46 protein-coding genes and 1 tRNA gene (1 of these 47 running past the window's edge) are annotated in these 57,671 nt (G+C 72.4%); 28 read left to right on the forward strand and 19 right to left on the reverse strand.

Translation table 11 applies throughout. The annotated features are described in order from the left end of the window. The 4 genes from ABT122_RS12785 to ABT122_RS12800 all read right to left on the reverse strand — a co-directional run. Positions 1–440: putative T7SS-secreted protein (locus tag ABT122_RS12785; protein WP_351549646.1), on the reverse strand; the 440-nt coding region annotated here is incomplete at its 3' end. A 3-nt stretch (positions 441–443) separates the two neighbouring features. Further along, the gene (locus tag ABT122_RS12790; protein ID WP_351549649.1) at positions 444–1,088 is read right to left on the reverse strand and encodes a hypothetical protein; all 645 of its coding nucleotides are present in this window, start codon (positions 1,086–1,088) and stop codon (positions 444–446) included. Continuing rightward, entirely contained in the window at positions 1,088–1,501 is a 414-nt protein-coding gene (locus ABT122_RS12795) for a hypothetical protein (RefSeq protein ID WP_351549652.1), read from the reverse strand. Before ABT122_RS12795 ends, ABT122_RS12790 begins: the two co-directional genes overlap by 1 nt. Before the next feature lie 138 nt (positions 1,502–1,639). Next, on the reverse strand, positions 1,640–2,824 hold the full coding sequence (locus ABT122_RS12800) for a spore photoproduct lyase family protein (protein ID WP_502976134.1): 1,185 nt from the start codon (positions 2,822–2,824) through the stop codon (positions 1,640–1,642). A 482-nt stretch (positions 2,825–3,306) separates the two neighbouring features. On the opposite strand from ABT122_RS12800, the gene ABT122_RS12805 reads away from it, so the two are divergent. After that, on the forward strand, positions 3,307–4,890 hold the full coding sequence (locus ABT122_RS12805) for a cryptochrome/photolyase family protein (RefSeq protein WP_351549655.1): 1,584 nt from the start codon (positions 3,307–3,309) through the stop codon (positions 4,888–4,890). A 74-nt stretch (positions 4,891–4,964) separates the two neighbouring features. Here the strand turns inward: ABT122_RS12805 and ABT122_RS12810 are convergent, their stop codons facing one another. After that, entirely contained in the window at positions 4,965–5,807 is an 843-nt protein-coding gene (locus ABT122_RS12810) for an endonuclease/exonuclease/phosphatase family protein (RefSeq protein ID WP_351549658.1), read from the reverse strand. A gap of 403 nt (positions 5,808–6,210) precedes the next feature. Here ABT122_RS12810 and ABT122_RS12815 point away from each other — a divergent pair, with 403 nt between their 5' ends. Both ABT122_RS12815 and ABT122_RS12820 read left to right on the forward strand, forming a co-directional pair. After that, entirely contained in the window at positions 6,211–7,803 is a 1,593-nt protein-coding gene (locus tag ABT122_RS12815) for an MFS transporter (protein WP_351549660.1), read from the forward strand. Positions 7,804–8,033: 230 nt separating this feature from the next. Beyond that, the gene (locus ABT122_RS12820; RefSeq protein ID WP_351549663.1) at positions 8,034–11,285 is read left to right on the forward strand and encodes an AfsR/SARP family transcriptional regulator; all 3,252 of its coding nucleotides are present in this window, start codon (positions 8,034–8,036) and stop codon (positions 11,283–11,285) included. A gap of 712 nt (positions 11,286–11,997) precedes the next feature. Here ABT122_RS12820 and ABT122_RS12825 read toward each other — a convergent pair. The 5 genes from ABT122_RS12825 to ABT122_RS12845 form a co-directional block, all read right to left on the reverse strand. After that, on the reverse strand, positions 11,998–12,753 hold the full coding sequence (locus ABT122_RS12825) for a hypothetical protein (RefSeq protein ID WP_351549666.1): 756 nt from the start codon (positions 12,751–12,753) through the stop codon (positions 11,998–12,000). 12 nt (positions 12,754–12,765) lie between these two features. Next, complete coding sequence (locus ABT122_RS12830; protein WP_351549669.1) at positions 12,766–17,514, reverse strand: putative T7SS-secreted protein; 4,749 nt, start codon at positions 17,512–17,514, stop codon at positions 12,766–12,768. A 3-nt stretch (positions 17,515–17,517) separates the two neighbouring features. Next, on the reverse strand, positions 17,518–18,168 hold the full coding sequence (locus ABT122_RS12835; protein ID WP_351549672.1) for a hypothetical protein: 651 nt from the start codon (positions 18,166–18,168) through the stop codon (positions 17,518–17,520). Then, entirely contained in the window at positions 18,168–18,521 is a 354-nt protein-coding gene (locus ABT122_RS12840) for a hypothetical protein (RefSeq protein ID WP_502976135.1), read from the reverse strand. Before ABT122_RS12840 ends, ABT122_RS12835 begins: the two co-directional genes overlap by 1 nt. A 275-nt stretch (positions 18,522–18,796) precedes the next feature. Continuing rightward, a tRNA-Gly gene (locus ABT122_RS12845) sits at positions 18,797–18,870 on the reverse strand. 495 nt (positions 18,871–19,365) lie between these two features. On the opposite strand from ABT122_RS12845, the gene dcd reads away from it, so the two are divergent. From dcd to ABT122_RS12860, 3 genes are all read left to right on the forward strand, one after another. Continuing rightward, positions 19,366–19,941 (forward strand): dCTP deaminase, encoded by a 576-nt coding sequence (gene dcd / locus ABT122_RS12850; protein WP_351549678.1) that lies wholly within the window; start codon positions 19,366–19,368, stop codon positions 19,939–19,941. Positions 19,942–19,943: 2 nt separating this feature from the next. Further along, positions 19,944–20,441, forward strand: a complete 498-nt coding sequence (locus tag ABT122_RS12855) for a phosphoribosyltransferase (protein ID WP_351549681.1) — start codon at positions 19,944–19,946, stop codon at positions 20,439–20,441. Between the two features lie 140 nt (positions 20,442–20,581). Beyond that, positions 20,582–22,117, forward strand: a complete 1,536-nt coding sequence (locus ABT122_RS12860; RefSeq protein ID WP_351549683.1) for an FG-GAP repeat protein — start codon at positions 20,582–20,584, stop codon at positions 22,115–22,117. 78 nt (positions 22,118–22,195) lie between these two features. Here ABT122_RS12860 and ABT122_RS12865 read toward each other — a convergent pair whose 3' ends face one another. The 3 genes from ABT122_RS12865 to ABT122_RS12875 form a co-directional block, all read right to left on the reverse strand. Further along, positions 22,196–23,134 (reverse strand): Yip1 family protein, encoded by a 939-nt coding sequence (locus ABT122_RS12865; RefSeq protein ID WP_351549686.1) that lies wholly within the window; start codon positions 23,132–23,134, stop codon positions 22,196–22,198. A gap of 199 nt (positions 23,135–23,333) precedes the next feature. Next, entirely contained in the window at positions 23,334–25,616 is a 2,283-nt protein-coding gene (locus tag ABT122_RS12870) for a heterodisulfide reductase-related iron-sulfur binding cluster (RefSeq protein ID WP_351549689.1), read from the reverse strand. A 128-nt stretch (positions 25,617–25,744) separates the two neighbouring features. Continuing rightward, positions 25,745–26,446 carry a sugar transferase gene (locus ABT122_RS12875; RefSeq protein ID WP_351549692.1) on the reverse strand — a complete coding sequence of 234 codons (702 nt, stop codon included), beginning with the start codon at positions 26,444–26,446 and terminating at the stop codon, positions 25,745–25,747. Between the two features lie 296 nt (positions 26,447–26,742). Between ABT122_RS12875 and dnaK the strand changes: the two genes are divergently transcribed. The 4 genes from dnaK to ABT122_RS12895 are packed head-to-tail and all read left to right on the forward strand — an operon-like array spanning position 26,743 to position 30,942. Further along, positions 26,743–28,602, forward strand: coding sequence for a molecular chaperone DnaK (dnaK, locus tag ABT122_RS12880; protein WP_351549695.1), 1,860 nt, complete (start codon positions 26,743–26,745; stop codon positions 28,600–28,602). Then, positions 28,599–29,252: a nucleotide exchange factor GrpE gene (gene grpE / locus ABT122_RS12885; protein ID WP_351549698.1), complete on the forward strand. Its 654-nt coding sequence runs from the start codon at positions 28,599–28,601 to the stop codon at positions 29,250–29,252. The genes dnaK and grpE overlap by 4 nt, the downstream gene beginning before the upstream one ends. 39 nt (positions 29,253–29,291) lie before the next feature. Further along, positions 29,292–30,488, forward strand: coding sequence for a molecular chaperone DnaJ (gene dnaJ, locus ABT122_RS12890; RefSeq protein WP_351549701.1), 1,197 nt, complete (start codon positions 29,292–29,294; stop codon positions 30,486–30,488). A 1-nt stretch (position 30,489) separates the two neighbouring features. Beyond that, positions 30,490–30,942: a heat shock protein transcriptional repressor HspR gene (locus ABT122_RS12895; RefSeq protein ID WP_351549704.1), complete on the forward strand. Its 453-nt coding sequence runs from the start codon at positions 30,490–30,492 to the stop codon at positions 30,940–30,942. 386 nt (positions 30,943–31,328) lie between these two features. Here the strand turns inward: ABT122_RS12895 and ABT122_RS12900 are convergent, their stop codons facing one another. Next, positions 31,329–32,312: a helix-turn-helix transcriptional regulator gene (locus tag ABT122_RS12900; RefSeq protein WP_351549707.1), complete on the reverse strand. Its 984-nt coding sequence runs from the start codon at positions 32,310–32,312 to the stop codon at positions 31,329–31,331. A gap of 395 nt (positions 32,313–32,707) precedes the next feature. On the opposite strand from ABT122_RS12900, the gene ABT122_RS12905 reads away from it, so the two are divergent. Next, entirely contained in the window at positions 32,708–33,028 is a 321-nt protein-coding gene (locus ABT122_RS12905) for a (2Fe-2S)-binding protein (RefSeq protein WP_351549710.1), read from the forward strand. Between the two features lie 152 nt (positions 33,029–33,180). On the opposite strand, the gene ABT122_RS12910 is transcribed toward ABT122_RS12905, so the two are convergent. Beyond that, positions 33,181–33,606, reverse strand: coding sequence for a pyridoxamine 5'-phosphate oxidase family protein (locus tag ABT122_RS12910; protein ID WP_351549713.1), 426 nt, complete (start codon positions 33,604–33,606; stop codon positions 33,181–33,183). Between the two features lie 323 nt (positions 33,607–33,929). On the opposite strand from ABT122_RS12910, the gene clpB reads away from it, so the two are divergent. Next, positions 33,930–36,527 carry an ATP-dependent chaperone ClpB gene (clpB, locus tag ABT122_RS12915; RefSeq protein WP_351549716.1) on the forward strand — a complete coding sequence of 866 codons (2,598 nt, stop codon included), beginning with the start codon at positions 33,930–33,932 and terminating at the stop codon, positions 36,525–36,527. 118 nt (positions 36,528–36,645) lie between these two features. Next, positions 36,646–37,182, forward strand: coding sequence for a type III secretion system chaperone family protein (locus tag ABT122_RS12920; RefSeq protein WP_351549719.1), 537 nt, complete (start codon positions 36,646–36,648; stop codon positions 37,180–37,182). Between the two features lie 34 nt (positions 37,183–37,216). Here ABT122_RS12920 and ABT122_RS12925 read toward each other — a convergent pair whose 3' ends face one another. Both ABT122_RS12925 and ABT122_RS12930 read right to left on the reverse strand, forming a co-directional pair. After that, a complete protein-coding gene (locus tag ABT122_RS12925; protein WP_351549722.1) occupies positions 37,217–38,434 on the reverse strand; it encodes a putative hexosyltransferase in 1,218 nt (405 codons plus the stop codon). A gap of 152 nt (positions 38,435–38,586) precedes the next feature. After that, positions 38,587–39,828: a pyridoxal phosphate-dependent aminotransferase gene (locus tag ABT122_RS12930; protein ID WP_351549724.1), complete on the reverse strand. Its 1,242-nt coding sequence runs from the start codon at positions 39,826–39,828 to the stop codon at positions 38,587–38,589. 182 nt (positions 39,829–40,010) lie between these two features. Here ABT122_RS12930 and ABT122_RS12935 point away from each other — a divergent pair, with 182 nt between their 5' ends. From ABT122_RS12935 to ABT122_RS12995, 13 genes are all read left to right on the forward strand, one after another. Further along, positions 40,011–40,295 carry a hypothetical protein gene (locus ABT122_RS12935; RefSeq protein WP_351549726.1) on the forward strand — a complete coding sequence of 95 codons (285 nt, stop codon included), beginning with the start codon at positions 40,011–40,013 and terminating at the stop codon, positions 40,293–40,295. Positions 40,296–40,718: 423 nt separating this feature from the next. Further along, a complete protein-coding gene (locus ABT122_RS12940; RefSeq protein ID WP_351549729.1) occupies positions 40,719–41,267 on the forward strand; it encodes a DUF2617 family protein in 549 nt (182 codons plus the stop codon). 451 nt (positions 41,268–41,718) lie between these two features. After that, a complete protein-coding gene (locus tag ABT122_RS12945) occupies positions 41,719–43,305 on the forward strand; it encodes a polyamine aminopropyltransferase (RefSeq protein WP_351549731.1) in 1,587 nt (528 codons plus the stop codon). A 74-nt stretch (positions 43,306–43,379) separates the two neighbouring features. After that, positions 43,380–44,381: an SRPBCC family protein gene (locus ABT122_RS12950; protein WP_351549734.1), complete on the forward strand. Its 1,002-nt coding sequence runs from the start codon at positions 43,380–43,382 to the stop codon at positions 44,379–44,381. A gap of 25 nt (positions 44,382–44,406) precedes the next feature. Further along, positions 44,407–45,201: an aldose epimerase family protein gene (locus tag ABT122_RS12955; RefSeq protein ID WP_351549736.1), complete on the forward strand. Its 795-nt coding sequence runs from the start codon at positions 44,407–44,409 to the stop codon at positions 45,199–45,201. 56 nt (positions 45,202–45,257) lie between these two features. Continuing rightward, positions 45,258–45,806: an orotate phosphoribosyltransferase gene (gene pyrE / locus ABT122_RS12960; protein ID WP_351549739.1), complete on the forward strand. Its 549-nt coding sequence runs from the start codon at positions 45,258–45,260 to the stop codon at positions 45,804–45,806. Positions 45,807–46,048: 242 nt separating this feature from the next. Then, positions 46,049–47,071: a class II fructose-bisphosphate aldolase gene (gene fbaA, locus ABT122_RS12965; protein ID WP_351549742.1), complete on the forward strand. Its 1,023-nt coding sequence runs from the start codon at positions 46,049–46,051 to the stop codon at positions 47,069–47,071. Between the two features lie 120 nt (positions 47,072–47,191). Continuing rightward, the gene (locus ABT122_RS12970) at positions 47,192–48,694 is read left to right on the forward strand and encodes an MFS transporter (protein ID WP_351549745.1); all 1,503 of its coding nucleotides are present in this window, start codon (positions 47,192–47,194) and stop codon (positions 48,692–48,694) included. A gap of 523 nt (positions 48,695–49,217) precedes the next feature. After that, positions 49,218–49,631 (forward strand): DUF3151 domain-containing protein, encoded by a 414-nt coding sequence (locus ABT122_RS12975; RefSeq protein ID WP_351549748.1) that lies wholly within the window; start codon positions 49,218–49,220, stop codon positions 49,629–49,631. A gap of 117 nt (positions 49,632–49,748) precedes the next feature. Then, the gene (locus ABT122_RS12980) at positions 49,749–50,570 is read left to right on the forward strand and encodes a tryptophan 2,3-dioxygenase family protein (RefSeq protein WP_351549751.1); all 822 of its coding nucleotides are present in this window, start codon (positions 49,749–49,751) and stop codon (positions 50,568–50,570) included. Beyond that, entirely contained in the window at positions 50,563–51,804 is a 1,242-nt protein-coding gene (kynU, locus tag ABT122_RS12985; protein WP_351549754.1) for a kynureninase, read from the forward strand. Before ABT122_RS12980 ends, kynU begins: the two co-directional genes overlap by 8 nt. Before the next feature lie 117 nt (positions 51,805–51,921). After that, a complete protein-coding gene (locus tag ABT122_RS12990; protein ID WP_351549757.1) occupies positions 51,922–52,800 on the forward strand; it encodes an alpha/beta hydrolase family protein in 879 nt (292 codons plus the stop codon). A gap of 610 nt (positions 52,801–53,410) precedes the next feature. Next, positions 53,411–54,952 (forward strand): MFS transporter, encoded by a 1,542-nt coding sequence (locus ABT122_RS12995; protein WP_351549760.1) that lies wholly within the window; start codon positions 53,411–53,413, stop codon positions 54,950–54,952. Positions 54,953–55,008: 56 nt separating this feature from the next. Here ABT122_RS12995 and ABT122_RS13000 read toward each other — a convergent pair whose 3' ends face one another. Then, positions 55,009–55,797: a thioesterase II family protein gene (locus ABT122_RS13000; RefSeq protein WP_351549763.1), complete on the reverse strand. Its 789-nt coding sequence runs from the start codon at positions 55,795–55,797 to the stop codon at positions 55,009–55,011. A 354-nt stretch (positions 55,798–56,151) separates the two neighbouring features. Then, complete coding sequence (locus ABT122_RS13005; protein WP_351549766.1) at positions 56,152–56,991, reverse strand: AfsR/SARP family transcriptional regulator; 840 nt, start codon at positions 56,989–56,991, stop codon at positions 56,152–56,154. Between the two features lie 251 nt (positions 56,992–57,242). On the opposite strand from ABT122_RS13005, the gene ABT122_RS13010 reads away from it, so the two are divergent. Together ABT122_RS13010 and ABT122_RS13015 are read left to right on the forward strand one after the other, a co-directional pair. Next, on the forward strand, positions 57,243–57,608 hold the full coding sequence (locus tag ABT122_RS13010) for a TIGR04351 family putative TOMM peptide (RefSeq protein WP_351549769.1): 366 nt from the start codon (positions 57,243–57,245) through the stop codon (positions 57,606–57,608). Continuing rightward, on the forward strand, positions 57,605–57,671 hold the 5' end (the start) of the coding sequence (locus ABT122_RS13015; RefSeq protein ID WP_351549772.1) for a TOMM precursor leader peptide-binding protein. It continues 2,309 nt past the right edge of the window; only the first 67 of its 2,376 coding nucleotides appear in the window; the start codon lies at positions 57,605–57,607; the stop codon falls past the right edge of the window. The genes ABT122_RS13010 and ABT122_RS13015 overlap by 4 nt, the downstream gene beginning before the upstream one ends.

Here is a 57,671-nt window from a genome sequence, read left to right on the forward strand (position 1 = left end):
TTGCCGCAGGCGTCGGCGGCTCTGAACCACTTGGGGGGTTCGATCCTGACCGTGGTCCGGAAGGCGTCGGCGGCCTGGCCCCTGAGCGCGGAGGAGTCCAGCCCCGCGAGCCCGGTGCCGACACTGTCGAACGCCTTCTGGAGATCCTTCAGGTGTGAGGCCGTCGAGCGGAGTTTCGACGGGGACCCGTGGACCAGTTCGGTCCTGTCCTCGCTCTGGCCGAGGTCGAGTTCGTCGACCTGGGCGCCCATGCGGTTGGCGAGGGACCGGGACTTGTCCCGTACCCAGTCCGACCCCGACTCCCAGCCGATGTCGTCGAGCCGGTCGGCGGTCCAGTTCCCGGCGTCCTCGACCCGCTCACCGACCCACTCGGTCCCCTTCTCGACCGCGTCCTCCACCACATCCGGCGTCAGATCACTGACAATGTCCCCGATACCCACGACTCAGCTCTCCCCACCGTCCCGCTGCTGCCGGGCGCGTTCCTCGGGGGACGGCCCGAAGGTCTGGTCCACGGCCCGGTCGAACCGTTCCCGGTCCACCCCGGCGAGATCGTTGAGCGCACTCGCGCGCTGCCCGCCGATGCCCTCGGTCACCAGGGCCCGCCCGGTGTCCTTCCACACCCGCCCCGCCTCGTCCGCAGCCCGCTCGAACGACTCCGGGCTGTAGTCCGGGTCCAGATGGTCCGGCCGCAGGACCTCGCCCCACCCCTGCCCGACGATCTCGTCCTCCGACGCGTGCGGATTGCCGACGGCGGCGTTCACCGCGACTTTCATCGTCCCCTCGACGTACCGGTCCTCCTCCCAGACGAGACCGGCCGCCAGCCCCAGCTTCGCCGCGATCGTGTTCGCGTCCTGGACCAGCGCCCGCACGCCCCACTCCCACCGCTCGCAGAAGTCCTCGAAGTCCGTCGACAGCCCGTGGTGACCGGTCTCCATCCCCGTCATCGACAGATCCGACAGCCCCTTGCCCATCAGCGACCCGGTACCGGTGCCGATCTCCCCCAGCTCCGCCACCGCCGACCGCAGCCCGGCGGTGATCCGCCGGACACTCTCGGGCGAGACCCCGAGATCCTCCGCCCCACCACCCATCAGCTCCCGCCCTCCCCGCCCACAACCGCCCCGTCCGGAACGATCCCCGACACCGGCGGAAAGAACATCGCCCCGTCCCCGTCGGCGACATTCACCGCCACCCCCGCCGGCACCCCCAGCGCCGGAACCACCTCATCCAGCAGCCGCGCCCCCCGCACCTCCGCGAACTCCCACGACCGCCCCGCCTCACCCCGCGCCGCCGCGAACCGCGCCAGCGCCTCCTCGTCCGTGAAGCCGCACACCCACCGCACCCCGCCGAAGGACGCGGACCACAGCCCTCCCCGGTCCACCGGCACCAACACCAGCGAGCGCCGCAACTCACCCACCACCGCCCGGGGGTCCCCCACCCCCGCCCGCCGCTCGGCGATCCGCTCCGCCAACTCCGTACCCGTACCCGTCTCCGTACCCGTCACGGAACCCCCTCCGGCTCTCGAACCCACCAGCACCGTAGGCCCCCGCCCGCGCCCCCCGCCAGGAAATCCGGCGGCGCGCGGGGTCGCACAGGGGTCGGAATCGCTCCGGCCCGGGGAAACGCGAGCCGTGCGCCGCGCTCAGAACGCGTATCGCACGCGCAGCCACGGCGCGTGGGCCGCGATCAGCTCCCGCAGCCGGACGAGGGCCTCGTGCTTGACCTCGCGGGTGTAGCGGACGTTGAGGGCCCCGTTCTCCGAGCGCTTGGGCTCCTGGGCGGCCGGCTGCCACAGCAGCTCCTCGGCCCGTGGGTGCCAGCCGAGGTTGACCTCGTGGAGCGCCTTGTTGTGGGTGAGCATGATGATCTCGGCGGCGGCCTGCGCCTTCACCCGGCCGGGGAGGACGTCGTCGAGCTGGACGAGCAGCCCGGCCCAGTCGCGCTGCCAGCCGGGGCGCAGCACCACCGGCGAGAGGTTGAAGTGGACCTCGTACCCCGCGTCGAGGAAGTCGGCCGCGGCGGCGATGCGCTCCGCCACCGGGCTGGTGCGGATGTCCAGCAGACGGGAGTCGGCCGCGGGCATGACCGAGAAGCGCACCCGGGTGCGGCCCCGGGGGTCCAGCGCGAGCAGGTCGGGGTTGACGAACTTGGTGGCGAAGGAGGCCTTGGCGGTGGGCAGACCGCGGAACGCCGCGACGAGGTCGGCCGTGTTGTCGCAGACGAGGGCGTCGACGGAGCAGTCGCCGTTCTCCCCGATGTCGTACACCCAGGAGTGCGGATCGCACTGGTTCGGCTCCCGTTTCGGTCCCCGCGCCCGGACATGCCGCCGCACCTGGGCGACGATCGCCTCGATGTTGGTGAAGAGCGTGATCGGGTTGGCGTAGCCCTTGCGGCGCGGAACGTAGCAGTAGGCGCAGGCCATGGCGCAGCCGTTGGAGGCGCCGGGGGCGATCCAGTCGGCCGACCTGCCGTTGGGGCGGGTCGTGAGTGTCTGCCGTACGCCCAGGACCAGGGTCTCGGTCTTGACCCGGGTCCAGCGGGCGATGTTGCCGTCATTGCCGTGCAGGGACGGGATGCGCCAGTGCCCGGCCACCTCGGTGACGGGCACCCCCGGCAGCCTCGCCAGGATCTCGGCGCCGCGCGGGGAGGCGAGCGCGGCGGGCTCGGCGTACACCTCCCGGATGTCCAGCATCCGCCGCGCCTGGGGGCTGTCCCGGAATCCGCGTCCGCCGTGGTCCGGCGGGGCGGCGGGCAGGGTCTGGTCCCAGCCGAAGAGCGCCTGCTGCTCGGGCCCCTCCGGGGCGGACCCGGCCGCACGATGGTTCACGGCACCTCTCCTGTTCCGTTCGCGATCGGGGTGTCCGCCGCCGGCCGGGAGGCCCTCGGTGACGGCCCCCGGTCCGATCCGACCCTACGTGGAGGGGGCGGGGGCGGGGCGGCCGTCCCGGGCGGGCGCGTCCGAGGGCGGGGGCAGCGCCATGGGCGGGACGACCGGCCGGCGGGCCGTTCCGGCGGAGTGTCGGCGCGGGGAAGCGGCGGGGGAGTGCCAGCATGGGCGGGTAACCGGGGCCCCGGTGGCCACCGGTCCACTGTCCACCGGTCCGGTCCGGTCCACCGGTCCGGTCCACTGTCCACCAGTCCACCGCCCACCGGTCCACCGCCGGGCGGCCCTCTCCCGGGAGCGGCCCGCGCGCCGCGCCGGGTGCGGGGCGACCGGGTGCGGGGCGGTCACCGGGTACGAGGGGCCCCGAGCGCGGCAATGACCTGGTACGAGGCCGCCGGGTGCGCGGCGCGGAGAGGCGGAACCCCATGGCAGCTCCACGCCCCCACTGGCTCTTCGGGGACCAGCTCGGACCGCATTTCACCGATCCGCGCCACGGCGGCCCCGACTCCCGCGCCCCGCTGATCATGATCGAGGCGCGCTCGGTGCTGCGCCGGCGCCGTTTCCACCGCGCCAAGGCCCATCTGGTGCTCTCCGCGATGCGCCACCGCGCGGACGAACTCGGCGACCGGGTCACCTATGTCCGGGCCGAGACCTACGCCGAGGGCCTGGAGCGGGCGGGGGCGCGCGGCGCGCTGACGGTCTGCCACCCCACCTCGCGCCGGGCGCGGGACTTCGCCGGCGCGCGGCAGGGCGTGGAGATCCTGCCGGCGAAGGGCTTCCTGGTGAGCCACGACGACTTCGCCGAGTGGGCCGCCCACGGCGATGGCCCCGGCTCCGGCTCCGGACCCGGCTCCGGCTCCGGACCCGGGGGCGCCCACGGCAGTCCCCCGGGCGCCGGACACGCCATGCGGCTGGAGCGCTTCTACCGCTGGGTGCGCGAGCGCCACGACCTGCTCATGGATGGCGACGAGCCCCTCGGCGGCCGATGGAACCTCGACCACGACAACCGCGAGCCCCCGCCGCGCGGACAGGACACTCTCGGCGTCCCCGGCCCCTGGGAGCCGCGCGAGGACGCCATCGACGAGGAGGTCCGCCACGACCTCGACCGCTGGGAGCGCGACGGCGATGTCTCCTTCGCCGGCCGCGACGGCCCCAGACGCTTCGCCGCCACCCGGCGCGAGGCACTCGCCGCGCTGCGCCACTTCGTCACCCACCGGCTGCCGGACTTCGGGCGGTACGAGGACGCCGTGCTCGCGGCCGACCCGGTGATGAGCCACAGCCTGCTCTCCGCGCCCCTGAACCTCGGCCTGCTCGACCCCGCCGAGTGCGTGGGGCGCGCCGAGAGCGCCCACCGGGCGGGCGACGCGCCCCTGAACAGCGTGGAGGGCTTCGTCCGGCAGATCGCCGGCTGGCGCGAGTACGTCTGGCATCTGTACTGGTACTTCGGTGAGGAGTACCGCCACCGCAACGCACTGCGCCACACCGCGCCGCTGCCGCGCTGGTTCCTCGACCTGGACGCCGACGCGGTCACCGCCCGGTGCCTGTCGACGGTGCTCGCCCAGGTGCGGGACACCGGCTGGACCCACCACATCCCCCGCCTGATGGTGCTCGGCAGCCGCGCCCTCCAGGACGGCTGGGACCCGGCGGCCGTCACCGACTGGTTCCACCGCTGCTTCGTCGACGGCTACGACTGGGTCATGCTCCCCAATGTGGTGGGCATGTCCCAGTACGCCGACGGCGGTCTCATGACCACCAAGCCCTACACCTCCGGCGGCGCCTACCTCAACCGGATGAGCGACCTGTGCGGGCCGTGCGCCCACCACCCCGCCCATCGCACCGGCGACCGCGCCTGCCCCTACACCACCGGCTACTGGGCCTTCCTCCACCGCCACCGCGCCCGGCTCGCCGCCAACCACCGCACGGCGCGCGCGGTGAGCGGTCTCGACCGGCTCAAGGACCTGCCGGAACTCCTCGACACGGCCGCGCGGCGCGGCGACGCGCCGCCCTGACCTCGTCCGTACCACCCCCGGGGGAGCCGCCCTGACCTCGTCCGTACCGCCCCCGGGGGAAGGGGCGGCGCGTCTCATGTCTGCGGGACCAGGTCGGCGCGGAGCAGATGGTGGTCCGAGTAGTCGGTGGGATGCACACCCTGCTCGCGCGGGGTGATGCCGCGCAGGAAGATGTAGTCGAACTTGCGGACCCAGTCGGTGGTCGGCTCGCAGGTGCCGGTGACCGAGGGCAGGCACTCGGTGTCGGTCTCCTTGGCCAGTTCCCATATCCGGCTGAGTTCGGGGGCCTCCGGGACGGCGTTGAAGTCCCCGAGGACGATCGCGCGTTCGTGCCGGGCGACATCCGCGCCGAGTACGCGGGTCTGGTCCGCCCGGACCTCCTCCTGGCGCCGGTGGGCGAGGTGGGTGTTGAAGACCCGGGCCGGCCGGCCCGCCACCGTGGTGGTGACGGCCATGTACCCGCGGTCCTCGGAACCGCCGTTCGGATACTCCACACTGACGCGGTCGGTCATCGGCGCCGCCGAGAGCACGGCCTGCCCGAAGGCCCCGGGGCTCCACGGCAGCCCGCCGCAGCGGCCCCGGTGCCGGAGCACCGCCCCGTACTCGACGTGGTAGTCCAGCCCGTAACGGCTCTCCAGATAGTCCCGGATCATCTCGACGTCCCGCACACAGGTCTCCTGCAAGCCGATGACCTGCGGCGCGTGCAGGGCGATCTCCGCCGCGCGGTCCGCGTTGCTCTCCTTGCAGGGGTTGCAGATGTTCCACGTCATGACCCGGTTCGGCACGACCTCCCGGACGGACTCGGGGGACGGTGACCCGGCGAGGTGGGCATCGCTCGGCGCGCTGGGGCCGATGAGCACCATGCAGGCCACGGTCAGAGCGCCCGCGAGCAGTCTTGTGGCCCTTCCGAGCACCATCGCCTCCCCAGAGTGAACACAGATCGCAACCGCCGTCTTCACGCATGAGGTTATGGGACAGCGCCCCCGGCACCCCCCGCGGTGCGCCGAATCCCCCTGCGGCCGGACGGAATCGCCGGTACGGAGAACGGACCACGGACGGCTGAGAACCGAGTGAGAGAAGAGTGAGAGCGGAGTGAGAGAGCACCGCGAGGGGCGCCGCGCACCGTGGGAGACGTGTGCACCCCGCACCGGCGGTGCGAGGCCCGCGCCGAGCGGCCGGCCGTACCCGCCGGGGCCCGGTCCCCGGTCCGGCGCCTCGGCGGGTACGCCTTCCGGCGCCTCGACGGGGGACGCCTTCCGGCGCCCCGGCGGGCACACCCGCGCACCCGTGCACCCGCATCACCCACCAGGGAGGAACCCCATGTCATCGCACGCCCCCGAGGCCCCTGTCCCCGAGGCCCCCGTCCCCAAGGCCGGAACCCGGGAGTGGCTGGGCCTCGCGGTGCTGGCCCTGCCCACCCTGCTGATCTCTCTCGATCAGAGCGTGCTCTATCTGGCCCTGCCCCACCTCGCCGAGGCGCTGGAGCCGACCGGCGCGCAGACGCTGTGGATCATGGATATCTACGGCTTCCTGATCGCCGGATTCCTCATCACCATGGGCACGCTGGGCGACCGGATCGGCCGCCGCAAGCTGCTGATGATCGGTGCGGTGGCCGTCGGCGTCACCTCGGTGGCCGCCGCCTGCGCCACCAGCGCCGAGGCCCTGATCGTCACCCGCGCCCTGCTCGGCATCGCGGCGGCCACGCTGATGCCGTCCACCCTCGCCCTCATCGGCGACCTGTTCCGGGACCCGTACCAGCGGGGCCGTGCCATCGCGGTGTGGGCCGGCTGCTTCATGGGAGGCACCGCGCTGGGCCCGGTCGTCGGCGGCGTGATGCTGGAGTACTTCTGGTGGGGCTCGGTCTTCCTGCTCGGCGTGCCCGTCACGGTGCTGCTGCTGATCGCCGCGCCCGTACTGCTGCCGGAGCACAAGAACCCCCGCGCCGGCGGGATCGACCTGCTCAGCGTGGTGCTGTCGCTGGTGTCGATCCTGTCGGTCATCCACGGGCTGAAGGAGCTGGCGCGCCACGGCCTCGCGCCGGTGCCGGTCGCCGCGATCGCCGTCGGCGCGGCCGTCGGCGCGGTGTTGGTGTCGCGGCAGGGCAGGCTGGCCGATCCGCTGCTGGATCTGAGGCTCTTCAGGGTCGGCGCGTTCACCGCCGCGCTGCTGATCCTGATGGTCTCGATGCTCGGCACCGGCGGGGGCTATCTCTTCGTCACCGGCTTCGTCCAGATGGTCGAGGGGTACTCACCGATGGAGGCGGGTCTGTGGATGGTGCCCGCGGCCGTCGCGTCGATCGCCGCCGCGCAGGTGGCGCCGGTCCTCGCGGGACGGTACGCGCTCAGCACCGTCATCGGCGCGAGTCTGCTCACCGGCGCCACCGGCTATCTGCTGCTCGTCCTCGTCGGCCCGGTCGGCGGGATGCCGCTGCTGATGACCGGGTTCGTGATCACATTCATCGCCGTGGGCACCTTCGGGGCGCTCGGCACCAACCTGGTCGTCGGCTCCGTACCGCCGGAGCGGGGCGGCTCGGCGGCGGCGCTCTCCTCCATCAGCGGTGACCTGGGCACCGCGCTCGGCATCGCCACGCTCGGCAGCCTGGGCACGGCCGTCTACCGGGACGCGATCGAGGTGCCCGACGGCATCCCGGCGTCCGCCGCCGACTCCGCCGGGGGAAGCATGGAGGGCGCGATCACGGCGGCCCGTGAGCTGCCCGCCGGGGCGTCCGACGCTCTGCTGACCGCCGCGGGGGAGGCGTACACCAGCGGGCTGAACGCGGTCGGCGCGACCTGCGCCGTGATCACCGTGATCAGCGCGGCCATCGCGTTCACGCTGCTGCGCGGGCGCCGGGGGGCGACCCCGAGCGGGGACGATCCGCGGGAGAGGGCCGGGGAACCGCTCTCGACGCCCTGACACTCCGGGGGCGGGCCCTGCCTCTCCCCCCGCTCCCGGGTCGGGGCCTCCCGGGTCGGGGCCTCCCGGGCCGGGGCTTCCCGGATCGGAACCTCCGGATCGGAACCTCCGGATCGGAACCTCCGGATCGGAACCTCCGATCGGGATCGTTCGATCGGGATCGTTCGATCGGGATCGTTCGGATCGGCACATCCCGGCCAGGACCCGCCGCGCCGGGTTAGCGTGATCGCATGCACTTCGGGGTTCTCGGTTCGCTGGCGGTGTGGACGGCGGACGGCCGGGCGGTCCGGCTCCCGGGGCTCAAAGTCCGTGCTCTGCTGGCCTGTCTCCTGGCGCACCGGGGACGGCCGGTCTCCGCGGACCGGCTGATCGACGACCTGTGGGGGACCGGGCCGCCCGGCAACCCGCTCGGTGTGCTGCACAGCAAGGTGTGGCAGTTGCGGCGGACGCTGGAGCGCGCCGAGCCGGGCGGCCGGGACCTCGTGGTCTCCCTCGCGCCGGGCTACGCGCTGCGGACCGGCCCGGACGCCGTGGACGCCGACCGCTTCCACGCCCTGGTGACGCGCGCGCGGGCGGCCGGCGGCCCCCGGCCGCGCGCCGCTCTCCTCGCGGACGCGCTGGCCCTCTGGCGCGGCCCCGCCTTCGCCGACTTCGCCGATGAGGAGTTCACCCGCGCCGCACGGGACCGGCTGGAGGAGCGGCGGCTGACGGCGCTGGAGGAGCAGGCCGAGGCGCGGCTCGACCTCGGTGAACACGCCCTGGTGGCCGACGAACTGGGCGACCTGGTCGCCCTGCACCCCCTCCGCGAGCGGCTGCGCGCCGCCCAGGTGCGGGCGCTCTATCTCGCCGGCCGGCAGAGCGACGCGCTCAGCAGCTACGCCGATCTGCGCGGACGGCTGGCCGATTCCCTGGGCCTGGACCCCGGCCCCGAACTGGCCGCCCTGCACCAGGCGATCCTCACCCAGGACGCGGCACTGACCGCCGCCCCCTCCCCCGGCACGGCCGCCGCCCGCCCGCCGACGAACGTACCGACCTCCCTCACCGGACTGATCGGCAGGACGGAGGCGATCGGCGAACTGCGCGAGCTGCTGGCGGCGAACCGACTGGTGACGCTCATCGGCTCGGGCGGGGTCGGCAAGACGCAACTGGCGCTGGCGGCCGCCGCGCTGGTCACCGACGAGTTCCCGGGCGGCGTACGGCTCGTGGAGTTCGGCGCGCTCGACCCGTCACCGGACGGGGTGCGCACGACGCGCGAGCTGTACGAGGTGCTCGGCGCGGTTCTCCACGTACGGGACGACACGGCTTCGGGCCCGGGGTCCGGGGGCGCGCCGCCCTCGCCGGCCGACCGGGTCGCCCAGGCGCTGGGCGAGCGGCCGGCCCTGCTGGTGTTCGACAACTGCGAGCATGTGGCCGCTCCGGTGGCCGAGCTGACCGAGCGGTTGCTCAGGGCCGTCCCCGCGCTGAGGATTCTGGCCACCAGCCAGGTCCCGCTGGGCGTCACCGGCGAGTACCTCCAGGAGGTGCCGCCGCTGCGGCGGCCCGGACCCGCGGCGGAGCTGAGCCCCGCGACCGTGCGCCGCTACAGCGCGGTGGAGCTGTTCGTGACGCGGGCGACCGCGGCGGCACCGCGCTTCGTGCTCGACGCGGCCAATGTCGGGGCGGTCGTGTCGATCTGCCGGCGGCTCGACGGGATTCCGCTCGCGCTGGAGATGGCGGCGACCCGGGTGCGGGTGCTGGGGGTGGCGGAGCTGGCGGCGCGGCTGGACGACCGCTTCCCTCTGCTGGCCTCCGGGGTGCGCGGCGCCCCGGCGCGCCAGCGGACCCTGCGGGCGGTCATCGACTGGAGCTGGGAGCTGCTCGGCGACCGGGAGCGCACGGTGCTGCGCCGTCTCGCGGTGCACGCCGACGGCTGCACCCTCGACGCCGCCGAGGAGGTCTGCGCCGGGGACGACCTGGACCGCACGGAGGTGCTCGACCTGGTCGCCCGGCTGGTGGACTGGTCCCTGGTGGTCATGACGGACGGCCCGGACGGGCCCCGGTACCAGCTCCTCGAATCGGTCACCGCCTACTGCGTCGAACGCCTCACCGACAGCGGCGAGTCCGACGGCGTCCGGCGCGCGCACCGCGACTACTACACGGCTCTGGCCGAACGGGCCGAGCCCCATCTGCGGGGTCACGGCCAGCGGCGGTGGCTGCACCGCCTGGACGCGGAGACCGCGAATCTGCGTACCGCGCTCGACTGCGCGGTGCGGTGCGGCGACGCCGATCGCGCGCTGCGTCTGACGAACGCGCTGAGCTGGTACTGGTATCTGCGCGGCCGGAGCAACGAGGCCAGACGGTCCCTGACCGTGGCGCTGTCGCTCGGCGGCGCACCGCCGGCCGCGGTGGCCAGGGCCACGGCCCTGCTGGGCGGTTTCCGGCTGGTGCTCGGCGGGGTCGCCGACCCGGTGGCCGAGTACCGCGCCGCGCTGCTGCCGTACGAGGAGGTGGACGACCCGGGAGGGCGGGCCAGGGCCCAGTGGTTCCTCGGGTCGAGCCTCTACGGGATCGGTGATGTGGCGCCGAGCGAGGAGCTGGTCCAGCGGGCGCTGACGGCTTTCCGGTCGCTCGGTGACCGCTGGGGCACGGCCGCGGCCCTGGGCAGCCGGACGTACCACGCGAATCTGCGCGGAGACCTCGCCGCGCTGCGCCGGGACGGCGAACGGAGCCTGGAGCTCTTCCGTGAACTGGGCGACCAGTGGGGGCAGCTCCAGGCATCGGTGCCGCTCGGGACGCTGGCCGAGATCACCGGCGACTACCAGCGGGCCGGGCGCCTGTACCGGGAGGGGCTGCGCATGGCCGAGGACCTGGGGCTGTGGCCCCAGGTCTCCTTCCACCTCTCCGGCCTCGGCCGGGTCGCGCTGCTGACCGGGGACCTGCCCCGGGCCCGGGACCTCCACGAGCGCGCCGCCCGGCTCGCGGCGGGCCAGTCGGACAGCTTCGGCGAGCAGTACGCCGAGACCGGCCTCGCCCTCGGCGCCCGCCGGGCCGGTGACCTGGACGCGGCCGAACGCCATCTGCTCCGGGTGCTCGACCTGCACCGCCGCATGGGCTACGAGCCGGCCAGACCCTCGCTGATCCTGGTCGAACTGGGCTTCCTGGCGGAGGCCCGGGGCGACGCCCCGGCCGCGCTGACACTCCAGCGGAACGCCCACACGGCGGCCCGCGCCACCGGCGACCCCCGGGCGATAGCCCTGACCCTGGAGGGCCTGGCCGGAGCCCACTCCCTCTCCCCCCACCCCACCCAAGCGGCCCGCCTCCTGGGCGCGGCCACCACAACCCGCCACTCGGTCCACGCCCCCCTGCGCGGCGGCGAACGCTTCGACGTGGACCGCATCGCCACCCGCCTCATATCCGCCCTGGGCGAGGCCCGCTATGCCGCGGAGTTCGCCATGGGCGGGGCGACGGCCCCGGAGGAGTACTTGGCGGAGCCGCCTTCCTGATCCCCCGCGGAACGGGCACGCGACCCCTGAAGCGGTCCGGACAACACGAGAGCCCCGGGCCATCGGCCTGGGGCTTTTCTGTGGAGCGGGTGACGAGAATCGAACTCGCGCTCTGAGCTTGGGAATCATCCGGCACGTGGCGTGGGCCACCCTGCCGACCTGCGGGTATGCCCCTCTCGGGGCTGGTTCCGCAGAGTGGGTCGACCCGCTGCTGACCGTTGTTCACCCCTGTGACTGGCACGTTGTGGCACGGCTCCCGGGCTCCGGGCCGGATGGGTGGCTCCCATCAGTGGGCCCGCCCGCGCCCCTGTCCGATTGCCAGGCAGCGCTCGCCGCGACGGCGCTGTGCTGCCGTGGAAGGCGCCGTTCAGGCGCGGGCGTCCTGGCCACAAGGGCTCCTCATCGATCGGAACTCCCGCCCCGGCGGGTGGCGAGCCAGCAGAGTCATTCATCGGTGGCGTTGACCGATGCCTGTGCCCACTGCCGCAGCCCGGTGATTTCCTGCTCGTCGAGTCCGCAGGTGGCGCGTTTTCGTGTCGCCGATCCAGTCGGATCCGCCCTGTCGCGCTTGCAAGTCGCTCAGGTCGAAGGAGGCGCGGGCATGGCACCGTCCGAGCTCCTGGAGCCGGCATGGTACAAGCGGTTCGGGGCGGCCTGTACGTCGAGATGTCGGGGCGAACAGCGAGAGAGGTAAACCCAAGGCCCGCCCCACTCACCAGTTCTCGTAGTCCTCGATCAGGCGGGCCACGAGCCGGTGGAGCGCTGCTGCCCTGTTCAAGTCCTCCCGCTGTTCGCGCAGGGCCCGCTCGGTCGACCGGAGTCGGTGCCAGGCGTCTGGTTCCTTGTCCATCACATCGTCGACCAACGGCTGGGTGATCAGTGCGAGACACTCGGCCAGTCGCAGCCTGGTGGATGGCGTCGGCGGCGCCGGATCGGCGGCGGCGTACCCAGTAGTCAGGTATCGGACAGGGTCGGCCAGGCTCCAGCCGACGACCGCCCCGGCCTGGACCAGGAACACCAGGTCGGGGGCGATACCGATCCGGGCATCCAGCGGAGTGTCGAGGACCGCGAGATCCCGAAGGCAGGCCAGTTCCGTCGCTTCGCGGTCGCAGCACAGCACCGTTGTCTGCGCGAGGGCGAAGTCGAGTGCCTCCTCCGCGCGGAGCCCGCCCCGGACGGCCCGGGGCTCGGTGGACAGGCGGGCCCCGGCCTCTGCCGGGGCGGATACGGCGGGCAGGTGGAGCCCCACGCCGACCAGCTCGCGGCTGCCGTTGTCGAACAGAAGGTCGTCGTTCTCCGACCCCAGCCACTCCTGGCTTCCGAAGGCACCGGGCAGTAGCCGCTCGAATCCTGCCCGGTTGGTGAACTCACCGACGATCAATTGAGGGATGTCGAGGGCGAGGCGTGGGACGGATGTCAGCGGAGTGCCCGTCACCACGGCGCGAAGGGTGTCCAGGGCGATATCCACAGGTGTCCCACCTCATCGGATTTGATCGGCGGGCGCCAACGTGCCGCCTCGGCTGTCCGGAATATTGCCGTTCACAATATCGTCATGGGTCACCGGCAGGCCGGGGTCGTCGGGCGACCCGCCGAATGCCTTCGCACCGCTTTCCCCTCGGGTCCCCGAAGGACCGTACGCGGTGATGACATCGCCCGCGCCGGCACCTGGCCCCTTGGTAATCACGACGTCTTCTCCTTGCCGGAAGGTGAGGTTCCCCCGCTGCCCCTGGGAGTGGTAGACCGCGTCGGGGTTCTTGAGGATCTCCAGAACCCGGTCGTCGCTGAACTGGTGTCGTGTGTCGGCGTGGTAGTTGCCGGACTTCCTCATCTTCCCTTCCTGGGCCCGTTCGATCACCTGGTCGGAAACCTTCCGGGCCCTCTCCTTGGGACACTTCGGCATGAGGCCCAGCGGATCGCACCATGTGAAGGGGTTGTCGACATAGGCGACGGGATTGGGCCCGGGCGCCAGACCGAGAGGGTCGGGGGAGACGTAGCGGCCGGTTTCCGGATCGTAGTGGCGGAAGAGGTTGTAGTGGAGGCCGGTCTCCGGGTCGTAGTACTGGCCCGGAAAGCGCAGAGGGGTGTAGGCGGTACTCGTCCGGGCCCAGGCAGTGGTACCCCAGATGGTGGTGCGGGTGCGCCAGGCTATGTCGCCCGACTCGTCGACGAGTTCGGTGGGGGCACCGACGAGGTCAGTGGCGATAGCGAAGAATCGCCGGTCGATCTCGTCCTGACGGGTGTCCGCGGTCAGGATGCGTTCGGTCTGGGCGAGAGGGACTCCGGCGCGGTGATCCCAGGTGAGGACAACGGTGTTCGGGAGATCGGGCTCTCGCATGGTCTGTTCACAGAGGGTGAGGCCGTCCCAGGCGAACCTGACCTCTTCGACGACGGTCCCGCCGTCGGTGGACAGGCGCTGCTTGGCGGTGCGACGTCCCAGCGGGTCATATCTGTAGCGCCAGCGGGTGCCGTCCGGGGTGATCACCGAAGTGAGACGGCTTTCGGCGTCCCATGTGTAACGCCAGATTTCGGGCTTGCGGGAGAGCCGGGCCCTTCGGCGGAGGGTGACGCGCCCCAGGTCGTCGTACTCGAAATGGCTGCCTCCGGCCCGAATGAGCTTCGTGCCGGTGTAGGACCTGGGTCCGGTGCCGTCGCTGCCCGGATGTGTGGCAGGCCAGACGGCCTCGGTCTGGTTGCCGTTGGCGTCGTAGGCGTAACGCTCTGTCCAGCCTCGCGCATGCACCGCGGTGACCCGGCCGACCGCGTCGAGGTCGAAGGTACGTGAGCCCGACAGCCGGTCGGACAGTTCAGCGAGATGACCGTCCGAGCGGTAGGCGTAACTCCGGCCGTTGAGTGCGCGGCCATCGGCGTTCAGTTCCTCGGCAGAGAGCCGTCCGGCCTCGTCCCAGGCCGAGGCGACGGTGAAGAAGCCGCCGAATACGCGGGCTGTTTCCCGCCCGGCGACATCGTGGGTGAAGCCGACCCGGCAGCCTCCTGCCGTCAGGTGTGCGGGTCGTCCACCGCTGTCGTAGGCGTACGTGGTCACTTGCCCGGTGGGTGTAGTGCGGCGAGTACGGCGCCCCGCAGCGTCGTACGCGTAGTCCATGGCGTATCCGTCTACCAGCTCGGTCTTGACCTGGCCTCGGCGGTCGTACCGGTAGAGGAGTTCGCTGTCCGGGCTCGACGCCTGCAGAAGGCGTCCGGCGTGGTCGTAGCTGTAGACGGTCACTCGCCCGTCGGCATCCTTCTCGATGACTCGACCGAGCCGGTCGCGCTTGAACGAGATGGTCTGGCCGAGGGCGTCGGTGCGGGAGCTGAGCTGTCCGTCGGCGTCGTAGTGGTAAGACACGGTGCGGCCGTCGAAGTCGGTCTCCGAGATCATGCGGCCGGCCGCGTCGTACGCGTAACCCCATGTCATCCCCAGGGGATTGACCACCTGGGTGAGCTGCAGATGGGCGTCGTAGCGGAATGAGTAGCGGGCTCCATCCGGATGGGTGCGGGCCGTCGGCAGGTCGAAGTGGGTGTAGTCGAAGGACGAGACGCCGCCGACCGGATCGGTGTGGGTGAGGCAGTTGCCCTCGCCGTCGTATGTCCACGATTCGGTGGCGCCGCCCGGGGCCACCCTGCGGGCCAGTCGGCCGTCCGCGTCCCACTCGAGACGGGTGGTGCCGCCGACGGGATCAGTGATGAGCACAGGGCGCCCCAGTGCGTCGCGCTTCACATGGGTGGTGCCACCCGTGGGATCCGTCACCTCCGTCGGCATACCGGCTGCGTCACAGCGGATCGTGGTGGTGGCCCCGAGCGCGTCGGTGACCGAGGTCGGCCGCCCCTGTGCGTCGAAGTTCCAACGGGTGGTGTGCCCGGCCGCGTCGGTGGCGGCTGTCAGGTTGCCCTGCTCGTCGAACTCCTGCAGACGGCGCGCGCCGTCCGGTCCTCGCGTTTCCATGTGGCTTCCCGACGGGTCGCGCTTCGTCGTGAGCCGACTGCCGTCGGGGCGGGTGACGGTGAGCAGGTGACCTTGTTCGTCGTACATGAAGTCGGTGACGCGGCCGAGCGGGTCGGTACGGGTGAGGTGTCTGCCGTGGCTGTCGTACGTGTACCGAGTGGTGTGGCCGAGCGGGTCGGTGGTGGCAAGGACCCGGCACCTGGCGTCGATCAGGTGCCGGGTGGTGTGGCCGTCGGCAGTGGTCAGGGTGGTCACGCGGTGGCCTGTGGCGGGGGAGGGGCGACTGTAGGAGAGCGCGAGTGCGACGTGCCCCGCCTCGCCTCCTGCCGCGATCACCCGGTCGTGCTCGTCGTACACATACGCGTACCGGCTCCGGTTGGAGTCGGTCCAGGCCGTGATCCGGCGGGCGTCATCGTATTCGAGGCTGAGGGCTGACCCGGACGGTTGGGTGATGGCGGAGAGGTTGCCGGACTCGTAGCCGTAGGACTTCAGGGGATGGATCGTTCCCGTGCCGTCCATCAGACTCAGTCCGGTGACTCGGCCCTCGGCCACGGTCAGGACGAGGCGGTGGCCAGCCGAGTGGACGAGGGCCAGGGGCGTGCCGTCGTCAGCGCGGTCCAGGGTAATGGTGTTGTTGTTGCGGTCGGTGATCTGGACGAGCCAGGCGGTGCCGTCGTTCCCGGGCTCAGCCCAGGGAGGGCCGGTGAAGTGCTTGGTCAGCCGGGTCTCGGGGTCGGTGAGCGTGTAGTCGCCGGCGTCGTCGCGGCTCAGGGCGCTCCGTGAGGTCCCTGATTCCGGAAGCGTGCGCAGCCCCGGTACCGGGTGCGGGTAGGTGATCAGCAGCCCGTTGTCGGTGATGTGGATGACACCGGTGGCGTCGATCTGCAGGCGTTCGTCGACGGTGGAGGACCAGGAGGGGCCGAAGAACCGGCCCGCGGTGTAGCCCGACTCCGCCCGGCGGGTGAAGGAGAGCGGCAGCACGCCCGGGAGGACCGCATCGGTCTGAGGCAGGAACATGCGGCCGGAGGCGAGATCGACCGGGTCGGTGCCCCCGGTCGTACGTTCACCGTCCGGGCGGTTGTGGGTGCCCTCGGGAGCGGCGCGTTCGAGCTTGCGGGCGTCGTTGGCCAGGTCGGCGGCCTCTTTTGCGACGCGGGCGCCTTTGACGCCGGCTCCGGCGCCGCCGGTGGCGGCGGTGAGGAGGAGGTCGGGGACGAGCCGGCCGAGGCCCTCGGCGGGGTCCTTCATGAAGTTGCTGATCATCTGTTTGCCGGCGCCCGCGGGGTCGTTGGCGACCTGGACGAGGCCGGCGGCGGTGTTGTTGAGGGCGAGGGCGTACTCGGCGGGGTGGGTGAGGTTGTAGGGGTCGAGGGGGTTGAGGCTGCGGGCGAAGGTGACCAGCCCGGCCGTGCCCTTGACGATTCCCGCGCCGAAGTGGGTCCTGAGGACCTCGTACTCCGCCAGGCCGTCCGCGGCCTGCGCGGCGTACGAGGGTTTGGGCGGGGCCGCGTCCCGGGCCGCGGCCACCGCCGCGCGCGCCGTGGCCGCCGCGGTATTGCGCTGCTTGCGCGCCTCGGCGAGGAGTTCCTGCGCCTGCTCCATCCGCGCCCTGCCCGGGTCGGAGAACTCGCCCGGCTTCGGCGGCAGCGAGGAGGGGTCCCGCTGGTCTGCGGGCTTCGCGTTGTACTGGTCGGCCGCCTTGTTGTAGGACGCCACACTCGCGTTGTGCGCGTCCAGAGCGTCCGCGGACGCCTTCGTCCCCGCCTTCCACAAGCCGATCGCCGTCTGCGCCTGCCCCTGCGCCCACTCCACCGTCCCCGCGAACGCCTCCAGCGCCCCGGCGGCCTTCTCACACGCGTCAGCGGCCCTGAACCACTTCGGCGGCTCGATCTGCACCGTCGCCCGGAACGCGTCCGCCGCCTGCCCCTTCAACGACGCCGAATCCAGACCCCCCAGCCCCCTGCCGACACTGTCGAACGCCTTCTGGAGATCCTTCAGATGCGAGGCCGTCGACCGCAGCTTCGACGGCGACCCGTGGACCAGCCTGGTCTTGTCCTCGCTCTGCCCTAGGTCGAGTTCGTCGACTTCGGCGCCCATGCGGTTGGCCAGCGAGCGGGACTTGTCCCGGACCCAGTCCGACCCCGACTCCCAGCCGACGTCATCGAGCCGGTCCGCCGTCCAGTCCCCCGCATCCTCGACCCGCTCACCGACCCACTCGGTCCCCTTCTCAACCGCGTCCTCCACCACATCCGGCGTCAGATCACTGGCAATGTCCCCGATACCCACGACTCAGCTCCCCCCGCCGCCACCCTGCCCCCGCTGCTCAGCAGCCCGATCCTCCGCAGACGGCCCGAACGTACGGTCAACAGCCCTGTCGAACTGCTCCTGGTCCACGCCGATGAGGTCATTGATCGCGCTGACCCGCTGCCCGCCCAGACCCTCGGTCAGCACCGCCCGCCCGGTGTCCTTCCACGTCTGACCGGCTTCCTCACGGGCCCGTTCGAACGACTCCGCGCTGTAGTCCGGGTCCAGATAGTCGGGTCGGAGGACCTCGCCCCACCCCTGTTCCACGATCTCGTCCTCCGAGGCGTGCGGATTGCCGACGGCGGCGTTCACCGCGACCTTCATCGTCCCCTCGATGTACCGGTCCTCCTCCCAGACCAGCCCTGCCGCCAGCCCCAGCTTCGCCGCGATCGTGTTCGCGTCCTGGACCAGCGCCCGCACCCCCCACTCCCACCGCTCGCAGAAGTCCTCGAAATCCGTCGACAGCCCGTGGTGCCCGGCCTCCATCCCGGTCATCGACAGCTCCGAGAGGCCCTTGCCCATCAGCGAACCGGTTCCGGTACCGATCTCACCCAGTTCCGCGACCGCCGACCGCAGCCCCGAGGTGATCCGCTGCACGCTCTCCCGGGAAACGCCCAGATCCTCCGCGCCGCCCATCAGCGCACACCCCCCTGGCCCGCGTCCACGGCCACCGCGTCCGGCACGATCCCCACCACCGGCGGAAACAGCATCGACCCATCCCCATCGGCGATGTTCACCGCCACACCGGCCGGCGCGCCCAACGCGGGAACCACCTCGTCCAGCAACCGCGCGCCACGCATCTCGGCGAACTCCCACGACCGACCGGCCTCACCCCGCGCCGCCGCGAACCGCGCCAGCGCCCCCTCATCAGTGAAGCCGCACACCCACCGCACCCCACCGAACTCGGCCGTCCACAGCCCGCCGTCCGCCACCGGCACCAGCACCAGCGACCGCCGCAACTCCCCCACCAGCGCCCGGGGATCACCCACCCCGGCCCGCCCCTCAGCGATCCGCTCCGCCAACCCCGTACCCACCACGGAACCCCCTCCGGCTCTCGAACCCACCAGCACCGTAGGCCCCCGCCAAGCGAGACCGCCAGGAAACCCGTCGACGGGCGGGTCGCTTCCGCGGGCGCGACGAGACAGGGGCAGTCCGGAGTCCTCTGACACGATCATTTTTGCCATCGGCAGGCAAAGGGCACACTGCCCAAACAATTGGTCTAGACAACGCGAAAGCCCCGGGCCGCTGGCCCGGGGCTTTTCTATGGAGCGGGTGACGAGAATCGAACTCGCGCTCTGAGCTTGGGAAGCTCATGTTCTACCATTAAACTACACCCGCGCAGCCATCCCGGTGATCCAGAACCGCAGCGCCGCTCACTCTACCCCATCCCCGCCCCGGCCGGTACAACGCGCGACGCGCCCGGCCCCCGGGCCCCGTCGACGCGGGTCTCGCGGGCGGCAGTTGGGGCGTACGGTGGGGAGGCGGAGTGCCGCTCGCGAGTCCGATTTGTTCATCCCCTAATGTGGGTGTTCGTCCGCATTTGTTGGGGAAGGGACTCGATGGACTTGTTGGAGCGCACCGTCGTCCGCTGTGCCGAAGGGCACGTTTTCGCCACCGCCTCGTTTCCGATGCAGCAGCTCGGGGCCGGACGGATCGGGCCCGCGCGGCTCGTTCGGTGTCCCCGGTGTGCGCGGTTGCGCAGTGTGGTGCCGGTGGAGGCGCGGCGGCGGTAGCGGTGGTGAGGAGTCGGCGGGGGAGTGGCGAACGCTGAGGAAGGGGCGCGCGGAGCCGTCCGGGTCGGGCGGGTCCGCGCGCTCTGCGTATCCTCGGGGGGTGCTTCTCTCAGACAAGGACATCCGGGCCGAGATCGACGCCGGACGCGTACGCATCGATCCCTACGATGAATCCATGGTGCAGCCATCGAGCATCGATGTGCGGCTCGACCGCTACTTCCGGGTGTTCGAGAATCACCGCTATCCCCATATCGACCCGGCCGTCGAGCAGGCCGATCTCACACGGACGGTCGAGCCGGAGGGCGATGAGGCCTTCATTCTCCACCCGGGGGAATTCGTCCTGGCGTCGACCTACGAGGTCATCAGCCTGCCGGACGACCTCGCCTCGCGGCTGGAGGGAAAGAGCTCCCTCGGCCGGCTCGGGCTCGTCACCCACTCGACCGCGGGGTTCATCGACCCCGGGTTCTCCGGTCACGTCACCCTCGAACTGTCGAATCTCGCGACGCTGCCCATCAAGCTCTGGCCCGGGATGAAGATCGGCCAGCTCTGTCTGTTCCGGCTGTCGTCGTCGGCGGAGTTCCCGTACGGCAGTGAGCGGTACGGCTCCCGTTACCAGGGGCAGCGCGGGCCCACGGCCTCCCGCTCGTTCAAGAACTTCCACCGGACGCAGGTGTGAGCATGAGTGACGTACGGGAGAACCTGACGTACGACAGGTTCGGCGGCGCGATCCGGGAACTGGCGCAGACCATCGCGGACGACGGGTACGAGCCCGACGTCGTCCTGTCGATCGCGCGCGGCGGCGTCTTCGTGGCCGGCGGCCTGGCGTACGCGCTCGACTGCAAGAACATTCATTTGGTGAATGTTGAATTTTATACGGGAGTGAATGAGACTCTCGAAATGCCGGTCATGCTAGCCCCGGTGCCGAATGCGATTGATTTCTCCAATAAGCGAGTCCTGATCGCGGACGATGTCGCCGACACCGGGAAGACGCTGAAGCTGGTCCACGACTTCTGTGTCGACCATGTCGCCGAGGTGCGTTCCGCCGTCATCTACGAGAAGTCCCACTCCCTCGTGAAGTGCGAGTACGTCTGGAAGCGCACCGACGACTGGATCAACTTCCCCTGGTCGGTCGAGCCGCCCGTCGTCCGGCGCGAGGGCCAGATCCTCGACGCCTGAGCGGGTCCGGGAGCAGGCGCCCGGCCGCCCCCGGCCGGGACCCCGGTGCCCCGGGGTCCCGGCCGGGTGGCTGGGATTCCCCGTACAACCATCTCGCCGTCAGGCGGGTCCCAACGGTGTCGGCCGAAGGGGTCGCGACGATGGGAGATCCTTCCGTGGCATCGAGCTGTCGAACGTTTCTGGCCGCCTCCGTGGCGGCGGTTCTCACCGGGGGGCTGATCACGGTCACCGCCGGTACCGCCGTCGCGGCCCCGGCAGCCGCCGGGGTGAAGAGCGATTTCAACGGCGACGGCATCCGTGATGTCGCGGTCGCCTCGCCGGGAGCGCGGGTGGACCGGGTCGACGGAGCCGGCGCGGTCACCGCGTTCTACGGCTCGCCGGCGGGCGTATCCGCCGGCCGGCACACCAACATCAGCCAGAACACGGCGGGTGTCCCGGACGGCGCGGAGCCGCTCGACTTCTTCGGGGCGGCCACCACCGCCGGTGACTTCGACTCCGACGGCTTCTCGGACCTCGCGGTCTCCGCCGTCCGGGAGGACGTGGGCGGCGACGCCGACGCCGGTACGGTGCAGATCCTGTGGGGGTCCCCGCAGGGGCTCTCCGGCGGGTCCACGCTGACCGACCCGGCGCCGGATCGGCACGACCGGTTCGGCGCCTCCCTCGCCGCCGGCGACTTCGACGGCGACGGCACCGACGATCTGGCGGTGGGCACCACCTCGGCCACCCTCCATGTCTTCAGCCGGGGCATCTCCAGGGCCGGGAAGCCGGGAGCGGTGTCCGCGCGCCCCCTGCCCCTGCGCGCTGCGGCCGGTGCCGGGATCTTGAACCTCACCGCCGGTGACGTCAACAAGGACGGCCGCGACGACCTCATGGTGAACGGTCTGAACCCGGTCAAGTCGGCGACCGACGGCAAGTACCACAACGTCAACCACTACGTGCCCGGCTCGGCCTCGGGGCCCAGCGCCGCCGGCGGCAAGCGGATGCCGGGTGGTGACAGCGGGGCGATCGGGGATCTCGACGGCGACGGATACGGCGACATCGTCACCGGGGTGTGGTGGGGCCGGGGCACGCCGGACGGCCCGCCCGGCGGCAAGGTCGTCATCACCCACGGCTCCTCGCGCGGGCCCTCGGCGCGCACCCGGACCATCACGCAGGAGTCCGGCGCCATCCGCGGCGACTCCGAGGGCTGGGACAAGTTCGGCCGGGCGGTGGCGGTCGGGGACATCAATGGCGACGGGCGGCTCGACCTCGCGATCGGCGCCCCCGACGAGAACATGAGGCTCAGCCCCGGGGGAGGCGGCGTCTCCTACTACATGGGCACGGTCACGGTGCTGCGCGGCACCGCGCGGGGCGTCGACACCGAGGCGGGCACGCAGTACTTCCACCACGCCACCCCCGGCGTACCCGGAGCGGCCAACGGCGGTGAGGTGCTCGGCAGCGCGCTGATGCTCCAGGACCTCAACGGCGACAGGGCCGCCGACCTCGTCGCCGGCGCCCCCGGGGACAGCAACGGGGACGGTTCCGCCCTCGTCCTGTACTCCGACGGTGCCGCCATCGGCACCGAGGGGGCGAAGCTCCTCTGGGCCAAGCTGGTCGGTCTCGACCCGGTCGGGTTCCCGAACTTCGGGGCCGCCCTGGACACCTCCCGCACCCGCTACATCTGGCACGACCAGTAGGCCCCGGAACGTCTGTGGGCCCCGCCGTCACGGCGGGGCCCACAGACGTTCCTCCGGGGCGCGACGCGCGCCGGAGGCTCAGATCGTGCCCAGCTTGATGATCGACAGCAGGGCGATCAGCTGGATCGCCGAGGCCCCCAGCGCCTTCGGCCACGGCAGATCGTGCGACTTGCCCACCATCACCGTGAACAGCGCCCCCGCCGCCAGCCAGGTCATCCATCCCAGCACCTGCACCAGGGAGTTCTCGCCGCCCAGGAACATCGCGAAGACCAGCCGCGGCGCGTCCGTGATCGACATGATCAGCATGGACAGGCCGACGGTCGGCTGCCAGGCGCCCGTACCGCCGAGCTGGCGGGCCAGGGTGTGGGTGACCGCGCCCATGATCAGGCCGCCGATCACAAAGGCGACACCGGTCGTCAGGACATAGGGGATCGCCGACGAGATCGTGGCGTTGATCGTCTCTTCGCGCGCCTTGTCGAAGCCGAAGATCGCGAGCATGCCGTAGATCAGGGTGACCACCACCGCGGGGCCCCACACCGGGTAGTCCCGCATCTGGAGGAAGGTCGGGCCCGGGCGGGTCACCATGCCGGTCAGCAATTGCTTCCACGGCAGCCGGGGGCCCGCCGGGGCCGCGGGGGCGTGGCCCGCCTGGTAGGTCTCGCCCTGGCCGTAGGGGTCGTCGACCCGGAACGCCTGGGTGTGGCCCGGGCTGTTCGCGTACGGGTCGTGGGGCGCGGCCGGGCCGCCGCCGTAGGGGGGTTGCTGCTGTTGGGCGTACGGGTCGCCGAAGTACTCCGGTTCGCCGTGCTGCGGATGCGGGGCCCCGCGCCGGCCGCCGGGGGACCGGGGCGGCTGAGGGGACTGGGGCCACTGCGGCGGTGGTGGGTGCGGTTGCTGCTGCTGCGCGTGCGGAGGGCGAGGCGCCGCACGGTCACCGCCGTACGGTGGCGGCGCCTGCCGCGGTTGCTGCTGCTGCGTGCGGTTGCTCCGGCCGCGTCCGATCCTGAATCCAGCCACGCCCTCGAACGTACCCGCTCCGGGCCCGCCGAGTACCGGCGGAACGGTCCACAGCGGTCCTTTGCTGCCGACCTGTGACATCCCCTAAGGGGTCCCCGGGGCCCGGGATCGGGGCCCCGGGGGACGCCGGCGGAGGGGACCGCCGTGCGGACCACCCTGCGGACCGCCGTGCGGACCACCCTGCGGACCGCCGTGCGGACTACCGTGCCGGTTCCGGCTCCGGCGCGTCCTCGGGCTCCGCCGGCGGAGCCGGGTCCTGGGGCGGCGTCCGGACCGAGTCCAGGAGCAACTGGGCCACGTCCACGACCTGGAGGCTCTCCTTCGCCGAGCCGTCGTTCTTCTTCCCGTTGACCGAGTCGGTGAGCATCACCAGACAGAACGGGCAGGCCGTGGAGACGATGTCCGGGTTCAGCGACAGCGCCTCGTCCACCCGCTCGGTGTTGACGCGCTTGCCGATCCGCTCCTCCATCCACATCCGGGCGCCGCCCGCGCCGCAGCAGAAGCCGCGCTCCTTGTGGCGGTGCATCTCCTGCTGGCGCAGGCCGGGGACGGCCGACATGATCTCGCGCGGCGGCGTGTAGACCTTGTTGTGGCGGCCCAGGTAGCAGGGGTCGTGGTAGGTGATGAGGCCGTCGACCGGGGTCACCGGGGTCAGCCGGCCCTCGTCGATCAGGTGCTGGAGCAGCTGGGTGTGGTGGATCACCTCGAACTCGCCGCCCAGCTGCGGGTACTCGTTGGCGATGGTGTTGAAGCAGTGCGGGCAGGTCGCGACGATCCGCTTGGCGGTCTTCGGCTTCCTGGTCGACTCGTCCTCGTCGTCCTCGCCGAACGCCATGTTCAGCATCGCCACGTTCTCCTGGCCGAGCTGTTGGAAGAGCGGCTCGTTGCCCAGCCGGCGCGGCGAGTCACCGGTGCACTTCTCCTCGCCGCCCATGATCGCGAACTTCACTCCCGCGATGTGCAGCAGCTCGGCGAAGGCCTTCGTCGTCTTCTTGGCCCGGTCCTCCAGGGCGCCGGCGCAGCCGACCCAGTAGAGGTAGTCGACCTCGGAGAGGTCCTCGATGTCCCTGCCGACGATCGGCACCTCGAAGTCGACCTCCTTGGTCCACTCGACGCGCTGCTTCTTCGCCAGGCCCCAGGGGTTGCCCTTCTTCTCCAGGTTCTTGAGCATGGTCCCCGCCTCGGACGGGAACGCCGACTCGATCATGACCTGGTAGCGGCGCATGTCGACGATGTGGTCGATGTGCTCGATGTCGACCGGGCACTGCTCGACACACGCCCCGCAGGTGGTGCAGGACCAGAGGACGTCCGGGTCGATGACCCCGTTCTCCTCCAGGGTGCCGATCAGCGGGCGCTCGGCCTCGGCCAGCGCGGCGGCGGGCACGTCCTTGAGGGCCTCGGCGGACGCCTTCTCCTCGCCCTCCATGGTCTTTCCGCCGCCGGCCAGCAGATAGGGGGCCTTGGCGTGCGCGTGGTCGCGCAGGGACATGATCAGGAGCTTGGGGGAGAGCGGCTTCCCGGTGTTCCAGGCCGGGCACTGCGACTGGCACCGTCCGCACTCCGTGCAGGTGGAGAAGTCGAGGATGCCCTTCCAGGAGAAGTGCTCGACCTGGGAGGCGCCGAAGACCGCCTCCTCCGCGCCGTCGTCGAAGACCGTCTCGAAGTCGATCTCGGTGCCGCCGGAGGTCATCGGCCGCAGGGCGCCGAGGGCCGGCGCGCCGTCCGCGTTCCGCTTGAACCAGATGTTGGGGAAGCCGAGGAAGCGGTGCCAGGCGACACCCATGTTGGTGTTGAGCGAGACCGTGATCATCCAGATCAGCGAGGTGCCGATCTTCACCATGGCGGTGAAGTAGATCCAGGTCTGGAGGGTGCCGGTGGCCAGTCCGTCGAAGAGCAGGACGAGGGGGTACGAGACGAAGTACGCGGCCTCGTAGCCGTCGACGTGGTGGATCGCGCCCTCCAGTCCGCGCAGGACGAGGATGGCGAGGCCGATGGTGAGGATGATGTACTCGACGAAGTACGCCTGCCAGGCCTTGGAGCCGGCGAAGCGGGACTTGCGGCCCGCCCGGGAGGGCAGGTTCAGCAGCCGGATCGCGATCAGCACCACAATGCCCACCACGGTCATCAGGCCGATGAACTCGGTGTACATCTCGAAGGGGACGAAGCCGCCGATGACCGGCAGCACCCAGTCGGCGCGGAAGAGCTGTCCGTACGCCTGGACCAGCGTCGGCGGGAGGGTGAGGAAGCCGATCGCGACGAACCAGTGCGCGAAGCCCACGATGCCCCACCGGTTCATCCGGGTGTGGCCGAGGAACTCCTTGGCGAGGGTGATCGTCCGGAGGCGTGGGCTGTCGGTGCGGCTGCCCGACGGCACCGGCTGGCCGAGCTTCACGAACCGGTAGATCTGGGCGACGGCTCGGGCGATGAGCGCAACGCCGACCACGGTCAGGACCAGCGACACGATGATCGCGGCGAGTTGCATTTCGGGGCTCCTCGGGCCTGCGAGGTGGGGGATCGTCAACACTACTAAGCGGTAACTTAATCAGTCCGTGCTGACACTACCCACCTTTTTCGCCGCACTGTAGCCACCCGACCGGTGATCTGTGTCGCTCAGGCGACCCTTCCCCGGCCGCGCGGGCCCGGCCGCGCCCGCGGGAGCGCCGCGAGCCCCGGCGCGCGCCCCCGGAGCACCGCCCCGGGGGTGCGCGCCAGAAGCAGCAGATCCAGGCCCAGCCAGCACTCCTGCGCGTAGTGCAGATCGAGCACCGCCATCTCCTCCCACGGCAGCTCCGAGCGCCCGCCGGTCTGCCACGGGCCGGTGATCCCGGGGCGTACGGCCGCTCTGGCGCGGGCCCCGTCCGCGGCGGCGGCGGTCGCGGGGGCGAGCGGGCGCGGGCCCACCAGGGACATCTCGCCCCGTACGACATTGATGAGCTGCGGCAGGTGTTCGAGGAAGTGGCGGTGGAGCAGCCGGCCCGTGCGGGTGGCCGGGGCGGCGCGGAATCTGAGCATGGTGAAGGGCCGCCCGCCGAGGCCCGCGCGCCGGGCGGGGGCGAGGACCGGGCCCCGGGAGCCGGTGGCGACGGCCACCGCGAGCGCTGCCAGCAGCGGGGCCAGCAGGAGCAGCAGAGCCGAAGCGCCGGCCAGGTCCAGCGCGCGCTTGGCCCGGGAGAGGCCCGGGTGGTCCGGGCGGCCGTGCCGGCTCCGGCGACCCGGGCGATCCTGCCGGCTCCGGCGGCTCCGGGGGCCCGGGGAGCGGGGGCGGCCGGGGTGGCCCGGGGAGCCGGTTGTCCGCGAGGAGGGTTCCGCCATGAGCCGCCGCCGCCCTTGACCCGTGACTGCCACAAGCACCCCAAGGGGTACTTTAAGGAGCATTGCGGGCACACTCTTCCAGATGGGGCGGGGCGAGGGCGGCTCCGCCACGCGCGCCCCGGTGGCGCCCGGCGCGACCCGGCCGGACGGGGGCGGGGGTGCCGCCCCCGGCGGCAGGGGTGCGGATAAGGCTGGGATAAAAGTTGAGCGGGGGCGACTCAGGTCTGTTGACTCCGGGAGGCCGGTCGTGCATCCTTGAGCCAGATCCACTCAAGTAGTCAGCTGGAGGAATTGACATGGCACGTGCGGTCGGCATCGACCTGGGCACGACCAACTCGGTCGTCAGCGTTCTGGAGGGCGGCGAGCCCACCGTCATCACCAACGCCGAGGGCGCCCGGACCACGCCGTCCGTCGTCGCCTTCGCGAAGAACGGCGAGGTGCTGGTCGGCGAGGTGGCCAAGCGCCAGGCGGTCACCAACGTCGACAGGACCATCCGGTCGGTCAAGCGCCACATGGGCACCGACTGGAAGATCGAGATCGACGGGAAGAACTTCAACCCGCAGCAGATGAGCGCCTTCATCCTGCAGAAGCTCAAGCGGGACGCGGAGGCGTACCTCGGCGAGAAGGTCGCCGACGCGGTCATCACCGTCCCGGCGTACTTCAACGACTCCGAGCGCCAGGCCACCAAGGAGGCCGGTGAGATCGCGGGCCTCAACGTCCTGCGCATCGTCAACGAGCCGACCGCCGCGGCCCTCGCCTACGGCCTGGACAAGGACGACCAGACGATCCTGGTCTTCGACCTCGGCGGCGGCACCTTCGACGTCTCGCTGCTGGAGATCGGCGACGGCGTCGTCGAGGTGAAGGCGACCAACGGCGACAACCACCTCGGTGGTGACGACTGGGACCAGCGTGTCGTCGACTACCTGGTGAAGCAGTTCGCCAACGGCCACGGCGTGGACCTCGCCAAGGACAAGATGGCTCTCCAGCGTCTCCGCGAGGCCGCGGAGAAGGCGAAGATCGAGCTGTCCTCCTCCACCGAGACCTCGATCAACCTGCCCTACATCACCGCGTCCGCCGAGGGCCCGCTGCACCTGGACGAGAAGCTCACCCGGGCGCAGTTCCAGCAGCTCACCTCGGACCTGCTGGACCGCTGCAAGACCCCCTTCCACAACGTCATCAAGGACGCGGGCATCGCCCTCTCCGAGATCGACCACGTGGTGCTCGTCGGTGGTTCCACCCGGATGCCCGCCGTCGCCGAGCTCGTCAAGGAGCTGACCGGCGGCAAGGAGGCCAACAAGGGCGTGAACCCGGACGAGGTCGTCGCCATCGGCGCCTCGCTCCAGGCCGGTGTCCTCAAGGGCGAGGTCAAGGACGTCCTGCTCCTCGATGTCACCCCGCTGTCCCTCGGTATCGAGACCAAGGGCGGCATCATGACCAAGCTCATCGAGCGCAACACCACGATCCCGACCAAGCGCTCGGAGATCTTCACCACGGCCGAGGACAACCAGCCGTCCGTGCAGATCCAGGTCTACCAGGGCGAGCGCGAGATCGCGGCGTACAACAAGAAGCTCGGGATGTTCGAGCTGACCGGTCTGCCGCCGGCCCCGCGCGGGGTCCCGCAGATCGAGGTCTCCTTCGACATCGACGCCAACGGCATCATGCACGTGACCGCGAAGGACCTGGGCACGGGCAAGGAGCAGAAGATGACCGTCACCGGCGGCTCCTCGCTGCCGAAGGACGAGGTCGACCGGATGCGCCAGGAGGCCGAGCAGTACGCGGACGAGGACCACCGCCGCCGCGAGGCCGCCGAGACCCGCAACCAGGGCGAGCAGCTCGTCTACCAGACCGAGAAGTTCCTCAAGGACAACGAGGACAAGGTCCCGGGCGATGTGAAGACCGAGGTGGAGACCGCCATCGGTGAGCTGAAGGAGAAGCTCAAGGGCGAGGACATCGCGGAGATCCGCACCGCCACCGAGAAGGTCGCGGCCGTCTCGCAGAAGCTGGGCCAGGCGATGTACGCCGACGCCCAGGCCCAGCAGCCCGCCGGTGACGCCCCGGGCGACGCCGGCGCCGGCCAGCAGGCCAAGGCCGATGACGATGTCGTGGACGCCGAGATCGTCGACGACGAGAAGGACACCAAGGGCGGTGCGGCGTGACCGAGGAGACTCCGGGCTTCGACGAGAAGCCCGACGTCCCCTCCGGCGCCACCTCTGACGATGCCGCCGCCGAGGCCGCCGAGCCCTCCGACGAGGAGAGCAAGGCGGCCCCGGCCGGGGACGAAGCGAAGATCACCGGCCTGACGGCCCAGCTGGACCAGGCCCGCACGGCGCTCGGCGAGCGCACCGGCGACCTCCAGCGGCTCCAGGCCGAGTACCAGAACTACCGCCGCCGGGTGGAGCGGGACAGGGTCACGGTCAAGGAGATCGCCACGGCGAACCTCCTGGCCGAGCTGCTGCCCGTGCTGGACGACATCGGCCGCGCCCGGGAGCACGGGGAGGTGGTCGGCGGCTTCAAGTCCGTCGCCGAGTCCCTGGAGACCGCGGCGGCCAAGATGGGCCTCCAGCAGTTCGGCAAGGAGGGCGAGCCCTTCGACCCGACGATCCACGAGGCGCTGATGCACAGTTACGCCCCGGATGTCACCGAGACCACATGCGTCGCGGTGCTCCAGCCGGGGTATCGCATCGGCGAGCGGACCATCAGGCCCGCCCGGGTCGCGGTGGCCGAGCCCCAGCCGGGGGCGGCGCCCGCGTCCGGCAAGGACGACGCGGCGAACGACGAGGAGAGCGGTGGCCCGGAAGAGGGCTGACGCGCGACGGACAGGAACCGTCCGGAAGGAGGGACGTCGATGAGCACGAAGGACTTCGTCGAGAAGGACTACTACAAGGTTCTCGGCGTCCCCAAGGACGCCACCGAGGCCGAGATCAAGAAGGCGTACCGGAAACTCGCCCGCGAGTACCACCCGGACGCCAACAAGGGTGACACCAAGGCCGAGGAGCGCTTCAAGTCGATCTCCGAGGCGAACGACATCCTCGGTGACCCCAAGCGGCGCAAGGAGTACGACGACGCCCGCGCCCTCTTCGGCAACGGCGGCTTCCGGGCCGGCCCCGGGGGCGCTCCCGGGGGCGGCTCCTTCAACTTCGACCTGGGCGACCTCTTCGGAGGCGCCCAGGGCGGGGCCCAGGGCGGCCCCGGGGCCGGCGGCTTCGGCGGCGGTCTCGGCGATGTGTTCGGCGGACTGTTCAACCGCGGCGCCGGTACGGCCGGCCCGCGCACCCAGGCCCGGCGCGGCCAGGACATCGAGTCCGAGGTGACGCTCAGCTTCACCGAGGCGGTCGACGGGGCCACGGTCCCGCTGCGGATGTCCAGTTCGGCGGCGTGCAAGGCCTGCGCGGGCACCGGAGACAAGAACGGCACCCCCAGGGTGTGCCCGACCTGTGTCGGCACCGGACAGGTCTCGCGCGGCGGCAGCGGCTCCTTCTCGCTCACCGACCCGTGTGTGGACTGCAAGGGCCGGGGCCTGATCGCCCAGGACCCCTGCGAGGTCTGCAAGGGCAGCGGGCGCGCCCGTTCCTCGCGCACCATGCAGGTCAGGATTCCGCCGGGCGTCTCCGACGGCCAGCGCATCCGGCTCCGCGGCAAGGGCGCCCCCGGCGAGCGGGGCGGCCAGGCCGGTGATCTGTATGTGGTGGTCCATGTCGGCGACCACCCGGTCTTCGGCCGCAAGGGCGACAACCTCACCGTCACCGTGCCGGTCTCCTACCCGGAGGCGGTGCTCGGCGGCGAGGTGAAGGTGCCCACCCTGGGCGGCCCCCCGGTCACCCTGAAGCTGCCCGCCGGCACACCGGGCGGCCGGACCATGCGCGCCCGCGGCAAGGGAGCGGTCCGCAAGGACGGCACCCGGGGTGACCTGCTGGTCACCGTCGAGGTCGCGGTTCCCGAGGAGCTGAGCGACAAGGCGAAGGAAGCGCTGGAGGCCTACCGCGAAGCCACCGCGGAGGAGGACCCGCGGGCCGAGCTGTTCCAGGCCGCGAAGGGAGCATGACATGGACGGAAGGCGCCGCAATCCCTACGAGCTGACCGAAGAGTCGCCGGTGTATGTCATTTCGGTGGCGGCTCAGCTCTCCGGTCTGCATCCGCAAACGTTGCGGCAGTACGACCGGCTGGGTCTGGTCTCGCCCGGCCGCACCCCCGGCCGGGGGCGGCGCTACTCCGCCCGGGACATCGAGCTGCTGCGCACCGTCCAGCAGTTGTCCCAGGACGAGGGCATCAACCTCGCCGGGATCAAGCGCATCATCGAGCTGGAGAACCAGGTCGCCGCGCTCCAGGCGCGGGTGGCCGAGCTGTCGTCCGCCGTGGAGAACGCGGCGGTGGCGATCCAGCAGCGCGAGGCCCAGGTGCACGCCTCCTACCGGCGCGATCTCGTGCCGTACCAGGATGTGCAGCAGGCGAGCGCGCTGGTGGTGTGGCGCCCCAAGCGGCCCGGGTCCGGGGACTGACCGGCCGGCCCGGGGGCCGGCGGCCCGCGCGGGTCCCGGCCGCCCCGGAGACCGGCCGCCGGTCCCGGCCGGGGTCCCGGCGGTTCTGCCCGGCGTCCGCGCCGGTCCCGGTGCCCGGCCTCCGGTCTCCCTGGCCGGAAGGTTTCGCAGGGTCCGAGCGGCTCCGCGGCGGATGAACCGCCCTGGGGGCCGCTCGGCCGCGTACCGCCCCCGTCCGGCCCCCCGGCGGCGCCCCGGGGCGGACAGGCTGTCAGGCGGCCCGTAAGGGGCTCCCACGGCCCCCGCCATCGACATCGCCCCCGGTGCGTCCGCACCGGGGGCGATGGTTTTTGGCCTTTCCGCCCCGCCCGGCCCCTCGGGGCCGGGCGGGCGCACCGCACGGGGCGTCAGGAGTCGTGCTCCAGGAGCTTCGACTGCGCGATCAGATACCCCAGCTGGGTGCGGCTGCCGCTGCCCAGCGACGACCCCAGCTTGGCGATATGGGCCCGGCAGGTCCGGACATTCATCCCGAGCCGACGGGCGATGGCCTCATCCACATGCCCCTCCACCAGCAGTTTCGCGATGGATCGCTGCACCCCGGTGATGCCGTCCAGGTCCGGTCCGTAGCTCACCGGCTCCTCCCAGGGCAGTCCGTGCAGCCAGAACTGCTCGAAGACCCCGACGAGATACTCCACGATCCCCTTGTGCCGCAGCTCCAGCGCCGAGAGCCGGTCGCTGCTCGCCGGGATGAAGGCGACCCTGCGGTCCACGATGATCAGCCGGTCGATTATCTCCTCCAGCGTCCGCACCTCCACCCCGGAGGGCCCGACCTGCTCCATATAGGCGAGCGTCGCCGGGTGGTGCCTGGCGGTGTGCTGGTAGAGCGTCCGCATCCGCACACCCCGCTCGATCAGCGGTTCCACCCTGCGCAGCGCCTTCTCCAGGATGTGCGGCTGCCGGCCGCTGCCCGGCTGGACGGTGAGCAGTTCCTCGGTGCAGTCGGCGGTGACCTGGTCGAGGGTCGAGTTGATGCGGTTGAGGCCCTCCAGGACGGTTACGCCCTGGGGAGCGGTGGAATTCTGAGCGGTGAACGCCATGAATGGCTCAAGAGCGTCGGTCAGAGCCACCGTTCGGCGTCGGCGCTCTTGGATCTCCCGCTCAATGGGGTGTATCAGCTGTGTCAGCGCGGTGGTCGGCGGCACCGGACGGAGCCACTGCGCGTCGTCGGGGTCCGGGTGCAGCAGGGCGAGATCGAAGAGGCAGGGTGTGGGTTCCGCTTCCGACCGGGCGATTCGACCGGTACGAAGAGCGGTGATGTACAGACTTTTCCCAGCCTCGCACAACTCGCCGTCTGCATGAGGGTGTCCGAATTCGCCCTCGTTCGACGTCATATGCACCCCCTCAGGCTCCTGCATTACAGGAACATGATGCCTGCCGTCGCTGGTGCAAGCGTTCGGAGTGAGACATCGTCTTATGCGCGGGGGAGGAGGAATGATCAAAAGAGGTGGAGATCACCCATGTCTAGGACGCTACGTGCTCTTTGTGCTCTTGCCATAGCGGCTGCCGCGCTCGGCGTGGGAGCCTCCGGTGAGCCCTCCTGGGGTAGCTCTCCTGCCGACAAGGTGGCGGGGACCCAGGGTGAGCCTTCATGGGGATTCAACGGAGAGCCTTCGTGGGGTTCCGCCCCCACGGAGACGATCGCCGCCGGACTGGGTGAGCCCTCCTGGGGCGACGCGCCGACCGGCGAACCCTCCTGGGGAGTCCCTCCGACCAGCAGCACCGAAGCATGACCGTTCCACCGGACGACCGGGTCTTCCGGCGTGAGATGGCGACGGCCTACCGCTCGGGGTGGCATTTCATCGACCTCGTCACGGCAATCCCCCACCGTGGCGACTCGTTGATGGTCACTCTGTTCGGCGAGCCCATCGTCGTCGCCCGTGAAGAGGACGAGGACGTCCGTGCCTATCGGTGCCTTCGCCGGCCCCGTGGCGCTCCGCAGCCCGTACGGTGCGCGATCCGCTACGGAATGATTTTCGTGAACCTCGACCAGCGTGACCACCAGCTGGCCGAGCCCGACACCACCACCGCCACCCCCCGCAGTGCTTGAGCGATTCCCCCGTCGTACCAAATCGCTCAGGCGCTTCCCCCACACAGCGGCGTCATCGCGGACCTGAAACGCGATGGCGCCGCTGTGCTTTTCCCGGCGCGGCCAGGCCAGGCCGGTACGGGACCGGGGCCGCTTCACGGAACCCGGGCCGCTCAGGCGCGTGAGATGCCGGCCCCCCGGCCGAGCGCCCGCTCCACCGTGATCTCGACGACCACCCGGTCCGGGTTGGGCGCGGGCATCCGCTCGTACCGCTCCGCATAGCGGCGCACCGCGTCCGCCACCCGCTCCTCGTCGGTGTGCACCCGGGCGCGGCCCTCCAGCGTCGCCCAGCGCCCCCGGTCCACCTGGCAGACCGCCACCCGCGCCCCGCCCTCCCGCTCCGCGCGGAGGATGTGGGCGACCTTCCGGCTGCCCTTGTTGGTGATCACCCGCGCGAGTCCGGTCCCCGGGTCGAAGGTCACCCCCACCGGGACCACATGCGGGCTGCCGTCACCCCTCAGGGTGGTCAGGGTGCAGAGGTGGTACTCCCGCCAGAAGGCGAGGTACTCGGGGCTGAGAGTGCTGACATCGAGAGCCATGGCGTCAGCGTAATTGCAGCTGCCAAGGGGTGAACGGCCCGCCCGCCGCCCGGTCCGCCACCCGGATGGCGCACCATGGTTGAGTGGAATAGACTCAACTTTGTGCAGGTTAAAAGCGTCAGTGTTCAGGGGAAGGAGAGGGACGCACCCCGACCGTGCCCTGACCACCGGCCTACGCCCTGACCATCGGCCCGCGCCCCGACCACCGGCCCGCGCCCGACCCGCGCCCCGACCGGGCCCCGGCCTCGGGCGGAGCCCGCCGAGGCCCGCCGGGCCGCCGCCCCCACCGACCACCGCCCCCCAAGAAGGAGGAGAGCCCGCACGTGGACGCCGAGCTGACCAACAAGAGCCGGGACGCCATCAACGCCGCCACCAGCCTGGCGGTGTCCGGCGGACATCCCGATCTGACCCCCGCTCATCTGCTGGTCGCGCTGCTCGCCGGCCAGGAGAACGAGAATCTCGTCGACCTGCTGGCGGCCGTCGAGGCCGACCAGGCCGCCGTGCGCGCCGGAGCGGAGCGGCTGCTCGCCGCCCAGCCCAGCGTCACCGGCTCCACGGTCGCGCCGCCGCAGCCCAACCGGGAGTTCCTCGCGGTGATCACCGAGGCGTCCCGGCAGGCGAAGAAGCTGAACGACGAGTACGTCTCCACCGAGCATCTGCTGATCGGTCTCGCCGCCAAGGGCGGACAGGCCGGCGAGGTGCTCACCCAGCAGGGCGCGTCGGCCGGACGGCTGCTGGACGCGTTCGAGACCGTCCGTGGAGGCAGGCGCGTGACCACCCCCGACCCCGAGGGCCAGTACAAGGCCCTGGAGAAGTTCGGCACGGACTTCACCGCCGCGGCCCGCGAGGGCAAGCTCGACCCGGTCATCGGCCGGGACCAGGAGATCCGCCGGGTCGTCCAGGTGCTCTCCCGCCGCACCAAGAACAACCCGGTGCTCATCGGCGAGCCCGGCGTCGGCAAGACCGCCGTGGTCGAGGGCCTGGCCCAGCGGATCGTCAAGGGCGATGTGCCCGAGTCGCTGAAGAACAAGCGGCTGGTCTCGCTCGACCTCGGGGCGATGGTCGCGGGCGCCAAGTACCGGGGCGAGTTCGAGGAGCGGCTCAAGACCGTGCTCTCCGAGATCAAGGGGAGCGACGGCCAGATCATCACCTTCATCGACGAGCTGCACACCGTCGTCGGCGCGGGCGCGGGCGGCGACTCCGCGATGGACGCGGGCAATATGCTCAAGCCGATGCTGGCCCGGGGCGAGCTGCGGATGGTCGGCGCGACCACCCTGGACGAGTACCGCGAGCGGATCGAGAAGGACCCGGCGCTGGAGCGCCGCTTCCAGCAGGTGCTGGTCGCGGAGCCGACCGTCGAGGACACCATCGCGATCCTGCGCGGGCTCAAGGGCCGGTACGAGGCCCACCACAAGGTCCAGATCGCCGACTCGGCGCTGGTGGCGGCGGCCACCCTCTCCGACCGGTACATCACCTCCCGCTTCCTGCCCGACAAGGCCATCGACCTGGTGGACGAGGCCGCCTCCCGGCTCCGGATGGAGATCGACTCCTCCCCGCTGGAGATCGACGAGCTCCAGCGGGCCGTGGACCGGCTGCGGATGGAGGAGCTGGCGCTCAAGAACGAGTCCGACCCGGCCTCCGTCCAGCGGCTGGAGAAGCTCCGCCGCGACCTCGCCGACAAGGAGGAGGAGCTGCGCGGCCTCACCGCCCGCTGGGAGAAGGAGAAGCAGGGCCTCAACCGCGTCGGCGAGCTGAAGGAGCGCCTCGACGAGCTGCGCGGCCAGGCCGAACGGGCGCAGCGCGACGGCGACTTCGACTCGGCGTCCAAGCTGCTGTACGGGGAGATCCCGGCACGGGAGCGGGAGCTGGCCGAGGCGTCCGAGGCCGAGGCGGAGGTGCGGACGGACACCATGGTCAAGGAGGAGGTCGGCCCGGACGACATCGCCGATGTGGTCGGCTCCTGGACCGGGATTCCGGCCGGCCGGCTGCTGGAGGGCGAGACCCGGAAGCTGCTGCGGATGGAGGAGGAGCTGGGCCGCCGGCTGATCGGCCAGAGCGAGGCCGTGGCGGCCGTCTCGGACGCGGTCCGGCGCACCCGCGCGGGCATCGCGGACCCCGACCGGCCCACCGGATCGTTTCTCTTCCTCGGCCCGACCGGTGTCGGCAAGACGGAGCTGGCCAAGGCCCTCGCCGACTTTCTCTTCGACGACGAGCGGGCGATGGTCCGCATCGACATGTCGGAGTACAGCGAGAAGCACAGCGTCGCCCGGCTGGTGGGCGCCCCGCCCGGCTATGTGGGGTACGAGGAGGGCGGCCAGCTCACCGAGGCGGTGCGCAGGCGCCCGTACAGCGTGGTGCTGCTGGACGAGGTGGAGAAGGCGCACCCCGAGGTCTTCGACATCCTGCTCCAGGTGCTGGACGACGGGCGGCTCACCGACGGACAGGGCCGCACGGTCGACTTCCGCAACACGATCCTGATCCTCACCTCCAACCTCGGCAGCCAGTTCCTGGTGGACCCGGCGGTCGGCGCGGAGGAGCGGAAGGAGCGGGTCCTGGAGGTCGTCCGGGCCTCGTTCAAGCCGGAGTTCCTCAACCGGCTGGACGATCTGGTGGTCTTCTCGGCGCTGACCGTGGACGAGCTGGAGCACATCGCGGGGCTCCAGCTCGACCGGCTGGCCCAGCGGCTCGCCGAGCGCCGGCTCACCCTGGAGGTCACTCCGGAGGCGCTCCAGTGGCTGGCCCGGGAGGGCCACGACCCGGCGTACGGGGCCCGCCCGCTGCGGCGGCTCGTGCAGACGGCGATCGGGGACCGGCTCGCCCGGGAGATCCTCGCCGGGGAGGTCACGGACGGTGACATCGTCCGGGTGGACCGTTTCGAGGACGGTCTGATCGTGGGCCCGGCCGCCGGGAAAACGCCGTAGTCCGGGCGGTGGGCGCGGGCCCGTGACGGCGGGCCCGCGCTCCCTCGGGGGTAGGGGGTGCCGGACCCGGCCCGTGATGGGGGAGGATGGCGGCTATCCGTACGAAGGGAAATCCACGGTGACCATCGATCCGTCCTCGATTCCGAATTTCGGGGGCCAGCCCCAGCCCCAGGCCGAAGGACCGGCGGGCCCCGTCGTTCCCGACCAGGACCTGGTCAAGCAGCTCCTGGACCAGATGGAGCTGAAGTACGTCATTGACGACGAGGGCGACCTCGCCGCCCCGTGGGAGGAATTCCGCACGTACTTCATGTTCCGCGGCGAGGCGGACCAGCAGGTCTTCTCCGTCCGGACGTTCTACGACCGGCCGCTGCCGGTCGAGGAGCGGTCCAAGGTCCTCGATGTCATCGACGACTGGAACCGCCGCACCCTGTGGCCCAAGGTCTACACCCACCTCCACGAGGACGAGGAGGGCGGGGCCACCATCCGTCTCATCGGTGAGGCGCAGATGCTCATCGGCGCGGGCGTCAGCCTGGAGCACTTCGTGTCCTCCACCGTCAGCTGGGTGCGGGCCGCCATCGAGTTCGACAAGTGGCTCATCGAGCAGCTGGGCCTGGAGCCCGCGTCGGACGACGAGAAGCCCGGCGACGACGCCTGATCCGTCCGCTCACCCGGTCTCCGGCCGCGCCCGTTCAGAGCGCGATGGGGGACAGCGTCAGCAGATAGGTCCCATAGGCGAAGGAGAGCCCGGCCAGGGCGGCGGTCACCACGGCCGCCACCCTGGGCCGGGCTCTTGTCAGCGCCCGCGCGGGAACGATCAGCAGCGGGAACGCGGGCAGCAGAAAGCGCGGCTTGGACTCGAAGAAGCCCGAGCCGCCGATGGTGATCAGCACCAGCACCCCGGTGTAGACCAGCAGTGCCACCGGCGGGCGGTCCAGCGCCAGCAGCGCGAACAGCACCACCGAGACGGCGACGATCAGCAGCGCCAGCACCAGGGGCAGCAGCGCGGGCCGCAGCACGATGTCCCGGACCACCCGCAGCGCCCCCACCCCGAAGTCGAACTTCGAGGTCCACCCGCGCTGCACGTCGAAGTAGCCGCCGAGCGGGCTGCCGGTGCGGAACCCCACGTACAGCACATAGCCGCACCAGCCGAGCGGGGCGAGCGCCGCCCCCGCCCAGATCCGCCGTCCGCCGCCCCGGCCCCTGGCCCGTACCAGGGTGTACGCGGCCACCGCGAGCACCGCCGCCGCCACCGCGACCCCATTGGGCCGGGCCAGCCCCGCGGGCACCGCCAGGGCGCCCGCCCAGAGCCAGCGCCCGGTCAGCACCGCGTACAGCGACCAGGCGGCGAAGGCGGTCAACAGCGGTTCGGTGTACGCCATGGTGAGGACGACCGAGTGCGGCAGCAGGCCCCAGAGGACCACCAGCGCGCTCGCGACCCGCTGCCCGTGGAGCTTCTCGCCGATGGCGTAGATGCCCCAGGCCGCCGCGCCCGCCGCCGTCCAGGAGATCAGCAGCCCGGCGGTGCCGCTGGTCACCGGGAGGACGGAGGTCACCGCGCGGATCAGCGCGGGGTAGAGCGGGAAGAACGCCAGATCGCTCTGGACCGCGCCGTCGGGCCAGGTCAGGGTGCGTCCGTAGCCGTGCTCGGCGATCAGCATGTACCAGTCGGAGTCCCAGGACCTGGCGAGGGTGCGCCGGGCCGGGCGGTCGATGTGCCAGGCCCAGCCGGTCATCACCAGCAGCCCGGCCAGCCGGGCCGCGGCGAACAGCCCGAGCGCGGGGGCCGCCCGCCGCAGCGCGGCGCGCCGGCGGGACGCGGGCCGTGAGACCGCCGTGGTGCCGCCGCCCGCTGTTCCGTCTGTTTCGTCGAAAGTCTCGGCGGACAGGGAGCACCTCCGGGCGCGCACAGGGTTCGGTCAGACCGACCATGAGCGGCCCGGGCGGCTCGCGCGAGCGCTGAGCATCCGACAGGGCCGGTTTCGCGCCCGTTCCCACCCGGTCGGCTGAAAGGGGGCGTGTCGCCCGTGACAGCGCGCCCCCGGGCCCCCGCCGCCGGCGGTCAGCCGCGCCCGCCGGACGTGCTCCCGCCCCCGGCGGGCGTCAGGGTCCGCAGCCGGGAGACCGCTTCCCGCAGCACCCGCTCCTGTTTCGGGAAGGCGAACCGGACGAAGGGCGCGCCCTGTTCGCGGTGGTCGTAGAAGACCGCGTTGGGGATCGCCACCACCCCGCACCGGGCGGGCAGGGAGCGGCAGAAGGCGAATCCGTCGCTCTCGCCCAGCGGCCGGATGTCGGTGGTGACGAAGTAGGTGCCGGCGGGGCGGTAGACGGTGAACCCGGCGTCCGCGAGCCCCGCGCTCAGCAGATCCCGCTTGGCCCGCAGCTCCTCGCGGAGCCCGTCGAAGTAGCTGTCCGGCAGCCGGAGCGCCTCGGCCACCGCGTACTGGAACGGGCCCGCGGAGACATAGGTCAGATACTGCTTGGCCGAGCGCACCGCCGCCACCAGCTCCGGCGCGCCCGTCAGCCAGCCGACCTTCCAGCCGGTGAACGCGAAGGTCTTGCCGGCGCTGGAGATGGTCACCGTCCGGTCCCGCATCCCGGGGAAGCCGGCGATCGGCAGATGCTCGCCGTCGAAGACCAGGTGCTCGTAGACCTCGTCCGAGACGACCAGCAGATCCCGTTCGACGGCCAGCTCGGCGACGGCCGCCAGCTCCGCGCGGCCGAGCACGGTCCCGGTGGGGTTGTGCGGGGTGTTCAGCAGGATCATCCGGGTGCGGCCGGTGACCGCGTCCCGCAGTTCGTCCGGGTCGAGCCGGTAGACGCCGTCCTCGGGGCGCAGGGTCACCGGGACCCGCCGGCCGCCCGCCATCGCGATGGCGGCGGCGTACGAGTCGTAGTACGGCTCCAGTGCGATCACCTCGTCGCCCGGCTCCACCAGGGCGAGCAGCGCGGCGGCGATGGCCTCGGTGGCGCCCGCGGTGACCAGGACCTCCGTGTCGGGGTCCACGGTCAGGCCGTGGAAGCGGAGCTGGTGTTCGGCGACCGCGGCGCGCAGCTCCGGGATGCCGGGCCCGGGCGGGTACTGGTTGCCCCGGCCGTCGCGCAGCGCCCGTACCGCCGCCTCCCTGATCTCCTCGGGGCCGTCGGTGTCGGGGAAGCCCTGGCCCAGATTGATGGAGCCGGTCGCGGCGGCCAGCGCCGACATCTCCGCGAAGATCGTGGTGCCGAACTCGGCCAGCCGGCGGTTGAGCAGCGGTCGGGTGCCGGGCACGGGGCCGGGCGGGGGCACATCCTTGGTCGCCATGGCGCCATCCTCGGTGGAAGCTCTGGAGTTCCTCAAGTCTGCTTTGGGCGTGTGGCGGCACGGGCATCGCACTTCCACAGAGCAGTCAGGCGAGAAGCGGTCACGCGATGGCGCGGGGGGCTCGCTTCGGGGGAAGAAAGTCGGTGGGGGCTATGGGAGCTTTCGTCGCTATTCTGTTCGTGATGATTCTGGCGCTGGCGATCGCCCAGGTGAGGCGGGGGGCCGGGGCCGGGAAGGTGCGGAGCGGCAAGGGCGCGCTGAACCACCGCACCTCCCGCAGGCGGGGGGACGCGGGTGGCGGTGGCGCCGACGGCAGTTGGTGGTCGGGGGACAGCGGGGCCTCGGGGAGCCATGGCTCCCCGGGTTCCTCGGGCAACTGCTCGCCGTCGTCCGGCGGCTCGTCCTGCGGCTCGTCCTCGTCGAGCTGTGGCGGCGGGGGCGGGGGGTGCGGAGGCGGAGGCTGCTGACACGGGGCAGCGGGTCCGCGACCGGAAAGAGGCATCCGGCGAGAACGCTCTCGCCGGATGCCTCTTTTCCGCTGTTCCGGCGGTTCCATCCGTTACACCCTTTCCATCCGGTCCATCCGTTCCATCCGTTCCATCGGTTCTGTACGCGGGAAACCCCGTGCGGGCGGGTTTATGCAGGGTGTTTTGTTGAACAGTTGAACCGTAAGGCCCCCTAGGGGATGGAAACCCCTTCAAGTTGGGTAAAAACACTGCGAGCACCGCGTACTTCATGATTCAGTCGTTGACGGAACCTGTTGGAACCACCCAGCCCTCGGGCCGGCTTTCCGGCCCCGAGCAGGCGGTCCTCCCACCTTGATGTACTCCCGCTCAGGGGCGCCTCAGGTTCACGTATCCACCGCCGAAGCGTGTTTGCGGAGCCGACCCATGCTCACGACCCTCAGTACCGCCTACACCGACACCCGTGCCGACGACCTCGCCTGGGCACTCGGACGGGAGCCGCTTCCCGCCCTGGCCGTCCTCGATCTGGAGCTCTCCGGAGCCAAGCTCCAGCTCAGACTGCTCGGCGCCTCCCACCAAGTGCTCCTGGAGGAGGAGCAGGGCGCCTGCTCCGAGACCGTCGCCTGTATGTCCGGCAGCAGCACGCCCCTCCCGCTGGGCGTGGCCAAGAGAGTCGGCGACTGGGAGTACGAATTCGCCGCCCGCGTCGAGACGCTCTCCGAGGGCTCGTTCGCGGGGCGCGCGCAGGAACTCCTCGCGCTGGTCACCGACCATCCCAACTCCCTGGCCGGGACCTTCCCCGGCTCCCCGCACGCCTTCACCGCCATGATGGCCCAGCGGCAGGAGGGCCAGGTGCGCTGGCGCACCTGGCACGCGTATCCGCAGGAAGGGCGGCTGGTCGTCACCCGGACTCGGGTCGGCGCGGTCTCCCGCAGACAGCGCATGCGGCGCACCCTCCAGCCCGCCGGGATCTAGGAAGTCTCTTCCGGACCGGACCGGACCGGACCGGACCGGGCCGGACCGGGCCGGGCCGGGCCGGGCCGGGCCGGGTCAGACCGGATCGGTGAGCCGGGTCCGGTGCCGTGCGCCGCGAGGCGGAGGGCCGAGCCACCGCGATGGGGGTGCCTCCCGTGCCCGCCGGGGCGCGCGAGCCCGGGGGGTCCCAGTGGAGGGCCCCAGTGGAGGACCCCGGCGGGCGGCGCCGGGGCGGGGCGGTGGCGTGCGGCCCGCCCCGGCGCCGGACGGGTGCGCGCGCACCCGCCCGCACATCCGCGTCGCGAACCCCGGCGGCGTGCGCGCGGGCGCACCTCCCTCCTCCGCCCCCGGTACCGCGCGCGTGCGGGCGCACTCCCGGCCCCGCGCCGTGAGGACAGGTGCACACGTGTGGGTGACAGGTGGCGTGCGCATCGTGACGTAGCGTTACTGCATGATCGACCGGACGCAGCAGCTCGCACCGCCCCAGAGCGCGGTGAGCCTGCCGGTGCGCCCCGCGGCGGGCCGGCATCTCGTCCTGCTGGTCGTCTTCGTCTGTGCCGCGTGCGGACTGGTGTACGAGCTGGAGCTGGTCGCCCTCGCCTCGTATCTCATCGGCGACTCGGTCACCCAGGCCTCCGTGGTGCTCTCCGTCATGGTCTTCGCCATGGGCGTCGGCTCGCTCCTGGCCAAACGGCTGCGCTGCCGGGCCGTCGTCGGCTTCGGGCTGCTGGAGCTGGCGCTCGCGCTGATCGGCGGCTGCTCGGCGATGGCGCTGTACGCCTCCTTCGCCTGGCTCGGCGAGTCCCGGGCCGTCCTCGTCGCCTTCTCGCTCACCATCGGTGTGCTCATCGGCGCGGAGCTGCCCCTGCTGATGTCCCTGATCCAGCGGGTCTCCCGGCGCGATGTCGAGGGCACCGTCGCCGATCTCTTCGCCGCCGACTACGTGGGCGCGCTCGTCGGCGGGCTCGCCTTCCCCTTTCTGCTGCTGCCCTGGCTCGGCCAGCTCACCAGCGGACTGCTGACCGGTGCGGTCAACTCCGTGGCGGGCGGCCTGCTGGTGCTCTGGCTCTTCCGCCGCGACCTCACCCCGCGCTCCCGCGCCTGGCTGCTCCTCGCCAATCTCGCCGTCCTCGCCGTCCTCGGCACCGCGGCCGTCCTCGTCGACGACTTCGAACGGGCCGCCCGCCGCGCGGTCTACGGCGACCGGGTGCGGGTCGCCGTCCAGACCGGGATGCAGGAGGTCGTCATCACCGGGGGCCGAGAGGGCCCGGTCGATCTCTTCCTCGACGGGCGGCTCTGGGCGGGCGAACGGGACGAGCGCCGCTACCACGAGGCCCTCGTCCACCCCGCGATGCTCGGCCCGCACCGCCGGGTGCTGATCCTCGGCGGCGGCGACGGCCTCGCCGCGCGGGAGGTGCTCCGCTACCCCGCCGCCGCCTCGGTGACCGTCCTGGAGGCGGACCCGGGCGTGGTCGAACTCGCCCGCACCGACCCGGCGCTCTCCGGTCTCAACGGCCGCGCCTACCGCGACCACCGGATACGCGTGGTGACCGGGGACGCCTTCGGCTGGCTGCGCGAGCCGCGCGGGCGCTGGGACGTGGTGATCGTGAATCTGCCCGACCCCGGGATCACCCGGAGCGCGAAGTTCTACTCGCGGGAGTTCTACGGGCTGCTCACCGCCGCCCTCGCCGACGGCGGACGCCTGGTGGTGCACGCCGGACCGCCCGAGACCCGGCCGCGCACGTACTGGACGGTGGACGCGACCCTGCGCGCCGCCGGCTTCACCACCAGCCCCTACCGCGCCACCGGCCGGCTCTCCGGCCCCGGCCGTGCGGACGACCCCGGCGCCACCCCCCGCACCTGGGGCTTTCTGCTCGCCGCCCTCGGCCGGCCGCCGCCGCTGGGCCTGGACCCGGCCGCCCCGCCCCTGCGGTCGCTGACCCCGTCCGGCCTCGCCGCCGACGCCTGGTACACGGAGCGCACCCGTGTGCCGGGGCTCCTCCCCTCGACGCTGGTCCACCCCCGCCACCCCGACTGACCGGCACGGCGGGAGCCGCGCTGCGCGGCCGGAAAGGCAGACGTGCGGCGGTGCGCTGGGTACGCTCGACTCCCATGGAGCATGAGGTGTTCGTTCCGGTGCCGGCCGAGTCGGTACGTCAGGTCCTGCGGGACCCCGCGCGGGTCGCCCGCTGCGTCCACGGATTGCAGCGGGACGCCGACGGCAGCGCGGGCCCGCTCTCGGGCCGGCTCAAGATCAGGGCCGGCGGTCACTCGATCACCTACCGGGGCGCGGTGCGCCTCACGGAACAGGACGGCGGGGAGGTCTTCACCGCCGAGGGCGAGGGCACCGAGGCGCGCGGTTCCGGCTCCGTGAAGGTGGCGCTGACGGTCCGTCCGCTGTCCGCCGACGGCGGCACGAAGCTGAGCTTCACCGCCACCGCCCGGGCCGACGGGCGTCTCGGGGAGCTGGCCGACGAGTCCCGGGAGCAGGCGGCCCGCCGGCTGCTCGACCGGTTCGGGGAGCGGCTGGCGAAGGAGGCCGTGGCGCCGCGCCCCGCCGCGCCCGGCACCGCTTCCGGCACCGCTTCCGACACCGTGGCCGACGACGCGGGCACGGACACCGACGCGGGCACGGACACCGACACGGATACGGATACGGATACGGATACGGGCTCCGGGGTCGACACCTCCGTGCCGCCGCCCGTGCCCGGAGCCGGTGCGGACCGGGGCATCGACATCGACGGGGAAGCGGAAGCGGACGCGGACGGGGTGGACGCCGGGGCGGACGACGGCTCCGCGGACCCGGAGGGCCTGGAGGGCCTGGAGGGGATCGAGGGCCTCGAAGGACTGGAGGGGCTCGAAGGGCTGGAGGACCTGGAGGAGCTGACCGGCATCCCCGACGAGCTGCCCGCCGAGGCCGCCCACGCCCGCCGCACCATGATCGGACGGAGCGCCGAGGAGGTCGACCACGCCCCGCCGCGCGGCCGTTACGCCCCGGTCCCCGCCCCCGACGGCGACTCCGCGCGGCTGCCGCTGCGCTGGATCGCGCCCGCCGCGGCCCTCGCGCTCGCCTCCGCCGTCGTCGTCGGCCGGGCGCTGCGCCGCCGGCGATGACCTCCGGCGCGGGTACTGTCGTGCTGTGACCAGCAGCGAGAAGACCGTCAGGCTGTCCGCCGGGGACGCCGAGTTGACCGTGAACCCGCACCGCGGCGGCCGTATCGAGAGTCTGTCCGTCGGCGGCACCGAACTGCTCCGCCAGGGCGAGCGGTACGGCTGCTTCCCCATGGCCCCATGGGCCGGCCGGACCGAGAACGGGCGGTTCCGCAACGGCGCCGAGGTGCATCAACTGCCGCTGAACGCGGCGCCGCACGCGATCCACGGCACCGTGCGCGACACCGTCTGGCGCACCGCCCGCACGGGCCCGGCGGAGGCCGTCCTCACCTGCGAGCTGGCCGGCCCCTGGCCGTACACCGGACGCGTCACCCAGATGTTCGAGCTGACCGAGGACGCGCTCACCCTCACCCTGGGCATCGAGACCTACGACGAGTCCTTCCCCGCCCAGGCCGGCTGGCACCCCTGGTTCCGGCGCGACCTCGGCGGCGGGGAGGCCGCCATCGCCTTCGAGCCGCAGTGGCAGGAGGAGCGCGGCGCCGACCATCTGCCGACCGGCCGGCGGATCGCCCCGCGCCCCGGCCCCTGGGACGACTGCTTCGGCATGCCCGACGGGGTCGCGGTCACCCTCACCTGGCCCGGGCATTTCGAGCTGACCGTCACCAGCGGCGCCGAGTGGGTGGTGATCTACGACGAGCAGCCCGAGGCGATCTGTGTGGAGCCCCAGTCCGGCCCGCCGAACGGCCTCAACACCCAGCCGCGCCTGGTGACCCCCATCGACCCGCTGGAGACCTCCACCACCTGGCGCTGGCGCCGCCTCTGAGCCCCCGCCCGACCTCGCGTCGGCCGGCCGGCGGGAGGCGGCCTAAGCTCGGGGGCATGAGTGATGTACGCGCTGAGCTGCTCCGGCAGATCAAGGACAAGGCCGTGGTCCACGGCAGGGTGACCCTCTCCTCGGGTCTGGAGGCCGACTACTACGTCGACCTCCGCCGGATCACCCTCGACGGCGGTGCCGCCCCGCTGGTCGGGCAGGTCATGGCCGAGCTGACCGCCGGTCTCGACTACGACTGCGTCGGCGGGCTGACCCTCGGCGCCGACCCGGTGGCCACCTCGGTCCTGCACGCGCGGGCCGCGCGCGGCGAGCGGGTCGACGCCTTCGTCGTACGGAAGAGCGCCAAGGCCCACGGCATGCAGCGCCGCGTCGAGGGCCCCGACATCGCGGGCCGGCGCTGCCTGGTGGTGGAGGACACCTCCACCACCGGCGGCTCCCCGCTGACCGCCGTCGAGGCCGTCCGCGAGGCCGGCGGCGAGGTCGTCGCGGTCGCCACGATCGTGGACCGGGCGACCGGCGCGGGCGAGAAGATCAGCGAGACGGCCGGGGTGCCGTATCTGTACGCGTACTCGCTCGCCGAACTCGGTCTCGACTGACCCCGCCCCGTCGCAAGGCCCCACCGGCACGGCCCTGACCTGCGGTGATGTCCGAATCCTCGGCTTTTGGGAACCCCCGGGCCGAGGGGGCGGAGGGCGGCGGCGCGTCCCTGACGGATGGCCGGCGACCGGGCCCGGTCCGGCCTGGGCGCGCGTCTGGAAAGATAGGGCCCGACGATGACGTCGCCCCAAGGTCAGGGCCAGCTCATATCGCAAACCCGCACATCACAAGGAGCGGACAGATGCCCATCGCAACCCCCGAGGTCTACAACGAGATGCTCGACCGGGCGAAGGCAGGCAAGTTCGCCTACCCGGCCATCAACGTGACCTCCTCCCAGACGCTCCACGCCGCCCTGCGCGGCTTCGCGGAGGCCGAGAGCGACGGCATCATCCAGATTTCCACCGGTGGTGCCGAGTTCCTGGGCGGCCAGCACAACAAGGACATGGTCACCGGCGCGGTCGCCCTCGCCGAGTTCGCGCACATCGTCGCCGCCAAGTACGACATCACCGTCGCGCTGCACACCGACCACTGCCCCAAGGACAAGCTCGACAGCTATGTCCGCCCGCTGATCGCGGTCTCCGCCGAGCGTGTCGCCCGGGGCGAGAACCCGCTCTTCCAGTCCCACATGTGGGATGGCTCGGCCGAGACCCTCGCCGACAACCTGGCCATCGGCCAGGAGCTGCTGGCGCAGGCCGCCGCCGCCCGGATCATCCTGGAGGTCGAGATCACCCCGACCGGCGGCGAGGAGGACGGTGTCACGCACGAGATCAACGACGAGCTGTACACCACCGTCGACGACGCGCTGCGCACCGCCGAGGCCCTCGGCCTGGGCGAGAAGGGCCGCTATCTGCTGGCCGCCTCCTTCGGCAATGTCCACGGCGTCTACAAGCCGGGCAATGTCGTCCTCCGCCCGGAGCTGCTGAAGGACCTCCAGCAGGGTGTGAGCGAGCGGTACGGCAAGGCCGACCCGTTCGACTTCGTCTTCCACGGCGGCTCGGGCTCCACCGCCGAGGAGATCGCCACCGCGCTGGAGAACGGCGTCGTGAAGATGAACCTGGACACGGACACGCAGTACGCCTTCACGCGCCCCGTCGCCGCGCACATGTTCACCAACTACGACGGTGTGCTGAAGGTCGACGGCGAGGTCGGCAACAAGAAGACCTACGACCCGCGCACCTGGGGCAAGCTCGCGGAGGCCGGGATGGCCACCCGGGTCAGCGAGGCGTGTGGCGCGCTCCGCTCCGCCGGTACGAAGCTGAAGTAACGATCGCCGCTGGTGAGGCCCGGTGCCCCTCGGGGGCGCCGGGCCTTCTCCGGGTCCGGGCCCGGGGCCGTTGGCCGCGCCCCGGTCGTGGGGCGCGGGCCGCGCTGCGATGATCCCGGTATGGATGACCGTCCGCTTCCGGGGGAGATCAGGCTGTCCACGGCCACCGGCCGCTGGGTGGTCCTCACCACCGTCCTCGGGTCCAGCATGGCGCTGCTGGACTCCACCGTCGTCAATGTCGCCCTGCCGCGCATCGGCGAGGACCTCGACGCGGATCTCGCGGTCCTCCAGTGGATCGTCAACGCCTACACGCTCGCCCTGGCCGGGCTGATCCTGCTGGGCGGGGCGCTCGGGGACCGGTACGGGCGGCGGCGGGTCTTCGTCATCGGCACCGTCTGGTTCGCCGTCGGATCGCTGCTCTGCGGACTGGCCCCCACCGGGGAGCTGCTGGTGCTGGCGCGCGCCTTCCAGGGCGTCGGCGGCGCCCTGCTCACCCCCGGCTCCCTCGCTCTCATCCAGGCGAGCTTCCACCCCGACGACCGGTCCCGCGCGGTCGGCCTCTGGTCCGGGTTCGGCGGGGTCGGGGCGGCGATCGGGCCGTTCGTCGGCGGATGGCTGGTGGACGGGCCCGGCTGGCGCTGGGTGTTCCTGATCAATGTGCCGCTGGCCGCGCTCTGTGTGCCGATCGCGCTGCGGCACGTACCGGAGTCGCGTGATCCGAAGGCGCACCACCACCGGTTCGACGTCCTCGGCGCGGCGCTCGGGGCGGCGGCGCTCACCCTGGTCACCTACGCGCTGATCGCCCACGTGTGGTGGGCGGGGGCCGCCGGGGTCGTGGTCGGGGCCGTGTTCGTACGGGTGGAGCGGCGGCGGCCGGAGCCGATGCTGCCGCTGTCGATCTTCCGGTCGCGGCTGTTCACCGCGGTGAACCTGGTGACGCTCTGTGTGTACGCCGCCTTCGGCGGGTTCTTCTTCCTGGTGGCGCTCCAGCTCCAGGTGGTGTCCGGGTACTCGCCGCTCCAGGCGGGGGTGGCGATGCTGCCGACGACGGTGCTGATGCTGCTCTTCTCCGCCCGGTCCGGGGCGCTGGCGGAGAGGACCGGGCCGAGGCTTCCGCTGACGGTGGGGCCGCTGCTGTGCGCGGCGGGGATGCTGCTGATGCTGCGGGTGGGGGAGCGGCCGTCGTACGTGGCGGATGTGCTGCCGGCGCTGCTGGTGATGGGGCTGGGGATGGTGACGCTGGTGGCGCCGCTGACGGCGACGGTGCTGGCGTCCGTGGAGACCGCCAGGGCGGGGATCGCGAGCGGGGTGAACAACGCGGCGGCCCGGGCGGCGGGGCTGCTGGCGGTGGCGGCGCTGCCGCTGCTGGCGGGGATGGGGCCGGAGGCGTACCGGTCGGCGGCGGAGTTCGGGGAGAGCTTCAGGCGGGCGATGCCGATGTGCGCGGGGGTGCTGGTGGTGGGGGCGGGGGTGGCGTTCGTGGGGGTGAGGAGGCCGCGGGGGGTGGGGGTGCGGCCGGAGTGCCGCATGTCGTGTGGTGTGGGGGCTCCCCCCTTGGAGCCGGGTTCCCGCCGGACCGGCCCCACGGGCACCCCGAGCGCCCCCGACCCGTCCGCCGACTGAGAACGACCCCCGCGCCAGGGGCGCAACTCAGCCTGTCCGGCGCTTGAGGACGGACCCTGTGCGACAGGCGACCCGCATGCTGCGGGCCACGGTCGGGGGCCTGCCCCCGAACCCCCGCTCCTCAATCGCCGGAGGGGCTTGGGTGGTGCTGCTCAGTCGTCGGAGGGGCTGGGGTTGCTCAGGTCTCGGGCGGGGCTCGGGGTGGTGCTGCTCAAGCGCCGGAGGGGCCGGGGTGGTGCTGCTCAAGCGCCGGAGGGGCTTGGGTTGCCCAGGTCTCCGGCGGGGGCGGGGTGGGGTTGCCCAGGTCTCCGGCGGGGGCGGGGTGGGGTTGCCCAGGTGTCCGGCGGGGGCGGGGTGGGGTTGCCCAGGTGTCCGGCGGGGGTGGGCTTGGGTTGCCCAGGTGTCCGGCGGGGGTGGGGTGGGGTTGCTCGAACGCCGGAGGGGTGGGGTGCGGCCGGAGGGGGCTGGGGGCAGAGGCGGCTCTGGGGGGAAGCCGGGGGCGGGGAGCTGGGAGACTGGGGGGATGGGTATTCACGAGAACCTCCTGGGCGGACCGCCCCCCACTCACCTCCCCGACGACCCCGCCCCCCGCGACCTCCTCGCCTCCGGCACCTCCCCCGCCGACGTCGCCGCCAAGTACCCCACCTCCTCCCTCGCCTGGGCGCGGCTCGCCGATGACGCCTGGGAGCGGGGCAGCGTCGTCGAGTCGTACGCGTACGCCCGCACCGGCTACCACCGCGGGCTGGACTCGCTGCGCCGCAGCGGGTGGAAGGGGCACGGGCCCGTCCCGTGGGAGCACGAGCCGAACCGCGGGTTCCTGCGGGCGCTGCACGCGCTCGCGCGCGCCGCGGAGGCGATCGGCGAGCAGGAGGAGTACGAGCGCTGCGCCGGCTTCCTCCGCGACTCCTCGCAGACCGCCGCGGACACCCTGGGCTGACCGCCGCCAGGCATGGAGGGAGTCCCGGACCCGGCCTATGATGCGGGTGGGGACCGGGGCTCCCACGCCGGACAAGGAAGGGGCGGACCGCTACCCGGACACGTCGAGGAGACAGCGATGTCACATGACGCGGCCCCGAACCTTGATTTCGCGGGCACCACTCCGTACGAGGACTATGTCCAGGCGGATGTTCTGACCCATCTCCAGCACCCCCTCTCCGACGACCCCGGAGAGATGGTCTTCCTGGTCACCACTCAGGTGATGGAGCTGTGGTTCACCGTCCTGGTCCACGAGTGGGAGACCGCGGGGCGCGCCCTGCGCGAGGACCGCCTCCCGGTGGCGATGGACGCGCTCAGGCGCTCGGTGCGCGAACTGGAGGCGCTGAACGCCTCCTGGAAGCCGCTCGGACAGCTCACCCCCGCACAGTTCAATGCCTACCGCGGAGCCCTGGGCGAGGGCTCCGGCTTCCAGTCGGCGATGTACCGGAGGCTGGAGTTCCTGCTCGGGGACAAGTCGGCCTCCCTGCTCGTACCGCACCGGGGCGCCCCCCGCGTCCACGCCGAACTGGAGAAGGCGCTCCAGGAGCCGAGCCTGTACGACGAGGTGCTGCGGCTGCTGGCCCGGCGCGGGCTGCCCGTGCCGGAGGAGGTGCTCGGGCGCGATCCGGCCCAGCGGTACGAGCCGAGCGCGGCCGTCGAGCAGGTCTGGGCCGGGATCTACGCGGACCGGGACCAGAACGACGAGCTGGTGCGGCTCGGCGAGGCGCTGACCGACGTCGGCGAGCTGGTGTGGCGCTGGCGCAACGACCATCTGGTGGCGACCCGCAGGGCCATGGGCTCCAAGACCGGGACGGGCGGCTCCGCCGGGGTCGCCTGGCTGGAGAAGCGGGCCCGGAAGAATGTCTTCCCCGAGCTCTGGACGGCCCGCAGCCATGTCTGACGACACCATGACCGCCCGTGACCTCCGGCACCGGGCCGCGGCCCTCGACGCCGCCGACCCGCTGGCCCCGCTCCGTGAGCTGTTCGTGCTCGACGAGGGCGTCTACCTCGACGGGAACTCCCTGGGAGCCCTCCCCGCCCATGTCCCCGCCCGGGTCGCCGATGTCGTCGCCCGCCAGTGGGGCGAGCTGCGCATCCGCTCCTGGGAGGAGTCCGGCTGGTGGACCGCGCCCGAGCGGATCGGCGACCGGATCGCCCCCCTGCTCGGCGCCGCCCCGGGACAGGTCGTCGTCGCGGACTCCACCAGCGTCAATGTGTTCAAGGCGCTGGTCGCGGCGGTCCGGCTGCGCCCGGACGAGGACCGTACCGACATCGTCGTGGACGCGACCACCTTCCCCGCCGACGGCTATGTCGCCCAGTCCGCCGCCCGGCTGACGGGCCGCCGGATCGTCCGGGTCGAGCCGGCCCGGCTGCCGTCCGCGCTCGGCCCCGCCACCGCCGCCGTCCTGGTCAACCATGTGGACTTCCGCTCGGGCCGGCTGCACGACCTGCCGGGGCTCACCGCCGCCGCGCACGCGGCGGGCGCGGTCGCCGTCTGGGACCTCTGCCACAGCGCGGGAGCGCTGCCCGTCGGCCTGGACGCCCACGGTGTCGATCTCGCCGTCGGCTGCACCTACAAGTACCTCAACGGGGGGCCGGGCTCACCGGCTTTCCTCTATGTCGCCGAACGCCATCAGGGTGCCTTCGACTCCCCGCTGCCGGGCTGGAATTCGCATGCCGACCCGTTCGCGATGGACCCCGGCTACGCCCCGGCCGAGGGAGCCCTCCGGGGGCGGGTCGGAACGCCCGACATTCTCTCGCTCCTCGCGCTGGAGGCGTCGCTCGACGTCTGGAACGGCGTTTGTATGGACTCCGTACGGGCGAAGAGTCTGGCGCTCACCGACTTCTTCCTGGAGTGCCTGGAGGAGTATGTCGACGGTGGGGTCAACCACCCCGATTCCAGGGTGAGTTCACTGACTCCGGGCCCGCACGCGGCCCGGGGGAGCCAGATCGCCCTGCGGTGCGCGGAGGCCCCCGCCGTGATGGAACGGCTGATCGAACGCGGTGTGGTGGGTGATGTGCGCAGGCCCGACGTGCTGCGATTCGGCTTCGCGCCGCTGTACACGGGATTCGCCGACACGCGCGCGGCGGCGGTGGCGATCGCCGAGGTGCTCGCGGAAGTGCCGCGGGCTTGACGGACACCCGACCTGGCCGGCGGGGGTACTGATACCGTCCCCGCTGGTCAGATCATTTCCGCGGCACCTCCTCACGACGAGGCCAATTCCGCGTCTCCCCGGGAAGGTTGGAATCGCATGCCGGACCCCGTCGCCCGTGACTCCGCCGAGGCCGAATCGGCTTTCTCGCATCCGGCCGTGGCTCCCGATGCGTCCGCTCCGTACGGTGACCACCCCGATCAGGTCGTCGACTTCTACACGCCCCACGGCAGCCCGGGGAGCGCCCCGCTCGTCGTCGTCCTGCACGGCGGGGCGTGGCGGAGCCGGTACGACCGCGCGCACATCACCCCGTTCGCCGGGTTTCTGGCGCGGCGGGGGTTCGCGGTCGCCAATGTGGAGTACCGGCGCGGCCGGGACCTCCCCCAGCAGGGCGGGGCGGCGCCGGTCGCGGGGCGGTGGCCGGAGACCTTCGACGATGTGGCCGCCGCGCTGGACGCGCTGCCCGATCTGGTCCCCAAGGCGCTGCCGGAGGCGGATCTCCGGCGGACGGTGCTGACGGGGCACTCGGCGGGCGGGCATCTCGCGCTGTGGGCCGCGGCCCGCCATGTGCTGCCCCCGGGGTCCCCGTGGCGGCTGCCGGCGCCGCCCCCGTTGCGCGGGGTGGTCGCGCTCGCGCCGATCGCGGATCTGGCGCGGGCGGTGGAGCTGGAGGTGTGCGGGGGCGCGGTGCGGCAGTTCCTCGGGGTCGCCGCCACCGGGACGGGGTTCGAGGAGCGCCGGGTGCACAGCGACCCGGCGGCGCTGCTGCCGACCGGGATCGCGACGACCCTGGTCCAGGGGAAGGCGGACATCACGGTGCCGTACGCGCTGGCGGAGTCGTTCGTGGAGGCGGCGGGGAGGGCGGGGGAGACGGTGGGGCTGACGTTGCTGGAGGGGGTGGGGCATTTTCCGCTGATCGATCCGGCGGTGGATGCGTGTGCGGTGGTGGCGGAGGAGATCGCCCAACTGGCGTGGTGACCGCTCCCCTTGTGCGCTCCCGCGCCACGGGCAGCCCGAGCAGTTTCAGCCCGTCCGGCGTTTGAGGACGGACCCTGTGCCACAGGACCCCGCATCCTGCGGGCCACGGTCGGGGGCCGGCCCCCGAACCCCCGCGCCTCAATCGCCGGCGGGGCTGGGTTTGCTCAGGTCGCCGGAGGGGCTGGGGGGTGCGGCTCAGTCGCCGGAGGGGCCGGGAAGATCAGCCCGTCCGGCGTTTGAGGACGGACCCCGCGCCACGGGTGACCCGAGCATTCCCAGCCCGTCTGGGGGTTCCTCCCGGAGGCAGCTCTGGGGGGTTTGAGGACGGACCCTGTGTGACAGGACCCCGCATGGTGCGGGCCTCGGTCGGGGGCCGGCCCCCGAACCCCCGCGCCTCAATCGCCGGCGGGGCTGGGTGGGTGCGCCTCAATCGCCGGTGGGGCTGAACCACCCAGCCTGTCTGGGGCGCCTCCCGGAGGCAGCTCTGGGGGAGTTTGAGGACGGACCCTGTGCCACAGGTGCTCGCATGCCGCGGGCCCCGGTCGGGGGCCGGTCCCCGAAGCCGCGCGCCCCCGGCGGGGCGACCCCCGTGCGGAAGGAAAGGTCACTGATGGGCACGACCGGTACGGACCCCCGGCGGTGGTGGATACTCACCACCCTCTCCCTCGCCCTCTTCTCCATCATCCTCAACAACGGCCTCCTCAACGTCGCCATCCCCGCGATGATGCGCGACCTCGACGCCGGAATCGGCGAGATTCAGTTCATCGTCGACAGCTACGCCCTCGCCCTCGCCGGCACCCTCCTCACCGCCGGGACCCTCGCCGACCGGTACGGCCACCGCCGCGCCACCCTCGCCGGGACGGCCGTCTTCGGCGCGGGCTCCCTCGTCGGCATGGCCGCCGACGGCACCGGGCAACTGATCGTGGCCCGGGCCCTGATGGGGCTCGGGGCCGCGTTCATCATGCCCGCCACCCTCGCCGTGCTGGTGCATGTCTTCCCGCCGGGAGAGCGCGCCCGCGCCATCGGGGTGTGGAGCGGCGCCTCCGCCCTCGGGGTCGCCGCGGGGCCCGTCATCGGCGGCACCCTGGTCGGGCACTTCTGGTGGGGGTCGATCTTCGCGGTCAATCTGCTGCCGGCCGCGGTCGTGCTGGCCGCCGGGGCGCTGCTGCTCCCCGAGTCGGCCGCGCGGGTGCCGCGCCGTCCCGACCCGGTGGGCGCGCTGCTGGGCACCGCCGCCATGGTGGGTCTCGTCCACGCCACGATCCAGGTCTCCGGGCACGGCTGGACCTCCGCCGGGCCACTCACCGGGTTCTCCGTGGCGGCCGTCGCGGGCGCCGCCTTCGTGCGCTGGGAGCGTGTCCACCCCAGCCCCGTCGTCGACTTCGCCCTGCTGCGCAGGGCGCCCTTCATCGGCGCGAGCGTCAGCGTCCTGCTGCTGATGTTCGGCCTGGCCGGCACCCTCTTCGTCCTCACCCAGCGGCTCCAGTCCGCCCTCGGGTACGCGCCCCTGCGCGCCGGGCTCGCCGTGATGCCGGTCGCGTTCGCCGTGCTGCTGGGGACGGTGCTGTGCACCGCGCTGGTCCGCAGGGTGGGCCCGGGCGGCAGTGTCGCCACCGGGCTCGGCCTCGGGGCGGCGGGGATTCTCGTCGTCGCCCAGGCCGGCGGCGGCTACCCGCCGGTCCTCGCCGGACTGGTCCTGGCGGGCACCGGCTTCGGCCTGGCCATGGGTCCCACCACCGACGTGGTGATGTCCCTGGTGCCGCCGGAGCGCTCCGGCGCCACCGGCTCCCTCGACATGACCATGCAGGAGCTGGGCAACGCGCTGGGGGTCGCCGTCGTCGGCAGCCTCCTCGCGCACGGCTACGCGCGCGAGGCCGCCGCCGCGAACCTGCCCGACGCGGCCGGGAGCACCCTGGACGGCGCCCTGGGGCTGGCCGAACGCACCGGCGGCGCCGCGGGGGAGGCCCTCGCGGCGACCGCCCGCGCGGGCTTCGGCCACGCCGCCGCGACCGCCCTGACGCTGGGCGCCGCCGCCGTCGCGGCGGGCGCGGTGCTCGCCGCCCTCCTGCTGCCGGGCCGCCCGTCCCGCATTTCCCCGCCCGCCCCCGCGCGGGACCCGGCGCTCCGCGCCTCGGACCACCGCCAAGGGTGAGCCGCCCCTCCCCGGACGGGGGAGGGGCGGCCCGTGTCGCGTGTGTGCCGCCGGGGTCAGTCCGGCGCGCCCACCAGATCCATCGGGGCGCGGTCCGGCAGCGCCGCGTACCGCCGCAGCACCGCCGAGAGCCGGTCCAGGAAGACGGCCTCCTGGTCCCGGATGAAGAAGTGGCCCCCGGGCAGTACCACCGTCTCGCTCTCCCGGGTGGAGTAGGCGCCCCACGCCCGTATCTCCGGGACCGTCACCAGCCGGTCGTCCACCCCGGCGAAGGTGTGCACCGGCACCGGCACCGGCGTCCGGTCGACCCCGCCCGAGCCCGCGCAGAGCAGCAGATCCCCCCGCACCACCGGCAGCAGCGCCGCCAGCCACTCGGGGCGGTCCAGCAGCACCCGGGGCAGCCCGCCCAGCGCCGAGAGCCCCCGCACCAGCTCACGGTCGTCCGGCAGCGCGCTCCCGGTGATCGACGGGGACGGCAGATGCGGCGCCCGGTGCGCGCTCAGCAGCAGGGCGAGCGGCAGCACGGCGCCCCGGGCCCGCCTCCGCTGGGTGAGGGCGAAGGCGATCAGCGCCCCCATGCTGTGTCCGAACAGCACATGCGGCGCGTCGAGTTCCCGCCCGATCTCCTCGTCCAGATCCGCCACCAGGGACGGCAGATCGGTGAAGCGCGGCTCGGCCATCCGCCCCTCCCGGCCCGGGAGCTGCACCGGCAGCACCTCCACCGGGACACCGAGCCGACGCTCCCAGCCGGCGTACGAGGACGCCCCTCCGCCCGCGTAGGGGAAGCAGAACACCCGGAGCCGTCCTTCTCCGGCCCGGCCACCGCGCCTCAGATATCGCGTCATTCTCCCCGGCTCTCCTCTCGGTACCCGATGTCCACCGGGGGGAGGGGCCCGTGCGGCCGAGGCACGCCGGGCCCGCCCGGTGGTCGTGCCGCCGCGCCCGGGCCGGGGAACCGGCCCTCCGGCGGCGGAACCCGGCACCGGGGGCAATCGGCCGGCACGCCCCCAGAGTCGGCAGCACCGCTTAAGAGCCGCCTGGGTCGTCTCTTTCGGATCTCGCCGGGCTCGCGCGCCCCGGTGCCGCGCCCCGCCGCGCTGCCGTCCGTCGCCGGTGCTCCGCGCGGTCCCCGTCCTCCGTCCCGCGCGCCCCGGCACCGGACCCCGCTCACCGATCCGGCCCGATCCGGGGGAAACCCCTCAGGCCGACGCGCCGAGCAGCCGCCCCGTCCCGCGCGCGGTGGCCGCCGACGGGGAGGTCTGCTCCGGTGGCTCCAGCCCCGGATCGGCGCCCAGGATGGACTGCTGGAGCCGCTGGAGCCGGGACGAGGGCTCCAGCGCCAGCTCGCGGATGAGCGACCGGCGCAGCCGCTGATAGGCGCTGAGCGCGTGCGAGGGCCGGCCGCACCGGTACAGCGCCAGCATCAACTGCGCGTGCACGGTCTCGTGCAACGGGTGCTGGGCGGCCAGCGCCGTCAGCTCACCGAGCAGCGCCGCGTGCCGCCCCAGCCGCAGATCCGCCTCGATCCGGCCGTCGAGCGCGCTCAGCCGGGTCTCCTCCAGCCGCAGCGCCTCCACCTCCAGGGCCCGCCCGATCTGCACATCCGCCAGCGCGGGCCCCCGCCACAGCGCCAGCGCCCGGTGCAGCAGCCCCGCCGCCTCCAGCGCCGAGCCCTCCCGCAGCGCCGTCTGCCCGGCCCCGCACAGCCGGTGGAACTCCGTCGCGTCCACGGCCGCCGCCACATCCAGCGCGTAACCGCCGTACCGGGTGCAGAGAATGTCCTTGGGGCCGCGGACCCCGGCCGGGTCCATCGCCTCCCCCAGCATCCGGCGCAACTGCCGGACATAGGTCTGCAGCGTCGCGGGCGCCGTGCGCGGCGGAGCGTCCCCCCACAACTCGTCCAGCAGGGCGGAGACGGTCACCACCCTGCCCGGGTGCAGCGCCAGCAGCGCGAGCACCTGGCGGGGCTTGGCCGCGCTCGGCACCACCGACGTGCGCCCGAGCTGAGCGACGAGCGGTCCCAGGACCCGGATCTCCATCTGGTTCTCCCTCCAGCCACAGCCGCCCGGCTTCCTCTCCGGGGAGTTCCACGATGGCAGCCGGGACGCCCCCGCCCCAGTGACCCGATCACCGGCCGCACATGAATCCACGACGGTGCGGCCCATGAGGAACTCATGCGGGAGGCATGAAGCGAACACTGTCCCCGGGCCCCGCCGCGCCCGCAGAATTTCTTCCCCCGGCACCTGAACCGTTGCTCCCGTCCCACCCCAGAGCGCATGCGGAGGACAACGTGAACGAGACCATCCTTGTCGCCCCCGAGAATCCGATCGTGGCCGAAGCGGCCGGCGCACCCGGCACCACCACCGCCGGACCGAGCCTGCCGCACGACCGGGAGTGGCTCGTCGAACTGATCGCCCGCACCTGGCTGGAGCCGGCGCTCGCCGCCCGCTACCGGGCCGACGCCCGGGCCGTGCTCGACGAGTTCGGGGTCACCCTGGACGTGGGCGAGCCGGCCCCCGCCCTGCCGGAATCCCCCGTGTGCGAGCTGTCCATCGAGGAGCTGACCCGGCCGACGACCGCCCATGCGGGCGCCTGCCTGACCTGGGAAGTGAGCGCCGCGCAGACCGCCGCCGAGAACCGGGCCGTCCGGCGATGACGGCCCTCCACGGAGAGCGTTCCGTGCGCCCGGCGGAGACCGCGCGCGGGCGGCGCGTGGGGT

Origin of the sequence: Streptomyces sp. NPDC001985, assembly GCF_040296845.1 — a bacterium.
GTDB lineage: Bacteria > Actinomycetota > Actinomycetes > Streptomycetales > Streptomycetaceae > Streptomyces.

Bases quoted from the DNA above. Each gene is read 5' to 3' on its own strand.
- ABT122_RS12790 (WP_351549649.1), bottom strand. From the start codon at position 1,088: ATGGGTGGTGGGGCGGAGGATCTCGGGGTCTCGCCCGAGAGTGTCCGG.
- ABT122_RS12805 (WP_351549655.1), top strand. From the start codon at position 3,307: ATGGCAGCTCCACGCCCCCACTGGCTCTTCGGGGACCAGCTCGGACCG.
- ABT122_RS12810 (WP_351549658.1), bottom strand. From the start codon at position 5,807: ATGGTGCTCGGAAGGGCCACAAGACTGCTCGCGGGCGCTCTGACCGTG.
- ABT122_RS12815 (WP_351549660.1), top strand. From the start codon at position 6,211: ATGTCATCGCACGCCCCCGAGGCCCCTGTCCCCGAGGCCCCCGTCCCC.
- ABT122_RS12820 (WP_351549663.1), top strand. From the start codon at position 8,034: ATGCACTTCGGGGTTCTCGGTTCGCTGGCGGTGTGGACGGCGGACGGC.
- ABT122_RS12835 (WP_351549672.1), bottom strand. From the start codon at position 18,168: ATGGGCGGCGCGGAGGATCTGGGCGTTTCCCGGGAGAGCGTGCAGCGG.
- ABT122_RS12855 (WP_351549681.1), top strand. From the start codon at position 19,944: ATGAGTGACGTACGGGAGAACCTGACGTACGACAGGTTCGGCGGCGCG.
- ABT122_RS12860 (WP_351549683.1), top strand. From the start codon at position 20,582: ATGGGAGATCCTTCCGTGGCATCGAGCTGTCGAACGTTTCTGGCCGCC.
- ABT122_RS12870 (WP_351549689.1), bottom strand. From the start codon at position 25,616: ATGCAACTCGCCGCGATCATCGTGTCGCTGGTCCTGACCGTGGTCGGC.
- ABT122_RS12875 (WP_351549692.1), bottom strand. From the start codon at position 26,446: ATGGCGGAACCCTCCTCGCGGACAACCGGCTCCCCGGGCCACCCCGGC.
- dnaK (WP_351549695.1), top strand. From the start codon at position 26,743: ATGGCACGTGCGGTCGGCATCGACCTGGGCACGACCAACTCGGTCGTC.
- dnaJ (WP_351549701.1), top strand. From the start codon at position 29,292: ATGAGCACGAAGGACTTCGTCGAGAAGGACTACTACAAGGTTCTCGGC.
- ABT122_RS12895 (WP_351549704.1), top strand. From the start codon at position 30,490: ATGGACGGAAGGCGCCGCAATCCCTACGAGCTGACCGAAGAGTCGCCG.
- ABT122_RS12900 (WP_351549707.1), bottom strand. From the start codon at position 32,312: ATGACGTCGAACGAGGGCGAATTCGGACACCCTCATGCAGACGGCGAG.
- ABT122_RS12905 (WP_351549710.1), top strand. From the start codon at position 32,708: ATGACCGTTCCACCGGACGACCGGGTCTTCCGGCGTGAGATGGCGACG.
- ABT122_RS12910 (WP_351549713.1), bottom strand. From the start codon at position 33,606: ATGGCTCTCGATGTCAGCACTCTCAGCCCCGAGTACCTCGCCTTCTGG.
- ABT122_RS12930 (WP_351549724.1), bottom strand. From the start codon at position 39,828: ATGGCGACCAAGGATGTGCCCCCGCCCGGCCCCGTGCCCGGCACCCGA.
- ABT122_RS12935 (WP_351549726.1), top strand. From the start codon at position 40,011: ATGATTCTGGCGCTGGCGATCGCCCAGGTGAGGCGGGGGGCCGGGGCC.
- ABT122_RS12940 (WP_351549729.1), top strand. From the start codon at position 40,719: ATGCTCACGACCCTCAGTACCGCCTACACCGACACCCGTGCCGACGAC.
- ABT122_RS12945 (WP_351549731.1), top strand. From the start codon at position 41,719: ATGATCGACCGGACGCAGCAGCTCGCACCGCCCCAGAGCGCGGTGAGC.
- ABT122_RS12950 (WP_351549734.1), top strand. From the start codon at position 43,380: ATGGAGCATGAGGTGTTCGTTCCGGTGCCGGCCGAGTCGGTACGTCAG.
- pyrE (WP_351549739.1), top strand. From the start codon at position 45,258: ATGAGTGATGTACGCGCTGAGCTGCTCCGGCAGATCAAGGACAAGGCC.
- fbaA (WP_351549742.1), top strand. From the start codon at position 46,049: ATGCCCATCGCAACCCCCGAGGTCTACAACGAGATGCTCGACCGGGCG.
- ABT122_RS12970 (WP_351549745.1), top strand. From the start codon at position 47,192: ATGGATGACCGTCCGCTTCCGGGGGAGATCAGGCTGTCCACGGCCACC.
- ABT122_RS12975 (WP_351549748.1), top strand. From the start codon at position 49,218: ATGGGTATTCACGAGAACCTCCTGGGCGGACCGCCCCCCACTCACCTC.
- ABT122_RS12980 (WP_351549751.1), top strand. From the start codon at position 49,749: ATGTCACATGACGCGGCCCCGAACCTTGATTTCGCGGGCACCACTCCG.
- kynU (WP_351549754.1), top strand. From the start codon at position 50,563: ATGTCTGACGACACCATGACCGCCCGTGACCTCCGGCACCGGGCCGCG.
- ABT122_RS12990 (WP_351549757.1), top strand. From the start codon at position 51,922: ATGCCGGACCCCGTCGCCCGTGACTCCGCCGAGGCCGAATCGGCTTTC.
- ABT122_RS12995 (WP_351549760.1), top strand. From the start codon at position 53,411: ATGGGCACGACCGGTACGGACCCCCGGCGGTGGTGGATACTCACCACC.
- ABT122_RS13000 (WP_351549763.1), bottom strand. From the start codon at position 55,797: ATGACGCGATATCTGAGGCGCGGTGGCCGGGCCGGAGAAGGACGGCTC.
- ABT122_RS13005 (WP_351549766.1), bottom strand. From the start codon at position 56,991: ATGGAGATCCGGGTCCTGGGACCGCTCGTCGCTCAGCTCGGGCGCACG.